The sequence below is a fragment of the Anabaena sp. FACHB-1391 genome (assembly GCF_014696755.1).
GTDB classification, from domain to species: domain Bacteria; phylum Cyanobacteriota; class Cyanobacteriia; order Cyanobacteriales; family Nostocaceae; genus Dolichospermum; species Dolichospermum planctonicum.
On sequence record NZ_JACJQS010000002.1, the window covers coordinates 57,672 to 115,342 of the forward strand.

At 36.1% G+C, this 57,671-nt stretch carries 61 protein-coding genes and 1 pseudogene (1 of these 62 only partly in view); 31 read left to right on the top strand and 31 right to left on the bottom strand.

Annotation, left to right across the window (positions count from 1 at the left end):
- Positions 1–46: 46 nt before the first annotated feature.
- From tmpR to H6F62_RS01325, 3 genes are read right to left on the bottom strand one after another with little or no spacing between them, the layout of a single operon-like run.
- Complete coding sequence (gene tmpR / locus H6F62_RS01315; RefSeq protein WP_137906688.1) at positions 47–766, bottom strand: bifunctional dihydropteridine reductase/dihydrofolate reductase TmpR; 720 nt, start codon at positions 764–766, stop codon at positions 47–49.
- Between the two features lie 11 nt (positions 767–777).
- Positions 778–1,242, bottom strand: a complete 465-nt coding sequence (locus tag H6F62_RS01320; RefSeq protein WP_190371127.1) for an NUDIX domain-containing protein — start codon at positions 1,240–1,242, stop codon at positions 778–780.
- A 57-nt stretch (positions 1,243–1,299) separates the two neighbouring features.
- On the bottom strand, positions 1,300–1,674 hold the full coding sequence (locus H6F62_RS01325) for a VOC family protein (protein WP_190371128.1): 375 nt from the start codon (positions 1,672–1,674) through the stop codon (positions 1,300–1,302).
- Between the two features lie 476 nt (positions 1,675–2,150).
- Between H6F62_RS01325 and H6F62_RS01330 the strand changes: the two genes are divergently transcribed.
- The 8 genes from H6F62_RS01330 to H6F62_RS01365 all read left to right on the top strand — a co-directional run bounded on the left by H6F62_RS01330 (position 2,151) and on the right by H6F62_RS01365 (position 14,605).
- Positions 2,151–5,432, top strand: coding sequence for a DUF499 domain-containing protein (locus H6F62_RS01330; RefSeq protein WP_190371129.1), 3,282 nt, complete (start codon positions 2,151–2,153; stop codon positions 5,430–5,432).
- Positions 5,433–5,688: 256 nt separating this feature from the next.
- Positions 5,689–6,117: a hypothetical protein gene (locus H6F62_RS01335; protein ID WP_168359779.1), complete on the top strand. Its 429-nt coding sequence runs from the start codon at positions 5,689–5,691 to the stop codon at positions 6,115–6,117.
- Positions 6,118–6,122: 5 nt separating this feature from the next.
- Entirely contained in the window at positions 6,123–6,905 is a 783-nt protein-coding gene (locus H6F62_RS01340; protein WP_190371130.1) for an HNH endonuclease domain-containing protein, read from the top strand.
- Positions 6,906–6,961: 56 nt separating this feature from the next.
- Positions 6,962–7,498 (top strand): hypothetical protein, encoded by a 537-nt coding sequence (locus tag H6F62_RS01345; protein WP_168359781.1) that lies wholly within the window; start codon positions 6,962–6,964, stop codon positions 7,496–7,498.
- Between the two features lie 99 nt (positions 7,499–7,597).
- Positions 7,598–8,047, top strand: coding sequence for a transposase (locus H6F62_RS01350; protein ID WP_190371131.1), 450 nt, complete (start codon positions 7,598–7,600; stop codon positions 8,045–8,047).
- A gap of 423 nt (positions 8,048–8,470) precedes the next feature.
- Positions 8,471–8,701 carry a hypothetical protein gene (locus H6F62_RS01355; RefSeq protein WP_190371132.1) on the top strand — a complete coding sequence of 77 codons (231 nt, stop codon included), beginning with the start codon at positions 8,471–8,473 and terminating at the stop codon, positions 8,699–8,701.
- 44 nt (positions 8,702–8,745) lie between these two features.
- Positions 8,746–10,827: a DNA methylase gene (locus H6F62_RS01360; protein ID WP_242025886.1), complete on the top strand. Its 2,082-nt coding sequence runs from the start codon at positions 8,746–8,748 to the stop codon at positions 10,825–10,827.
- Between the two features lie 550 nt (positions 10,828–11,377).
- Positions 11,378–14,605 carry a helicase-related protein gene (locus H6F62_RS01365; RefSeq protein WP_190371133.1) on the top strand — a complete coding sequence of 1,076 codons (3,228 nt, stop codon included), beginning with the start codon at positions 11,378–11,380 and terminating at the stop codon, positions 14,603–14,605.
- A 631-nt stretch (positions 14,606–15,236) separates the two neighbouring features.
- On the opposite strand, the gene H6F62_RS01370 is transcribed toward H6F62_RS01365, so the two are convergent.
- The 7 genes from H6F62_RS01370 to H6F62_RS01400 form a co-directional block, all read right to left on the bottom strand.
- Positions 15,237–16,286 (bottom strand): agmatinase family protein, encoded by a 1,050-nt coding sequence (locus H6F62_RS01370; protein WP_190371134.1) that lies wholly within the window; start codon positions 16,284–16,286, stop codon positions 15,237–15,239.
- Between the two features lie 8 nt (positions 16,287–16,294).
- Positions 16,295–17,740, bottom strand: coding sequence for an NAD(P)/FAD-dependent oxidoreductase (locus H6F62_RS01375; protein WP_242025887.1), 1,446 nt, complete (start codon positions 17,738–17,740; stop codon positions 16,295–16,297).
- A gap of 67 nt (positions 17,741–17,807) precedes the next feature.
- Positions 17,808–18,707 carry a 50S ribosomal protein L11 methyltransferase gene (gene prmA / locus H6F62_RS01380; protein ID WP_137906692.1) on the bottom strand — a complete coding sequence of 300 codons (900 nt, stop codon included), beginning with the start codon at positions 18,705–18,707 and terminating at the stop codon, positions 17,808–17,810.
- Between the two features lie 265 nt (positions 18,708–18,972).
- Positions 18,973–20,553: a phosphoglycerate dehydrogenase gene (gene serA / locus H6F62_RS01385; protein ID WP_190371135.1), complete on the bottom strand. Its 1,581-nt coding sequence runs from the start codon at positions 20,551–20,553 to the stop codon at positions 18,973–18,975.
- A 228-nt stretch (positions 20,554–20,781) separates the two neighbouring features.
- Positions 20,782–22,509 carry a 2-succinyl-5-enolpyruvyl-6-hydroxy-3-cyclohexene-1-carboxylic-acid synthase gene (menD, locus tag H6F62_RS01390; RefSeq protein ID WP_190371136.1) on the bottom strand — a complete coding sequence of 576 codons (1,728 nt, stop codon included), beginning with the start codon at positions 22,507–22,509 and terminating at the stop codon, positions 20,782–20,784.
- A gap of 73 nt (positions 22,510–22,582) precedes the next feature.
- Positions 22,583–23,098, bottom strand: coding sequence for a DUF2085 domain-containing protein (locus H6F62_RS01395; protein ID WP_190371137.1), 516 nt, complete (start codon positions 23,096–23,098; stop codon positions 22,583–22,585).
- Positions 23,099–23,179: 81 nt separating this feature from the next.
- Entirely contained in the window at positions 23,180–23,977 is a 798-nt protein-coding gene (locus H6F62_RS01400) for a Uma2 family endonuclease (RefSeq protein ID WP_190371138.1), read from the bottom strand.
- A 108-nt stretch (positions 23,978–24,085) separates the two neighbouring features.
- On the opposite strand from H6F62_RS01400, the gene H6F62_RS01405 reads away from it, so the two are divergent.
- Together H6F62_RS01405 and dcm are read left to right on the top strand one after the other, a co-directional pair.
- The gene (locus H6F62_RS01405) at positions 24,086–26,008 is read left to right on the top strand and encodes a bifunctional serine/threonine-protein kinase/formylglycine-generating enzyme family protein (RefSeq protein ID WP_190371139.1); all 1,923 of its coding nucleotides are present in this window, start codon (positions 24,086–24,088) and stop codon (positions 26,006–26,008) included.
- A 505-nt stretch (positions 26,009–26,513) separates the two neighbouring features.
- On the top strand, positions 26,514–27,830 hold the full coding sequence (gene dcm / locus H6F62_RS01410) for a DNA (cytosine-5-)-methyltransferase (RefSeq protein ID WP_190371140.1): 1,317 nt from the start codon (positions 26,514–26,516) through the stop codon (positions 27,828–27,830).
- 20 nt (positions 27,831–27,850) lie between these two features.
- Here the strand turns inward: dcm and H6F62_RS01415 are convergent, their stop codons facing one another.
- The 3 genes from H6F62_RS01415 to H6F62_RS01425 form a co-directional block, all read right to left on the bottom strand.
- On the bottom strand, positions 27,851–28,528 hold the full coding sequence (locus H6F62_RS01415; RefSeq protein WP_190371141.1) for an NgoBV family restriction endonuclease: 678 nt from the start codon (positions 28,526–28,528) through the stop codon (positions 27,851–27,853).
- A gap of 228 nt (positions 28,529–28,756) precedes the next feature.
- Positions 28,757–29,242, bottom strand: a complete 486-nt coding sequence (locus H6F62_RS01420; protein ID WP_190371142.1) for a DUF3368 domain-containing protein — start codon at positions 29,240–29,242, stop codon at positions 28,757–28,759.
- A complete protein-coding gene (locus tag H6F62_RS01425) occupies positions 29,239–29,517 on the bottom strand; it encodes a UPF0175 family protein (protein WP_137906698.1) in 279 nt (92 codons plus the stop codon). Before H6F62_RS01425 ends, H6F62_RS01420 begins: the two co-directional genes overlap by 4 nt.
- Before the next feature lie 304 nt (positions 29,518–29,821).
- Between H6F62_RS01425 and H6F62_RS01430 the strand changes: the two are divergent.
- Positions 29,822–30,672, top strand: a pseudogene (locus tag H6F62_RS01430) (DUF4351 domain-containing protein).
- A 100-nt stretch (positions 30,673–30,772) separates the two neighbouring features.
- On the opposite strand, the gene H6F62_RS01435 reads toward H6F62_RS01430, so the two are convergent.
- The 3 genes from H6F62_RS01435 to H6F62_RS01445 all read right to left on the bottom strand — a co-directional run bounded on the left by H6F62_RS01435 (position 30,773) and on the right by H6F62_RS01445 (position 33,520).
- Positions 30,773–30,961 (bottom strand): type II toxin-antitoxin system HicA family toxin, encoded by a 189-nt coding sequence (locus H6F62_RS01435; RefSeq protein WP_347238687.1) that lies wholly within the window; start codon positions 30,959–30,961, stop codon positions 30,773–30,775.
- Positions 30,962–30,993: 32 nt separating this feature from the next.
- A complete protein-coding gene (locus H6F62_RS01440) occupies positions 30,994–31,233 on the bottom strand; it encodes a DUF1902 domain-containing protein (protein ID WP_190371144.1) in 240 nt (79 codons plus the stop codon).
- Between the two features lie 175 nt (positions 31,234–31,408).
- A complete protein-coding gene (locus tag H6F62_RS01445) occupies positions 31,409–33,520 on the bottom strand; it encodes a TIGR00300 family protein (RefSeq protein ID WP_190371145.1) in 2,112 nt (703 codons plus the stop codon).
- Positions 33,521–33,844: 324 nt separating this feature from the next.
- Between H6F62_RS01445 and H6F62_RS01450 the strand changes: the two genes are divergently transcribed.
- Both H6F62_RS01450 and H6F62_RS01455 read left to right on the top strand, forming a co-directional pair.
- On the top strand, positions 33,845–35,299 hold the full coding sequence (locus H6F62_RS01450; protein ID WP_190371146.1) for an AAA family ATPase: 1,455 nt from the start codon (positions 33,845–33,847) through the stop codon (positions 35,297–35,299).
- Positions 35,283–36,167, top strand: coding sequence for a hypothetical protein (locus tag H6F62_RS01455; protein WP_190371147.1), 885 nt, complete (start codon positions 35,283–35,285; stop codon positions 36,165–36,167). Before H6F62_RS01450 ends, H6F62_RS01455 begins: the two co-directional genes overlap by 17 nt.
- A gap of 90 nt (positions 36,168–36,257) precedes the next feature.
- On the opposite strand, the gene H6F62_RS01460 is transcribed toward H6F62_RS01455, so the two are convergent.
- Both H6F62_RS01460 and glmM read right to left on the bottom strand, forming a co-directional pair.
- Positions 36,258–36,896 (bottom strand): peroxiredoxin, encoded by a 639-nt coding sequence (locus H6F62_RS01460; protein WP_028084927.1) that lies wholly within the window; start codon positions 36,894–36,896, stop codon positions 36,258–36,260.
- 125 nt (positions 36,897–37,021) lie between these two features.
- A complete protein-coding gene (glmM, locus tag H6F62_RS01465; RefSeq protein WP_190371148.1) occupies positions 37,022–38,470 on the bottom strand; it encodes a phosphoglucosamine mutase in 1,449 nt (482 codons plus the stop codon).
- A 210-nt stretch (positions 38,471–38,680) separates the two neighbouring features.
- Here glmM and H6F62_RS01470 point away from each other — a divergent pair, with 210 nt between their 5' ends.
- Positions 38,681–39,397 (top strand): heme oxygenase (biliverdin-producing), encoded by a 717-nt coding sequence (locus H6F62_RS01470; protein WP_137906707.1) that lies wholly within the window; start codon positions 38,681–38,683, stop codon positions 39,395–39,397.
- A gap of 152 nt (positions 39,398–39,549) precedes the next feature.
- The gene (locus H6F62_RS01475) at positions 39,550–39,729 is read left to right on the top strand and encodes a hypothetical protein (RefSeq protein WP_190371149.1); all 180 of its coding nucleotides are present in this window, start codon (positions 39,550–39,552) and stop codon (positions 39,727–39,729) included.
- 4 nt (positions 39,730–39,733) lie between these two features.
- Here the strand turns inward: H6F62_RS01475 and H6F62_RS01480 are convergent, their stop codons facing one another.
- Entirely contained in the window at positions 39,734–40,072 is a 339-nt protein-coding gene (locus tag H6F62_RS01480) for a XisI protein (protein ID WP_190371150.1), read from the bottom strand.
- A 248-nt stretch (positions 40,073–40,320) separates the two neighbouring features.
- Here H6F62_RS01480 and H6F62_RS01485 point away from each other — a divergent pair, with 248 nt between their 5' ends.
- The 5 genes from H6F62_RS01485 to H6F62_RS01510 all read left to right on the top strand — a co-directional run bounded on the left by H6F62_RS01485 (position 40,321) and on the right by H6F62_RS01510 (position 44,119).
- Entirely contained in the window at positions 40,321–40,557 is a 237-nt protein-coding gene (locus H6F62_RS01485; RefSeq protein WP_190371151.1) for a type II toxin-antitoxin system HicA family toxin, read from the top strand.
- Position 40,558: 1 nt separating this feature from the next.
- Entirely contained in the window at positions 40,559–40,960 is a 402-nt protein-coding gene (locus H6F62_RS01490; RefSeq protein ID WP_190371152.1) for a type II toxin-antitoxin system HicB family antitoxin, read from the top strand.
- 171 nt (positions 40,961–41,131) lie between these two features.
- Positions 41,132–42,232 (top strand): pentapeptide repeat-containing protein, encoded by a 1,101-nt coding sequence (locus H6F62_RS20795; protein WP_242025888.1) that lies wholly within the window; start codon positions 41,132–41,134, stop codon positions 42,230–42,232.
- 327 nt (positions 42,233–42,559) lie between these two features.
- Positions 42,560–43,612 (top strand): cobalamin biosynthesis protein CobW, encoded by a 1,053-nt coding sequence (gene cobW / locus H6F62_RS01505; protein WP_190371153.1) that lies wholly within the window; start codon positions 42,560–42,562, stop codon positions 43,610–43,612.
- Positions 43,613–43,657: 45 nt separating this feature from the next.
- Positions 43,658–44,119, top strand: coding sequence for an ABA4-like family protein (locus H6F62_RS01510; protein ID WP_137906713.1), 462 nt, complete (start codon positions 43,658–43,660; stop codon positions 44,117–44,119).
- 84 nt (positions 44,120–44,203) lie between these two features.
- Here the strand turns inward: H6F62_RS01510 and H6F62_RS01515 are convergent, their stop codons facing one another.
- The 6 genes from H6F62_RS01515 to H6F62_RS01540 form a co-directional block, all read right to left on the bottom strand.
- Complete coding sequence (locus H6F62_RS01515) at positions 44,204–44,539, bottom strand: XisI protein (RefSeq protein ID WP_028083321.1); 336 nt, start codon at positions 44,537–44,539, stop codon at positions 44,204–44,206.
- A complete protein-coding gene (locus H6F62_RS01520; RefSeq protein WP_137906714.1) occupies positions 44,527–44,943 on the bottom strand; it encodes an element excision factor XisH family protein in 417 nt (138 codons plus the stop codon). The genes H6F62_RS01515 and H6F62_RS01520 overlap by 13 nt, the downstream gene beginning before the upstream one ends.
- 102 nt (positions 44,944–45,045) lie before the next feature.
- Positions 45,046–45,264 (bottom strand): acetyltransferase, encoded by a 219-nt coding sequence (locus H6F62_RS01525; protein ID WP_137906715.1) that lies wholly within the window; start codon positions 45,262–45,264, stop codon positions 45,046–45,048.
- 63 nt (positions 45,265–45,327) lie between these two features.
- Complete coding sequence (locus H6F62_RS01530; protein WP_137906716.1) at positions 45,328–45,636, bottom strand: DUF3181 family protein; 309 nt, start codon at positions 45,634–45,636, stop codon at positions 45,328–45,330.
- A 118-nt stretch (positions 45,637–45,754) separates the two neighbouring features.
- Positions 45,755–46,012 carry a hypothetical protein gene (locus H6F62_RS01535; RefSeq protein ID WP_137906717.1) on the bottom strand — a complete coding sequence of 86 codons (258 nt, stop codon included), beginning with the start codon at positions 46,010–46,012 and terminating at the stop codon, positions 45,755–45,757.
- Between the two features lie 136 nt (positions 46,013–46,148).
- Positions 46,149–46,412, bottom strand: a complete 264-nt coding sequence (locus H6F62_RS01540) for a hypothetical protein (protein ID WP_137906718.1) — start codon at positions 46,410–46,412, stop codon at positions 46,149–46,151.
- A 537-nt stretch (positions 46,413–46,949) separates the two neighbouring features.
- Here H6F62_RS01540 and H6F62_RS01545 point away from each other — a divergent pair.
- Positions 46,950–47,366, top strand: coding sequence for a deoxyribodipyrimidine photo-lyase (locus H6F62_RS01545; protein WP_137906779.1), 417 nt, complete (start codon positions 46,950–46,952; stop codon positions 47,364–47,366).
- 157 nt (positions 47,367–47,523) lie between these two features.
- A complete protein-coding gene (locus H6F62_RS01550) occupies positions 47,524–48,918 on the top strand; it encodes a TldD/PmbA family protein (protein ID WP_190371154.1) in 1,395 nt (464 codons plus the stop codon).
- An 82-nt stretch (positions 48,919–49,000) separates the two neighbouring features.
- Here H6F62_RS01550 and coaE read toward each other — a convergent pair whose 3' ends face one another.
- The 3 genes from coaE to cobA form a co-directional block, all read right to left on the bottom strand.
- On the bottom strand, positions 49,001–49,591 hold the full coding sequence (gene coaE, locus H6F62_RS01555) for a dephospho-CoA kinase (RefSeq protein WP_137906720.1): 591 nt from the start codon (positions 49,589–49,591) through the stop codon (positions 49,001–49,003).
- Positions 49,591–50,436: a uroporphyrinogen-III synthase gene (locus H6F62_RS21285; RefSeq protein ID WP_347238688.1), complete on the bottom strand. Its 846-nt coding sequence runs from the start codon at positions 50,434–50,436 to the stop codon at positions 49,591–49,593. Before H6F62_RS21285 ends, coaE begins: the two co-directional genes overlap by 1 nt.
- Before the next feature lie 87 nt (positions 50,437–50,523).
- A complete protein-coding gene (cobA, locus tag H6F62_RS21290) occupies positions 50,524–51,243 on the bottom strand; it encodes a uroporphyrinogen-III C-methyltransferase (RefSeq protein WP_190396089.1) in 720 nt (239 codons plus the stop codon).
- A 183-nt stretch (positions 51,244–51,426) separates the two neighbouring features.
- Here cobA and H6F62_RS01565 point away from each other — a divergent pair, with 183 nt between their 5' ends.
- The 9 genes from H6F62_RS01565 (at position 51,427) to H6F62_RS21150 (ending at position 56,257) form a co-directional block, all read left to right on the top strand.
- Positions 51,427–51,843, top strand: a complete 417-nt coding sequence (locus tag H6F62_RS01565) for an element excision factor XisH family protein (RefSeq protein WP_137906721.1) — start codon at positions 51,427–51,429, stop codon at positions 51,841–51,843.
- Complete coding sequence (locus H6F62_RS01570; protein ID WP_137906722.1) at positions 51,831–52,166, top strand: XisI protein; 336 nt, start codon at positions 51,831–51,833, stop codon at positions 52,164–52,166. Before H6F62_RS01565 ends, H6F62_RS01570 begins: the two co-directional genes overlap by 13 nt.
- A 68-nt stretch (positions 52,167–52,234) precedes the next feature.
- Positions 52,235–53,950, top strand: a complete 1,716-nt coding sequence (locus H6F62_RS01575) for an SUMF1/EgtB/PvdO family nonheme iron enzyme (RefSeq protein ID WP_190371155.1) — start codon at positions 52,235–52,237, stop codon at positions 53,948–53,950.
- A 254-nt stretch (positions 53,951–54,204) separates the two neighbouring features.
- The gene (tumA, locus tag H6F62_RS01580; protein WP_137906724.1) at positions 54,205–54,435 is read left to right on the top strand and encodes an antitoxin TumA; all 231 of its coding nucleotides are present in this window, start codon (positions 54,205–54,207) and stop codon (positions 54,433–54,435) included.
- Positions 54,425–54,811: a toxin TumE gene (gene tumE / locus H6F62_RS01585; RefSeq protein ID WP_190371156.1), complete on the top strand. Its 387-nt coding sequence runs from the start codon at positions 54,425–54,427 to the stop codon at positions 54,809–54,811. The genes tumA and tumE overlap by 11 nt, the downstream gene beginning before the upstream one ends.
- A 134-nt stretch (positions 54,812–54,945) precedes the next feature.
- Positions 54,946–55,080, top strand: coding sequence for a hypothetical protein (locus H6F62_RS21145; RefSeq protein WP_265584178.1), 135 nt, complete (start codon positions 54,946–54,948; stop codon positions 55,078–55,080).
- A 255-nt stretch (positions 55,081–55,335) separates the two neighbouring features.
- Positions 55,336–55,818 carry a PIN domain-containing protein gene (locus H6F62_RS01590; protein WP_190371157.1) on the top strand — a complete coding sequence of 161 codons (483 nt, stop codon included), beginning with the start codon at positions 55,336–55,338 and terminating at the stop codon, positions 55,816–55,818.
- On the top strand, positions 55,799–55,996 hold the full coding sequence (locus H6F62_RS01595) for a hypothetical protein (RefSeq protein ID WP_137906725.1): 198 nt from the start codon (positions 55,799–55,801) through the stop codon (positions 55,994–55,996). The genes H6F62_RS01590 and H6F62_RS01595 overlap by 20 nt, the downstream gene beginning before the upstream one ends.
- 126 nt (positions 55,997–56,122) lie before the next feature.
- Positions 56,123–56,257: a hypothetical protein gene (locus H6F62_RS21150; protein WP_255501492.1), complete on the top strand. Its 135-nt coding sequence runs from the start codon at positions 56,123–56,125 to the stop codon at positions 56,255–56,257.
- Positions 56,258–56,298: 41 nt separating this feature from the next.
- On the opposite strand, the gene H6F62_RS01600 is transcribed toward H6F62_RS21150, so the two are convergent.
- The 3 genes from H6F62_RS01600 to H6F62_RS01610 all read right to left on the bottom strand — a co-directional run.
- Positions 56,299–56,931 (bottom strand): type I restriction enzyme HsdR N-terminal domain-containing protein, encoded by a 633-nt coding sequence (locus H6F62_RS01600; protein ID WP_190371158.1) that lies wholly within the window; start codon positions 56,929–56,931, stop codon positions 56,299–56,301.
- A gap of 201 nt (positions 56,932–57,132) precedes the next feature.
- The gene (locus tag H6F62_RS01605) at positions 57,133–57,612 is read right to left on the bottom strand and encodes a tetratricopeptide repeat protein (RefSeq protein ID WP_190371159.1); all 480 of its coding nucleotides are present in this window, start codon (positions 57,610–57,612) and stop codon (positions 57,133–57,135) included.
- 16 nt (positions 57,613–57,628) lie between these two features.
- Positions 57,629–57,671: the 3' portion of a homogentisate phytyltransferase gene (locus H6F62_RS01610; RefSeq protein WP_137906728.1), read on the bottom strand. 899 nt of this gene lie beyond the right edge of the window; only the last 43 of its 942 coding nucleotides appear in the window; the start codon falls outside the window, past its right edge — the gene reads right to left on this strand; it ends in the stop codon at positions 57,629–57,631.

A 57,671-nucleotide genomic window follows, 5' to 3' on the forward strand; every position in this document is an offset into this window, starting at 1 on the left:
GTTCACAAGCATTGAGCAAAAATAACCAAATCATCACCACACTTGATTACAACCTCCATCCCCCCGAAACTTCTAATACCTGCCCTGTGATATAATCAGATTCTGGGCTAATAAAAAACCAGGCTGCATGAGCCAGTTCTTGTAAAGTTGCAGGTCGCTTAGTAGGTAGTTCAGGTAGAGATTCCTGCAAATCAAAGGAATTTTCTGCTATTCCTGGGGAGACAACATTAACAGTAATTTTATCTGTAATTAGTTCCTTTGCTAAAGATTTTGAGTAGATGATAATGCCAGTTTTAGCAATTAAGTAAGGTGTATTAGTACAACGCGCGAGGAGATTTTGCGCACTAGCACAACCAAAATTGACGATACGTCCCCCATTAGCAGCTTTCAGGTAAGGTAGTGCAGCTTTAGTGACATAAAATGTAGCATGAAGATTAGAGTTAATAATTTCATGCCATTCTGCTACTGATAATTGGCTCGTTGGTCTGTCTAAGTAGTTACCCACATTATTGACAACAACAGATAGACCTCCCAATTCCTCAGCAGCACTTTTGACCAAAAACTCCGCTTGTTCAGGATTTCTTAAATCCGCTTGTAAAGTAACAGTTTTAACGCCGTACTTAGCAGCCTCCTGACGGGCTTGATTACAGGCTTCCACACTCTTATGATAATGAAATGCTACATCAAATCCTTTAGCAGCTAAATCGAGAGCGATAGCCTTACCAATTCCCGATGATGATCCAGTCACCAGTGCTTTTTTCAGCATTATTGTTAAACCTAATTCCTATATAAATTACCAATGTTATTTTCTACAAAATCCTCAATCAATACTTGAGTATAACTATTGAGAGGATATTCCTTTGCTTGTGCGGGAGTCACCCAAGCCCATTCCTCAATTTCTTGATTAGGTGTAATCGTATTTCTCAGTGAAAATGCGTAATAGTTGATCATAATAAAATGGGCAGGTCGCACAAATTGTGAGTCCAGCACTGCTTCTTGTAGCAACGCAAAACGCACATTAGTTAAGTCTAACCCGACTTCTTCCTGAAACTCCCTCAGAAGTGCAGATTCTAGAGTTTCACCCCAATCTACTTTTCCCCCTGGTACACCCCAAGCACCTCTCCACTTCGTAGATTTAACAATTAACACCAGTCCGAGAGAATTGACAACCAGCGCTCCTACAGTAGTCAGAGGGAACTGCTTTTGTACAGATGTTGGTTCAATAGTGGTCTGATACTGCATATTTACTTCCGCACCCCACGACGACTGACTTTTGGCGATACTTAATCTTAGTACCGTTCAAATTTTATCAGCAAATGCCTGACTAAGTTCAATTATATTTTGATCTGGATCTTGAATAAAAATCGCTGGTCGGCCAGAAGCACTAGCTTGAAACGGATAATTTTTAGCTGTTAATTCGCTTTTAATTATTTCTAAATCCATGACAGCAAAAGCGATATGAGGATTTTGTCCCCATTTTTCTTGTTGCTTATCGGTGGGTACAGTAGGCGCAACAATCAGATGCAGTTGATAGTTACCAATTTGATACCAGATACCCGGATATTTTAAAGGACGTTCTACTTTTTTAAGTCCTAATATATGAGTATAAAAATACTCAGAACGGTCTAAATCAGTTATGAGAATAGCAGTATGAAGACTTTGGATAATTTGCATAATTGTAAAATTCAATTAAATCTGATAATCTATCATCATTTAAAACACGCTGATCATGACCTTGGTAACTTACGTACTAACCCCTGATAAATTTTATCTAACCAAGAATTAGAGCTTTACCTTCATCTAGCGTTAGAGAAGCACTCCGTAGGAATAGCCATTTTCCGATCAAATTTTACCCAAAAAAGTGAATCATCCTTTAATCACCGAAAATAATGGGATACAAGCCCCGTCCACTTCGGCAAGCTCAGTGCATCGCTTCTAAGACGGCTTTTTATTAATTCTTAATTTTCTCATCAATTCTCTAAGCACATCAGATATTGATATGATATCTAATCATAGTAAGTAGGTGAACGGAAAAAGACCGACATAAGTAACGAAAAGTAAAGTTGCCCAAAACCTCTTCCCAGTTAAGAGTTAAGAGTTCCCCTGTCATAACGACAATTTTTAACGCCAACCTACTTATATTTATTTATATGCTGCCCTCCATCTTCAAAACCTGTATTCCCAGAGACGAAATTTTAGCAGGGGAACTCTCCCCCGAATTATTTGCAGCCAAATTACGCTTAGTAGTGGAAGGCACAGCCCCCTACCTCTACCAAGATCCGAAAACCTTTTTCGCTAACACCTTTCCTACCGATGGGTTAAAAACCCTGATTTCCGAAGTATTTGGACGATTAGGAGGTGCTGCTATTGGTTCTCCTATTATTCGCTTAGAAACCAGCTTCGGGGGTGGGAAAACTCATGATGAAATTGCCCTGTGGCATATCGCCAAAAATGGGCGAGAAATTCCTGGATTAGAGCGTTTTGTTGATAATATTAATTTAATTCCAGAGCGTCCAATTCAAGCATCAGCGATCGCTTGCCAAGATTTAGATCCAGTTAATGGTGTTTACCATTCAGACACAGGCATCACTACCCATACCCTCTGGGGAGAAATAGCTTATCAAATCGGTGGTGTAGCAGGTTACAGCTTACTCAAAGGTTCTGATGAACAACGAGTTAGCCCCGGCACAGTAGTTTTAGAACGCATTACCCAAGGACAACCCACAGTAATTATTCTCGATGAAATAGCCCGTTATCTCAGGGCAGCTAAAGCCACAGTAGTTAATAATAGCGACTTAGCAGAACAAGTTGTCGCCTTTTTATTCTCCCTCATGGACTTGGCAGCAGCTTCTAATAACTTAGTCTTTGTTTACACCCTCGCCTCCTCCACCGACAGTTTTGGAGCAGAAACCACAGAAATTCGGGAAACCATCTCGGCCACAGCCAGACAAGAACGGATTCTCAAACCCAGTACCGATGTAGAAATTTACAATATCGTTAAACAACGGATGTTTAACAGCATTGAAGCTAATGCAGCCAGTAATGCCGCTAAAGAATATCTACAAACTTATAAAGCCAGTCGCATTGACTTACCAGATGGTTGTAAAGATGCCCGTTATGCCGAAGGTATTGAACAGAGTTATCCCTTCCATCCTGAACTATTTAGCCTACTAACAAAGAAAATTGCCTCCATTCCCAACTTCCAACGCACCAGGGGCGCATTACGCTTATTTGCTGGAGTTATACGTTATCTCTGGCAAAACATTCACAGTCAACAGCCAACAGTCAACAGCCAACAATCACCAAATTGGATACCCCTAATTCACACCCATCATATCCCTGTCGGCATTGAAGAAGAAATTACCAGTGATTTAACTTCTCGACTGGGTAGAGAATTAATGCGAATCCCCATCCAAGCAGACATTTATAACCCAGATGGTAGAGAAGCATATAGTCAATTACAAGACGCAGAATGGCAAGCAGCCGGTAAACCTCCCTTTTCTACCTGGGTAACTAGAACCATCTTCTTGCATTCCATTAACCAAGGAATTGCCGCAGGTATTCGTCGTCCTGAATTAAACCTATCCCTACTGACACCGGGATTAGAAATTGGCTTTGTACAAACTGTTTTAGACAGACTCACAGCAGTAGCGTGGTATTTAGAAGATGATCCAATTACCTCTATTGCCAGATTTAAAGAAGAACCATCACTCAATAAAATCATTTCCGAAGAAAAAGCACAAATTGGCATTACTGAAGTCAAAGAGGAATTAAGAAAACGCCGGGATACCATTTTTGCCCATAAATTCTTTAAATTAGTTTCAGCACCAATAAGTCCCGCAGATGTAGATGATGTTGCTGATAGTGTAGCTTTATGCGTGATTGATTTTGATGAAGAGACAATTTCTAATACTACAGAAGGGCCACCAATTTTAGTAGATAGGATTTTTAATAACACCGGAGAAACAGGAAAATTCCGCACTTATAAAAATCGCCTGTTATTTCTGATTGCTAACAAACAAGAATTAGAACGCGCCATTGAGAATATACGAGAATATAAGGCTATGCAAAATATTCTCAATTCTCCTAATCGTTTACAAGACCTATCCGAAAATCAACAGAAACAACTGAAAGAACGTAAAGATAAATTTGAATTAACTGTGAGGGTATCTATTACTAATACCTATCGGCATTTATTTTATCCTGCCAATGATCCGGTGAAAGCCCCCAAGGGTTTAATGCACTATCCCTTACCTGCCCAAGAATCTGGTGAAGTCAAAGGTAATAACCAACAGGATATTATTTTAAAATCACTCAAAGATTGTCAAAAAATCCGTCCAGATGAAGCTCCAGAATTTGCACCAGCCTATATTTTACAGAAAGTATGGCCAAAAGGGATAGATCATTGGACAACTAAAGCACTCAAAGAGAATTTTTCTAAAGATTTGAGTTTAAATATTTTCCTAGATGGAGAAATTTCCAAATTACGCTCAACCATTCGTAAGGGTGTTTTAGAGGGTGTTTGGGATATGAAATTAGGGGAAAAGGTATTTATCAAAACTGATAATGTAAAAATAGTTTTACCTGAATCCCTAGAATTTTCTGACAAAATAGAATTGTATCGTCGCGGTATTCTCCAACCTCCCAAACCCAGAGAAATTGAAATCTCTGCTCAAGTCATGTCCAGTACAGACAAATTAAAACCTGTGCGGGTAAGATGGAAAGCATCTGGAGCATTAACAATTAAATTGTATCAAGAAAACACAGAAATTAATGATAGAGTGTTTCGTCCTAGTGATGAATATGCCACTAATATTAGTCAAACTACAACTTTTAAAATAGTTGTTGACTACGGTAATGAAGAAATAGTTGAAAAAGAAACTAAAGCTTTAATAGTTAGTTATGGTAGTAACTATGGTAGTGGTACAAATTCAACTCTTGGTGTTGCAGAACCAAGAAGTTTATTTGTAGTTCAACCAGAAGTATTTAATAAACCAGAAACATTTAATGCTGAAGGTTCATTGAATAGCACTTTTACCCAATTAGCTGATTTTATCAAAGATTATCAAGCACAGGGAATTGAATCAATGGAAGTTTCTGTAACAGAATTGATGGACTATCGGAGGTTATCAACTGCGTTAAATTTTTTTACAAAATTACCTCCTCATATTGAACAAACAGCAAGAATTAGTTTTGGAGAACAATTTGTTAATTTAGAGTACCAAGGACAATATAAAAGTTTGAGTGGTGTACAGCATACTTTGAATACTTTACTTAACAGTCCAGATGTCAAAGCAGATGTATATTTAAAGTTAGAGTTCAAATTTTCCTCACCAGTTTTACCAGAAGGGACAGAAATAAGTCATATTAGAAATATTTTAAACCGAAATCCGGTAGACAGGTTGAATTTAATGGCAAAGTTAACGTATTAGTTGACTTTAAACTGATGTGCCGCTAAATTGTACACAGCTTTTTCAGTGTTATGAGGTACACATCTAGCGGGCAAGATGCCCGCACTACAAGGGTTTTATGATTTCAATTTGTACCTGATTGTAACGAAATATGCTGTAATTGAGAAATCCTGAAATTAAAGTAGTGCAAGCATCTTGCTTGCATTCCTTATCCGAATTAAACACACAACAGCTTAACAGTCAACGGTTAACAGTCAACGGTTAACAGTCAACAAATATGCAAGAATTTCAATTGCGTGTAGTTTCCACAGATAACAATAACTTTGTGGTAGAATTATATCAGTGTGCTTATAAAAAAGCAGGAGAGAAAAAACGTCCTGCTGCAAAACGAATTGGTAGGTTAAAAGGTAATGCTTTGATTCAGGTAAAACAGGCAATTTATGATTGTTTAAAAGCCAATAATTATGATCCAAAAACATTAAGCCATAATCGTCAAAGTCCTTATGTTTTAACTGAGGAAACAGGGATAAATTTAGCTTTGTTATTTCAGACAGTACAACCCCTTTCTAAACCTGAAAGAATTGCTAATATTACCCAAGGAATAAAAGCCATGAGTTATGAGGAATCCCATTACTGGTTTGCTAAGATTAGTAATGGGAAGCGTAGTCAAGCGTTAAAAGCAATTAGAGTTTTATTAGGAGATTAATAAAAATGACACCACCTAAATATATTGGGCAAAAGAATGAGAGATATGCTATTTGGTTTGCTCATAATGGATTTTGCTGTTATTGTGGAAAGCACTGTGAATTTCGAGATTGCGAAATAGACCATATAATACCTCAAAGATTAAGTCGGTATGAATGTAGGGCTGAACTATTGGATATTCTCAATCGGATAAGTACGAAGTTCCAATTGCCAAAAGATTTTGCTATTGATACATTTTATAATGTACTATTAAGTTGCAGATCTTGTAATAATCAAAAAGGAAGTAAAGTATTAGATGACACAGAGTCAATTTGTCACTTTAAACAAGCTAGAGATGTATATGATAAAGTTGTAAAAAAATACGATTACATAAATCGTGAGAGAACTAAAAACGAAATTGCAGCTATCGTATCTTCTTCATTAAAACGAGGAACTATCACTGGAGATGACATAGATGATATAAAATTAATTGCCTGTGATAAATTTAATCATCATGTTCTTGTTGAAATGGATGCTTGGGAAGAAACATCTTTAATAACTTTAGGAATTTCTGGTGATGTGGATGATATAGATGGATTTGAAAAAACTTTTGATTGGTATAAAGATAATAAAATAAAAGCTCCTAATAAAGATAAAAATGCAACCTTATATCTAATGTCAACTATGAAGCAACAAATGTATAATCAGCAATATTTATATACAGGAATTATAGATAGAAGTAATGGTAATTTACTTATGCTTCCTGGTAAACCTCCTGAAATACAATTGCTTTTACCACCAGCCATTTAACTTATTCAATATGCACTGCAAACCATCATTCAACGGATTAGTTTTGGAGATTTGCCATGAAAGTTACCATCAAAGATAGTCAAACACTGAAAACAGTTCAACCTAATGTTATCAAAACACACCTCCAAGCTACAGGATGGCAGGAAACAGGAAGAATTTATAATGATACTGGGGCAATTTGGCGTTTGAAAAAAGACAGTACAGAGGAATATGAAATTTTGTTACCTCTTCAACATAATTTAGGAGATTATGCTGAAAGAATTAGCGATATTTTAAAAATATTAAAGATAGTAGAAAATAGAGATCAATTTGATATTTTAAGCGAATTTATTACCAATTATCCTAACTTCACTGTTCAAGGTGTTGTCATGCAAATCGCTACTCCAGAAAATGATAAGCTGAGAGGAGAAATTACATTATTATGGGCAGTGTTTGAGAAATTACAACAAATTAAAACAGTTCTAGCGAATCAGGATTATATCTTAGCTATTAAAGCTTATCAAGAGCGGTTACAAATTCACTGTATAGGGGATTTAGTGAAACAAGATAATCATTTTATTCTCAACAATCCGAAAAATTTACAAATTGATTAATGAATGAAAAATGTTGACTTTTGAGCTATGGTTGATAACTGTTTATGGATAAAATTAAGGTTTTTTAATCATCATTTTTAATGTTGAGATTTTGTCAATATGAAGTTTCAAAAACAACTACCCCGATTAGAAAAACCTCATGCTAAATATTTTATCACTTTTGTTACTTGGGAAAGATTAGAACTAACTCCAGCAGCGCGACAAGTTGTATTGGAATGTTGTAAATATTTTGATAATCAAAAATATAAATTATATGCTGTAGTAATTATGCCAGATCATGTACATTTATTAATTGAACCTTTGTTAAAAGATGAAACGGAATTTTGGTCAATTGGTAGTATTTTACATAGCATTAAAAGTTATAGTGCTAAACAAATACCCAATGTTATGCTGCATATTGGCAAGGTTTGGCAGGATGGTAGGTATGATGAAATGATAAAAAATGAACAGGAATTTATAAATAAATGGGAATATATTTTGCAAAATCCCGTAAAAGCTGGGTTATCAAATACTCCTGATGAATACCCTTTTTTATGGGATAGATTTTAATTTTTAAATGACAATAATTTTGTAGTGGGAGCATCTTGCTCCCTGGCGTATCTAAATTAAATTTACAGATATTAATGATAAAACCCTTGTAGTGCGGGCATCTTGCCCGCTAATGGTGTACATTATGCAGATGGAATGTGATTTAATTGATGTTATGTAATTGATGTTATGTAATTGATGTGATTTAATTGATGTGATTTAATTGATGTGATTTAATTGATGTGATTTAATTGATGTTATGTAATTGATGTTATGTAATTGATGTGATTTAATTGATGTGATTTAATTGATGTGATTTAATTGATGTGATTTAATTGATGTGATTTAATTGATGTGATTTAATTGATGTGATTTAATTGATGTGATTTACAGCAGTTTCCGAAGTTATGAGGTACAGTTAGTAATAATAAAGATAATACTGTCATGAAAGCATATTCAGTGGATCTCCGAGAAAAAATAGTTGCAGCCCATATTGAGGAAAAAATATCAATTCGTCAAGTGGCAATCAGATTTGCAGTTAGTAAAAGTCTAGTACAAAAGCTGGTAAAGCAACAACAAAGCGATGGCAATCTACAACCATTAAAACCGGGTAAGCCAAGATTTAGTCATCTAGCAAATGCGGAATTAGAGTTAAGGAAAATAGCGAGCCGTTAAATAATAGCGAGCAAGATGCTCGCACTACAAATAATAATATTGAATTGGAATATGATCCTGATACGACAACTACCATTAGTCGAGGTGTTGGTAAATGTCCTAATTGTGGAAATGTAATTGATGATAATATTATTAAATCACAAGCTCAAACAGGAATTTTAGATCATCAATTATATGCAGTTGCTTATAAAAAAGGTAAGGGAAGTTTAGAATTTAGAACTCCTGAAGATGTAGATTTTGAAGGTATAATAAATTCTCAGAAACAATTACAAAAAATAACTGATTTATATAATTTATATAACTTCCCTGATGAAGAAGTTGTATTTGGTGACAAAACAAACGAATTATTAAGATATGGAATGGATAAATGGTCAAAATTATTTAACCCCCGTCAGCTTTTAACGCTTGTTACTTATGTAGAAATTATCAATGAAGCTAAAACTTTAATTCAATCTGAATATGAATGGAAAAAATCACAAGCAATATCAACTTATTTAGCTTTGGTATTAGATAGATGTGCAGATGCAAATTGTAGAATGGTTATTTATAATGCATCCAGAGCTTGTATTCAAAAAAGTTCTACACAACACGCATTAAATTTAATGTGGAATTATCCTGAAGTAAATGGTGCTATTGAACTTTGGAGAGCTTGTCAAGAAGAATCTGCGGATGATTATACTAAACTTTGTACTTTATTTGGAACTAAACTAGGCTCAATAGGAAATTATGGAATAGAAATACATGATTCAAAATCAATTCAAATAAGCTCATCATCAGCAGATAACTTAACACATATTCCTGATAATTCTGTAGATGCAATTATCACAGATCCACCATATTACTCTACAATTCAATACGCTGAATTATCCGACTTTTTCTACGTCTGGCTAAAACGCACCCTTGGCGATATCTTCCCCGAATTATTCTACTTAGAACTCACCGACAAAGAACGAGAAGCAGTAGCCAACCCTTCCCGCTTCCGTAACATGGGAATATCCCCAGAAGAACTAGCCAACCAAGACTACGAAGCCAAAATGTCCATGGCCTTCACCGAATACCACCGCGTATTACGGGACGACGGCGTAATGACAGTCCAATTCAACCATAAAGACTCCGGCGCTTGGGATGTCCTAGCCAAGTCCCTCATAGACGCTGGCTTTGAAATCACCGCTTCCTGGGCTGTCAGCACCGAAAACCCCCAAAACCTCCACCAAGCACAGAAAAACGCCGTATCCAGCACCGTGCTTTTAGTCTGTCGCAAACGTCAACCCCACGCCGAACAAGCATGGTGGGATGATGTCCGCATAGAAGTACGTAATATCGTGTTTGAGAAAGCCCCAGAAATCGAGAAATCTTTAACAGCAGATAGCCGTCCCGCCGCAGACAGAGTAGCAGACCCCCGCCGTCGCGTCAAACCCCCAGGTATTGACCTCTGCTTAACAGCCTTTGGTAGTGCATTAAGCGTATTTACACGCTACAGTTCCATTCTCGACAGTGCCGGCAACCCAGTAGAACCCAAAGCCGCCTTTGAAGAAGTGCGTCAAACCATCGTCGCATACAGGCTAGAAAAGCTATTAGCAGGTAAAGACTTTAACGGCATAGACCCCCTCACCCAATGGTATATTCTCGCTTGGGATACCTTTGAAGCGCGGGAATTTCCCTTTGATGAAGCCCGACAATTAGCTTTAGCAGTGGGAGGTTTTGATGTTTCCGATTTAGTTAAAACCCATAAATTACTAGATTCTGGTAGTGGTTTTTGTAAATTACTCACCCCAGAACAACGGTTAAAAAAACGCGCCTTTTCTACCATTGAAACAGAATTTTCGGGCAGATATTTAGTAGATGGAATTCACGCCATTATTGCCATTTACCAAGCAGAAGAAAACACAGAACCAGTGCGGAGATTTCTCAAAAATACAGGCTTAGTTAGCAATGATGCCTTTATGCGGGCATTTGAAGTAGCATTAAAAGTAATTCCGCGAATTAAAGATGAAAAGAAACGCATTTTGGAAGAGAAAGTATTATTAGACTTGTGGTTAGCAATGGATGAGATAAAAGCCAAAGTTTCCTATCAACAAACTGAGATACCATTAGATAATCAGGGGGGACAAATGAATTTATTTTGATAAATTTTTTAATTGTAATTGTAGTGCGGGCATCTTGCCCGCGTTCGTATTATTTTATGATTTAGTTTGTATTATTTTATGATTTAGCCTGGTTAGGGTTGTTCATCATCTGGGGTTGTTGTTCATCATCTGGGGTTGTTGTTCATCATCTGGGGTTGTTGTTCATCATCTGGGGTTGTTGTTCATCATCTGGGGTTGTTGTTCATCATCTGGTGTTAAATGTTAAAGAGTAGGCTAACTATATGATTATTGAAAGTAGTGGGAGCATCTTGCTCCCTGGTGTTAAATGTTAAAGAGTAGGCTAACTATATGATTATTGAAAGTAGTGGGAGCATCTTGCTCCCTGGTGTTAAATGTTAAAGAGTAGGCTAACTATATGATTATTGCAAAAGCGGGCAAGATGCCCGCACTACCTGGAAAAATAAAAACATATAAAATCAATAAAGATAAAAATTATCATGATAATATGTAGTGGGAGCATCTTGCTCGCTAACATATCATTAAAATCAGTCTAAACTAACCGAAATATTTGCAGAAATTAGTTAAAAAATTGAAACACCTACGCGATACCTCTTGGAAAATAAGCTACTCCAGCAACACCCACAATACCATTGCTGACTTCTATATTCCTGCCTTAGAATCTGCCATCCAATATGACAGAAAATCAGGCTTTTTTAGCAGCGCCATATTGAGTAAAGTAGCGCGGGGTTTAGGAGCAATGCTACATAATCAAGGCAAAATCCGGTTAATCATGGGATGCCAATTTAGTCCCCAAGACTTGCAAGCAATAGAACAAGGATACGCATTACGGGATGCTTTACTAACTCGTTTAGATGCCGACTTAACTCCTCCTGAAAACTTTACCCAACTCAAACATTTAGAAATACTCAGTTGGTTAATTCAAAATCAATATCTCGACATCAAAATAGCCATTCCTCTTCAAGAAAATGGACTTCCAGAAAATAGCATCCAACAACTAGATCCCCAACATATATTTCATGAAAAAGTCGGCATCTTTACAGATAGCAATGGTGATAAATTAGCATTTAATGGTTCTAATAACGAATCTATTGCCGGTTGGGAGAAAAACGTCGAATCATTTCACGTTTATTGTTCCTGGGAGGGAGGAAGAGAATTAGATAGAGTAGAAGAAGAAGTGTCCAGATTTGCACAACTGTGGTGTGACCTATCCCCCAATGTCCGTGTATTTGAAATACCCGAAGCAGTACAACAAAAACTGTTAAATTATGCCCCAACCTCTAAACCTACCTGGAATCCTGAAATTGAATTTGATGACAGTTCACAGTTCACAGAGAACCGAAAAAATACAGTTAACAACCAACAGTCAACAACCAACAGTCAACAGTTAACACTCATCAATGAACAAGAAAAACAAGCATTTACCCAACTAGCGAATATTCATCAACATCCTGGATGTTTAGACTTTTGTTTAAAATCAATTCCCATAAAACCCTGGCCACACCAAATTAAAATATTGCGTCGGGTAGCAGAAACCTTTCCCCAAAGTTTTCTTATTGCTGACGAAGTTGGTTTAGGTAAAACCATTGAAACAGGACTAATTTTACGTTATCTCCTCCTAGCTAAAAAAGTCAACCGGGTACTCATCCTTTCCCCTGCTAGTGTTCAACCACAATGGCAAGAAGAATTAAGAGAAAAATTCAATCTACATTTTTGGAGTTACAATCAAAATTTATTCACTGTTTACAGTTCACTATTAACTGAACAATACCGTCAACAATCAACAGTCAACAATCAACAGTTAATAAATCCTTGGAATAGCCAAGATTTAATTCTCGCTTCTTCCCATTTAGTACGGAGAAAAGAAAGAATGCAGGAATTATTAGCAGCAGAACCTTGGGATTTAGTCATATTAGATGAAGCACACCACGCAAGAAGAAAAAGCCCTCAAAATCGCAAAGAAACACCCAATCGGTTATTAGAACTAATGCAGCAATTGCAGGATAAAACTCAAGCTTTAATTCTACTTTCTGCTACTCCCATGCAAATTGATGCTATAGAAGTTTTTGATTTATTAAATTTACTAGGAATGCAAGGACATTGGAGTTATGGAGATAATTTTTGTAATTATTTTGAATCATTACCAAGTAGTGTCAAACCAGAAATACTAAATTTTTGGCAAGTCATGTCTAATGACTATTTTCAACAAGGGGGGAAACCTTGTTCTCGGTTACAGCAATTGTTAAACCAACAAGATAAGATTCTGGCTTATAAAATGCAAGATTTATGGCAACGGGGTAAGAAAATTTCTCGTCATAAACAATTATTAGCAGATGAAGATTTTATCAATACTTCCCGACAATATTTAACAGTTAATACTCCTTTAAAAGATTTGATGTTTCGTCATACCCGCGATACCTTGAGACAATATTATCAACGCGGATTATTAGCTCAAGATATTCCTAGTAGAATTGTGCAAGATAATGCCATTATTTTAGAAATTAACCGTGAAGTTCCGCTTTACCAAGCTGTTAGTAATTATGTCCGTCATTTTTACAGACTAGCACAAAAAGATCAGCGTACCTGTCGCGGTTTTTTGATGACTTTGTACAGGAAACGTTTAACCAGTTCATTCTACGCTATTAAAGCATCTTTACAACGGGGTTTAGATTGTTTATTAACTAAACAAGGCAGTTTTATTACAGAAGATGATTATGCCGATATTGATGAAGCTAATGATGTCGTAATTTCTGGAATGGAATCGTTTTTTGAAGAAGTAGACCCCCAGGAAATTCAATACTTAAAAGATTTATTACAGCAATTTGAAAATACAGGAGAAGATAGCAAACTTTCCCATTTTATTCAGATTTTACGTCAAGAATTAAGCCAAAGAGAAAGTGCTATTGTCTTTACCCAATACACAGATACAATGGACTATTTACGAGATGCTTTAAAAGAATTATATGGTAGTCAAGTGGCTTGTTATTCTGGACGTGGTGGGGAATTATTAAAAGTTGACAGTTCACGGTACACAGCCAACAGTCAACAGCCAACAGTCAACAGTGAACCCACTTGGTGTGTAGTTCCCAAAGAAGAAATTAAACGCAAATTTCGCCAGGATGAAATTAAAATTCTTTTGTGTACGGAATCAGCCTCAGAAGGGTTAAACTTGCAAAATTGTGGGGTATTAATTAATTATGATATGCCTTGGAATCCCATGCGTGTGGAACAAAGAATTGGCAGAATTGATAGAATTGGACAAAGGTATGAAACCGTCCGCATTCACAATTTTTATTATGATGGCACTGTAGAAGCAAAAGTTTATAGAAAATTGCGCGATCGCATTAATGCCTTTGCTACAGTTGTGGGTAATCTCCAACCCATTTTAGCTAAAGTTCCCACATTCATTGAACAAGCTGCAATGAGCGCAGATCCAGAAGAAGAGGATGTGTTGATGTCTGAGTTTGACTCGGTATTAGATGCACCTCTACGTCCAGGAATTGAAGCAATGGTAACAATGGATTTAGACGCTGATTTAGGGGAAATTCAAAAGCCTATTCCACCCACTCCTTTTACACCAGAAACCATTGAACATTTATTTACCACATCAACAATTTTAAAATCTGCTGGAGTGATTTTTCAGCCAGACGGGGAAAAAACTTGGTTACTTATCTACAAAAGCCGCGAATATCAGATCACTTTTTACCCAGATATGTTTGATGAAATGCCTTCCCTGAGATTAATGAATTTTGGAGAACCTTTGTTTGCGGAGTTTTTGCAGATAACACAAAACTTATAGATTTATCTGAAGAATAAACCGTTTCAAACCCATCTATTTCTAGCCGTTACGTCCTATTCAAGTGAGATAGAAAAATTCAGAGTGAGACGCAGATAACCCCACATACAGCGAATTTCATCCGGGTGGAGTACACTTTTAGCGGGCAAGATGCCCGCACCACAAGATTTTTACAAGATTTTTATTATTAATAAAGCAAGTTCGGCTTGAGTGAGGTACACCTTGTGCGGGCAAGATGCCCGCACCACAAGAGTTTTATTATTAATATCTGTACCGGACTTGGATTAGGAAACGCTATAATCAATAGACATCTGAGCAAAAAAATTAAACATAATCAGGATTGTCGGGAATCAGTAATACATAAATTACCACAAATTGTCAAATAGTTTTCTCTGAAATCACCAACCCAAGAGAAAATGAACAATAAAAAAGGTCTGGTTGAGAACCAAACCTTGACTTAAATCCAGTGCATAACAACATCCCGAATTAATTTAACCCGTTTAATCCATTTTTAGCATCTTCCTATGGTATGTGTACAAATATCCTAAAATCTGATAATCAACCATTTCCATAGCCAAAAATAAAGGACGGAATTAGTCCCGTCCGTAAATGCCAAAATGCCAAATGATGATTGTTAATTTTTAACTTTTATCTGTGACAAATCTAAAAAATTCGCTAATTTATAGACTATTCGCGCACCAACATTACCATCCCATTCCGCATTACCAACTTCGCAAACATCAAAACCAATAATTTCCCTACCAGTATTCACTACCTCTCGGAATAAACAATAAACTTGTTCTAATTCCAGTCCTCCGGGAACGGGAGTACCCGTATGGGGGCAAAGTTTGGGATCTAAACCATCAACATCAAAACTAATATAAACTTTTTCTGGTAAATGACTGATAATTTCTCGACATAAATCTAGCCAATTTTTACCAGAGTATAATTGTTGTTTAATTACTGGATCATAGTAGGCAATAATGCGCTGATTTGATTGATTAATCATCTCTATTTCATCATCACAAATATCCCGTAAACCCACTTGGACTAACTTGGAAATTTGCGGTATTTTCATGGCATTAAACATAATGGAAGCATGGGAAAATTCAAAACCTTCATAGGCATTTCTTAAATCCGCATGAGCATCAATATGTAAAATTCCCCAGTCATCATATTGAGTAGCTAAGGCTTGAAAATACCCTAAAGGAACGCTATGATCACCACCAATAACAGCGACTTTTTTACCTAAATTTAAAGCTTTTTGACATTCTTTAAATAACCATTCATTAATTTGTTGACAACTATGATTAACAGTAACAAGAGTATCTTTTAAATTTTGAGAATCGGATATTTTTAGACCTTGTGCTAGACTTTTGATAATTGTTGCTGCTTGGCTACGATAGTATTCATTTTTTTCTAACATTTCTGCGGTATGTCTTTCCAGAAAGATACCTTGTTGCCAACCTTGGGGATGATCAAAATCAAATAAGTCTATTTGCAAAGAAGCGTCGGCAATTCTTTGTGGTCCTTGTGCTGTACCTTGATGATAGGAAACAGTGACTTCCCAGGGAACAGAAAAAATGATTAATTTAGCTGATTCATAGTTAAATGGTAAACCGAGAAAGTTACCATTTTCTTCAGCGATATCATTGGGATTATATGTTTGTAGTGAGTTATTCATTGATTAAATTACAAATTTGCAAAATTACGACTATAGACCTTTTGGTTATGATCTTGCCATGCTTGAAGTGATGAATGAGGTAATTCGGTTAATGTTGCCGATTGGATATATTCCATAAATGGACGACGTAAATGTTCATAATTTGCGAAGGCTTCAGCTATAATTGACAAATTATCCCAATCATTATTTTGACCAATTTTAGCGATCAGCCTGGTAATTGTTAATGCGTCTTCTAAGCCTTGATTTGCCCCTTGAGCCATGAAAGGAGGCATTCCATGGGCAGCATCACCAATTAAGACAATTCGCTGTTGATTCCAGGTTGGTTCTATGGTAGTATCATTAAACTTATTAATAACAGGATGAATGTAGTAAGCACGCTGACTCATATTGGCAGAAGGAGAGAGATTTACTAATTGTTGGAGAGAATCAGGAAAGCCAGCTTTTTCTATTTCTTGTCGAGCTAAATTTATTAAATCAGTTTCCACTTTTCCTGCTAAGGATTCTAGAGGTATAGGTAAATGGATAATATATCTAAATTGACCATTTCTAAAGAATAAAATCATCCTGAGATGATTATGACAATTAGAATTTATAGATGTTTTATCATTTTTAATGGTCACAAGTGCTGAATTTTCTAAAAATCTGGATTCTATTTCTGTTTGTATTGCTTCTGGGATGTCAGTTATGCCAGAACAATATATACCTGCAAATCCAGAATATTCAGGTTTAGCAAAAGGTGTATTAGGAGTATTTTGGTAAATTATTTGCCGAACAGTAGAGTTAATTCCATCTGCACCAATAATTAATTTAGCGCGGAAAGATGTTGTTGCTAATGTGGGAGAAATGGTATCTAGATTTTGTTGTGAATTTTCATCAGGGTTTTGATTTTCTGCCCAATGAGCATAGGGATTGGCTGCACTACTGATATCAGAAACACAATCTATCCGTACACAGTTGAGTTCTGGCTCATCTATGACATTAATACAACGGTGATTAGCTTTTACCCGTTCTGGGGGTAAAAGGTTTCTGAGGATGGTTTGTAATTCATACCAAGCTATTGATACTCGTCCTTCACCATATTCTTGAAACCAGTTATCAAAACCGAGAGGAATTGACAAAATTAATTGTCCTTGAAGATTTTTGATAGACCATACAGAAGGATTTACAGAGGAATTTTGCTGATTAGATAACGTGGTTTGTGTTACGGACGTATAAGCATTAACACTTAAACATTTGAGGGCTTTTAATCCATTAGGAAGAAGGTCTATTATTTGCCCAACTTGACGAAAGCTACGAGTTTGATCAATGACTAATATATTTTCGATACCGCGCTGGTATAGACCAATGGCAGTTGCTAAACCAATGGGTCCAGCGCCAACTATGACTACATCATAGATTTCTTCAGGTTTCAATTTATCTTGATAGTTTAATACCATAACATGAGGAATTGTCAAAAACTTCTGGGGTTATTTGTGGTAATTATTGTCAAACTAATTATATCTAACTTGTACCTGCAAAAAATTAAGAACGACGGGCATTTAAACAACACCATTCTTTTTTCTCCCGGATATTAGTCACAGTCCAACCATTTTGTTCTAAGGCATTAGCAACAGCCTTTGATTGTCCTATTAAAATACCACTAAATATACCCCAAGTGCTAGATTTAGTAATTGCGGTCATTTCTGGGAGTAATTGAATAATGACATCGGCTAAAATGTTACAAACAATACCATCTACTGGTTGATCAATTGTTTTCCTGACCGTGTCTACACTACCTTCTAGGGGAATTAAACAATCTGGAGGGATATGATTCAGAGTGCAATTACTAAAAGTAGATTTTACTGCTAAGGGATCATTATCAACGGCATAGACCTTAGTAGCACCTAATAATATTGCCCCAACACCTAAAATACCTGAACCACAACCAATATCGGCAATAGTCGAGGGTTTTTGGTTCTCTGCTATGTCAGAAAAGTGCATTTCTAGGGATTCTAAACATAATTGAGTGGTAGCGTGATTACCTGTACCAAAGGCTACACCCGGATCAAGGAGTATGATTAAGCGTTCTGTAGTAGTGGGTAAAGGTAGCCAAGCGGGATTAATCAAGAAGCGATCGCCTATTTCCTCGGGTTGCCAATGTTGTTTCCAACTACTGGACCAGTCTTCTTCATCAATTAAGTGCCAATTTAGCACAGGAGGGGGGAATCCTAGAGATATAGCATCTTCACCCAAGGATGATGATAATTCTTGCAAATCTGGTAATTCTGCTTGAAAACTGGGCAAATAAGCCTTAACCAATAAGTTATGGTCTTTAATTTCCACTGCTGTACCACGAGTGCCAAACTTTTCTAATCGCCAATATATAGTATCTTCTAAATCTGGGTTAGATATAATATTGATTTCCCACCAAGTATTTGCCATAGAATTTGAGATTAGTAATAGGTAATGGTGCAAAAACAAACCAAACCATCAGAATATAGCATTTTCTAGTCCACTGAAGTAGATTCATAGCTGCGTTTATCTGCGGTTAAATTGCTCATTTTATTTTTGAACATGAAAAGTTTTAAATTCCCGACTTCTGGAAAGAAGTCGGGATCTTATTGTTCGATAATTAAAATGATATTTCTAATTATCAAATTACTTAATCATCCTCATCTCATAAATCAAAAAAAATCACAGTCTAGAATTAAAGTGTCACTGTATAAGCGTCCCTAATGCCCGATACTTTCTTAATTTCTTCTAAAATGCCTTCAGGTAGAGGATCATCAATGCTCAAAGCCATCACAGCATCACCACGAACGATTTTTCTACCGACTTGCATACTAGCAATATTGACATTAAAACTGCCCAGGAGAGAACCGAGTTTACCAATGATACCTGGTACATCACGGTGGAGAGTAAACAACATATATTTACTGGGGGGGACATTAATAGGAAATCCGTCAATGTCAGTTAAGTGAATTTCCTTATCACCCAATAAAGCACCAGTTACAGAATGTGTACCTAAAGTACCTGTAGTTTGTAAGTGCAATGAACCTGCATAGTCACGGGCTGAAGCATCTCTAGTTTCAATTACGCGAATACCTCTTTCTTTTGCTTCTATGTTAGCGTTAACATAATTTACCCGTTCGCGGAGGGCTTGGTAAAGTAGTCCTTTGAGGGCGGCTATAATCAGGGGCTGACTTTTATTAGTTGCCAAGTCTCCTTGTAGGGTAACATTAAGTGTCTCTACTCTGCCACCTGTGAGTTGACCAACTAAATTTCCCAAAGTTTCCGCTAATTCCATATAGGGTTTAAACTCTTCGAGGACATCAGGACCGAGTCCGGGAATATTCACAGCGGAACGGGCTGGTAGTCCTAATAACACATCCCGAATTTGTTCAGCCACGTCTATAGCCACGTTTACCTGGGCTTCAGCCGTAGAAGCACCGAGGTGAGGAGTAAGAATGACATTTTTACCCAAACCTAGCAAATCAGATTCACCCAAGGGTTCAGAATCAAACACATCTAAAGCAGCCCCAGCAATTGTACCCTCTTTAATAGCCACAGCTAAAGCTGCTTCGTCTATAATACCACCACGGGCGCAATTAATAATTCTGGTGGTGGGTTTCATTAAAGCCAAAGTTTTGGCGTTGATTAAATTAGCGGTTTCTGAGGTTTTAGGAATGTGCAAGGTGATATAATCAGCTTGCTGGAAGAGCAAATTTAACTCCACCAGTTGACAACCAAGTTGTTCGGCTCTTTCTGTAGAGATAAATGGATCATAGGCTAAAAGTTTCATTCCCATGGCTTTAGCTACGGAAGCAACATGAGAACCTATTTTACCTAAGCCGACAACACCGAGAGTTTTTTTGTATACTTCTGAACCAACATAACTTTTGCGGTCCCATTCACCACGTTTCACTGAAGCATTAGCATCGGGAATATGACGAGATAGGGATAACATCATAGCTAGAGCGTGTTCTGCGGCCGCAATGGTATTACCCTCTGGAGAATTGACAACGACAATACCTTTGCGAGTAGCTGCGGGGACATCAACATTATCCACTCCCACGCCAGCGCGGCCAATAATTTTTAATTTGACTCCAGCCTCTATAATATCTTGAGTGACGCGAGTTCCAGAACGAATCATCAGCGCATCATACTCACCAATGATAGCTTTCAGTTCATCGGGTTTCAACGTAGTTTTGATATCAACTGTAGCCACTTGAGAAAGAATATCAATCCCAACTTGATCAATTGGATCAGAGACAAGAACCTTAGACATAATAACTCGATTTTAGTTAACAGATTGTGCTGTACAAGACTTTTTAGTTTATACCAATTTCATGTAAAGCTGCACAGAATCATCAAATCCATTCCATTATCCCTCCTTATCTGCGTTTATCTGCGGTTAATTATTTTCAAAATCTCATTTATTTAAATACTAGTATATATAAATACAAATAAAGTGCGTTATATCTAATATTGTATGTAGCTTGGATACTCGGATTTTCTAAGAAGTTGGGTATCCGATTTTAGCAAACATTTGTAAATTTTCCTTTCTCCAGATCACATCTATTTTTCTATTTGTTTTGACTTCTAAAACCCTAATTCCTGTTTTTGGTAATTGCTTTAAATGATCTGCTAATTCTTCCCAAGCAGTAATTAACTGATATTGTACATTATAGGTAGCGCATAATTGGCAAAAATCAATATTTTGGGGAGTAGCAAAAAACTCTTCAAAGGGTGGATTAAATTTAGCAATGGGTAGCATTTCAAAAATTCCCCCACCATTATTATTAATTAAGATAATCGTCAAATGTCCGATAAATTTATCGCTAATTAAAAACCCATTTGTATCATGCAATAAAGATAAATCTCCGGTTAATAAAACACTACTTTGTTGTTGATGTGCGATTCCTAAAGCCGTGGAAAGTGTACCATCAATACCATTTGCACCGCGATTAAAATAAGGTTTAATTCTTAAATTATTCGGTTTCCAGAAAAATTCTACATCTCGCACTGGCATACTATTAGCAATAAATAAAGGTGTTTCTGGTGGCAGAATTTGGGAAATTAACCACGCTACTTTACTTTCGATTAATTCGTCTAGATTTTGCAAATAATCATCAATATTTTTTCTAACTTGTTTCTCTATCTTACACCATTTTTGTAAATATTCATTTTCTGCTAATTTCTCAATTTCTAATTCGCTGCTAATTTCTGTGACGGATATTCTTAAATGTCTGGTTTTTCCATGTAAAGAATCTAGATTTTGATCACAATTATCAATGATCAAACGTTCAGATTTAGTATTAATTAACCAATTTCTTAATTCTTTACTTGTAGGCATTTCTCCAATTTGAATTACCATTTCTGGTGTTAATTCTTTGGCAAGTTTTTCATTTCTGAGGATGATATCATAGGTAGAAATTAAATAGGGATTTAAGTCTGCATAATTTCTCACTGGAGAAAGTCCTTCAGCTAAAACAGGCCATTGGAGAGATTGACTTAATCGCGCGATCGCTCTACAATATTCTTCAGATAGCTGTGTTTGAGCTACACCAGCGATAATAATTCCTTTTTGACACTTGATTACTGGTAATTGATAATTAGTAATTGCTACTGGGCTGGAAGCCACTGCTGAAAAGAAATCTGACACATCTAAAGTAACGTTAGTACCATCAGAAATGGGAGCGAGCGGGTCACGGAAAGGTATATTTAGATGTACCGGACCAAAATTAGGAAATTGACAACGTTCCCAAGCGTAAATAACCGTTTGTCTGAGATAAGCTAACATTTCTAAATTTGGGGAGGGTGTAGCTAATTCCCCTTGCCAATTGGGATAATTACCGTATAATTTTACTTGGTCAATAGTTTGTCCAGAATGACAATTTCTTAATTCTGCCGGTCTATCAGTGGTTAATATCAATAAAGGAACACGACTTTCTTTAGCTTCAATTACCGCTGGATAAAAATTTGCCCCCGCAGTTCCCGAAGTACAAACTAATACTACAGGTTTTCCTGTCGCTTTTGCTCGTCCCAACGCAAAAAAAGCCGCCGAACGTTCATCTAAAATCGGCATAGCTTGAATATGCGGTATTTGTTGAGCAAAAGCCACTGTTAAAGCTGTAGAACGAGAGCCAGGACAGATTACAGCGCATTCCAAACCCAAACGTTTAAGTGTTTCCGTTAATACATAAGACCAAATTTGATTAAGATTGTTAAAATTAAGCTGCATTTTATTGGTGTCCAGACTAGCCGGGACTGTAATTAACCGGAGATAAACATAGATGATTTTGTACCTTATTAAACTAAGAAACCCTAGATAATAGCTGACGGAAATGCAGTATTGGCATAGTAAATAAACCCCAAGCCAAACCAGTAATCAAACCGAAAGGAGTAACAATATAATTATTAAAATCCCATAAACCGAAAATCTGGGCTGCTAATTCCAAAGGATAGGCCATCATAAACACCGTAGCACAAGCAGCGCCATTTCTACCATACTGACTTAACCAAAAAACACCTTTGCCATGAGTTAAACTATACAAAATCCGAGTTATTAATAAACCTGTCACTGTGCCATAACAGCGCATACAAACCGCCATAATAAAAGGTGGCGCTAACTCCAAACCCATAGTAGGCTGGGGACAGACATGATCACCCATAAAGTAAATAATATCCGCAATACCCGGAAGCAAAAACACACCAGACCCAGCGAGAAAGGGAGCAAGAGCAGGACCAAAAACCATACCAGCTAACAGGAAATCAGCAAAAAAACTCACCCAATTAACTTGTAACCCTCTTAATAAAACTACCCTTTCCATATTCTCTCCGTGTCCTGTGCGCCTCTGTGGTTCGTTTTCTGCAATTAGTTAGTATTCTAGAGTAGAAAATACCCAAAATCATTATAAATCATCATTTGGATCTATCCCCATTGCCCGTAAACGTTCGGCTAATTGTGCAGCTTTTCGTTCTGCTTGTTCAGCCCTTTGTTGTTGCTGTTCAGCCCTGAATTTTTGTAATTGGGCTTCTTCTTGACCTACCAATAACAAATTACCATCTAAATCCCACCAGCGCAGCCAAAGTTGTTCAGGATTATTTAAGTAACTTCCTTGCCATAGTCCCAATTCTACAGCTAATGGCGCAATAGGATAATGTCCACGTTCGTTAGGCTGGATTTTTTGGTAAGCAAAATCCACCAAATGATAAACCTCTAATTTGCCATGATTAACTTCATAGATGGCATAATAGGGAACACGGATAATACGTTCATATACCCACAATTTACCAGGTTTTTCACCTTCCTGTAAACCCGCTAGAGGGGTTGAATCTCTTTCCTCGTCACCATTACCACTGGCTAATTCTATAACAATTAATGGAGGAATATATTCCCGCCATAATACATAGGAACGACGAATTTTACCATCTAATCTTGGTGCTACATCAGGGACATAAAACCAATCTGGTGCTATGCTACCTTTTTCTGGTGGTTCAGTTTCGCGCCAGTAAATACCACAATCTTGACCTATACAAAATTGTCCATCAGGATGTAATTTTTGTAAACTTTGAATTATGGAATCTGTGATGATAATACTTTGGGGATGTTCTTGAAAATTCTTCACGAATGTACCATCAGACTCTGGGAGTTGAGTATGATCAGGAAACTGCGGTGGTATAGCAATATCAGCCAGGGTTTCACTCATCCTATTTAAAAGATTGCAGTTGTTAATTTAGTATTATATCAGAGAATAGGGAGCGCGTAATTACTGGATATTGTATTATAAAGTTTATACGGTCATCTGCCACAGATTATGATTTGCTGCTTAAACCCGGATTGTTCCCAGCCTATCAACCCTGATCATCACAAGTTCTGTCAATCTTGCAGAACCCCATTAATACCATTATTAATCAATCGCTTTCAAGTATTGCGGGTGCTTTCTAATGAAGGTGGTTTTGGGAGAACCTATTTAGCGGAAGATAGCCAAAAGTTAAATGAACCCTGTGTAATCAAGCAACTTGCACCTAAACAGTCAGGAACTTACGCTTTAAAAAAAGCCACAGAGTTATTTATTGAAGAAGCTAAACGCTTACAAGATTTAGGAGAACACCCGCAAATACCAACACTGTTTGCTTATTTTGAAGATAATGGTTTTCTCTATTTGGTACAGCAGTTTATTAAAGGGGATAATTTATTAGATGAATTAGAACAAAAGGGGAAATATCACGAAATTCAAATTAGAGAATTATTACTAGATTTATTACCATCTTTAAAGTTTATTCATGAACGCCAGGTTATTCATCGAGATATTAAACCACAGAATATCATGCGCCGAGCCAGTGATGGTAAATTGGTATTAATTGATTTTGGGGCATCAAAACAATTAACTATCACAGTTCACACCCAAATAGGAACACAAATTGGTTCTTATGGATATAGTCCACTGGAACAAATACAAGGTGGTGAAGCTTATCCAGCCAGTGATTTATTCGCTTTAGGTGCAACTTGTTTTCATTTATTAACAGGGGTTAATCCTTTTAATTTATGGACAATCAATGGTTTTAGTTGGGTGAATAATTGGCGAGAAAATTCACCTGTTTCTGTTAGTCAGGATTTGGGGAAAGTTTTAGATAAGTTGTTGAAAATTGAGATTCAAGAACGGTATCAATCTGCGGATCAAGTCATCAAAGATATACAAATTTCTCAAAATCAAATTTCGGGAAATTCTCCAACTACAATCAATCGTCGCGGTTTTATCTATGGAGGATTATTTTTAGGTGGTGTAACTGTTGCATTTATAGGACAAAGTTTATTTTCTGGGAAGCAAAATCAAACTTTAATTCCCGAAAATACAATCACTCCTGAAAATACAACAACTCCTGAAAATACAACAACTCCTGAAAATACACCAACACCTGAAAATAACCTGAAAACCTTTAGTTTTGAAGTGGTCAGCACTAACGCAACCGGAAACATCATTAACCGACGGAATGAAAGTGCAAAATATTTCACAGAAGATTTGGGAAATGGTGTGACATTGGAAATGGTGGAAATCCCAGGGGGAACATTTATCATGGGTTCACCGGAAAACGAAGCGGGAAGGTTTTCAAACGAAGGTCCCCATCAAGTTACTGTTCCTGCTTTCTTCATGGCAAAATATGAATTGACACAGGCACAATATCAAGCTATCATGGGTAGTAACCCTTCTCTATTCCAAGGCAATAATCGCCCAGTGGAAAGAGTCAGTTGGAATGATGCAGTTACTTTTTGTCAAAGGTTAAGCCAGAAGACACAGAAATACTACAGATTACCCAGTGAAGCTGAATGGGAGTATGCTTGTAGAGCCGGAACTACCACACCGTTTTATTTTGGTGAAAGTATTACCCCAGAATTGGTAAACTATGATGGTAATTCCACCTATGCTTCTGCACCAAAAGGACAGAATCGTCAACAAACTACAGATGTAGGTTCTTTTCCCCCTAATGGTTTTGGTTTGTATGATATGCACGGTAATGTGTGGGAATGGTGTTTGGATGACTATATAAATAATTATAATACCGCGCCTAAAGGTGGTAGTGCTTTGACAGGGACAAGTAGTGAAAAGCTACTGCGTGGCGGTTCTTGGTACAGCTATCCCTCTAATTGTCGTTCGGCTAATCGTGGCTATAATGGTCCGGGCTTCGTCAGCATATACGACAACGGTTTTCGTGTTGTGTATGGTGATGCGTTGACTTAGTAGCCGTTTACACTCTTGCTCTTTTCCCTTTTTCGATCGCATCACAGCGATCAATTTTTTTTTAAAGTTAGAGTAGGGTATATTGTACGATAATAACAGAGTTTTTCGGTCATGTCAAGTTTTATTTTGTCAGAATCAGGTGGTTATCGAGCGAAGTCGAGATAATATCCAGGATTTGAGGATTTTCAGGATATTGTTGACAAATTTCTGGTTTTCCTTTTTTAAAAAATTGCAGTTGTTAATTTAGTATAACTTAAGTAGTTTAGACTGTTGCAAAGCGATCGCTCAATTTTGTCATTATTGCGTGGTTAATATTCATATATACCATTTTTACCCCTGCTGATATATTTATACAATAATGTATTCATGTATATATAAATAATTCAAAAAACATTTAATTTAAGTTATTGATGTTTTGTAAAACTCATGAGTAATTACTAATAATGACCATTCAAACAATAGATTTTATGGTAAAATGTGAATTGTTGATTGCAATAAAATTTTTATGTCACTTATTAAATTTGTTGATTTATTTGCAGGAATTGGGGCAATAAGATTAGGTTTAGAACAAGCTTGTCAATCTTTAGGATTTAAAAGTGAATGTGTTTTAACATCCGAAATAAAAACTTCAGCAATTCAAGTTTATCAAGAGAATTTTCAACAAGATAAAATATGGGGTGATATTACTACAATTTCAACTCAACAAATACCTGATTTTGATATTTTATTAGCTGGGTTTCCCTGTCAACCTTTTAGTAGTGCAGGAACAAGACAAGGATTTTTAGATACTAGAGGAACGCTGTTTTTTGAAATCGAACGAATTTTAAAAGATAAATCACCGTTTGGTTTTTTATTGGAAAATGTGGAGGGTTTAGTACAACATGATGATGGGAGAACATTAACAACTATTGTTAATAAATTAGAACAATTAGGTTATCAGGTAAAATATGATGTTTTAAATGCTAAAGATTTTGGTGTTCCTCAAGATAGAAAAAGAGTTTATATAGCAGGAACTAAAACAAATGCTATTTCTCTAAATTTCTCTAAAAATGCTAAACCCAGATTATTAGATATTTTAGAAACAGGTTGTCCGACTTTACAAACTAATTTTGCCAAAAAATTATTACAACAATATTCTATTGAAGAACTTTATGGAAAATCAATTAAAGATAAAAGAGGAGGAGAAGATAATATTCATAGCTGGGATTTAGAATTAAAAGGAAATGTGAGTTTAGTACAAAGGGAATTATTGAATTTATTGCTAAAACAAAGAAGAAGAAAAATATGGTCTGCAAAAAAAGGTATTCACTGGATGGATGGAATACCATTAACGGTAGATGAAATTGCTACTTTTTATCCCCATCCTAAATTAGCAGAAATGTTAGATGATTTAGCAAATAAAGGTTACTTAAAATATGAACATCCTAAAGATATTCAGGAAGTAATAAATAAAGATGGTAACAAAGTGAAAAAAAGAGAATATAGATTTGATTTACCCAAAGGATATAATATTGTAGTTGGTAAACTTAGTTTTCCGATCAATAAAGTTCTCGCTCCTGATGACATTGCACCCACTTTAGTAGCTACGGATATGCAGAAATTAGCAGTAGTTGATGGGGATGGTTTAAGATGTTTAACAATTAGAGAAGGATTAAGATTGTTTGGTTTTCCTGAAAATTATCACATTAATTTACCTATTAATAAAGCATTTGATTTATTGGGAAATACCGTAGTAGTTCCTATTGTGAGAGAAATTACAGAAAGAATAGTTATACAAAAAATGTTATCAGTTCCTAATCAAGTTTATGTATTAAGTAAATAATACTAATAAGACTTAAAAAATCATAATTCTCCTTGAGTATGATCCCAATAATTAGTTTTCACTCTTTCTAACCAGTTATCGCTATCTTTGCTTGTTATATAATACTGCATAAGAGTATCATATAAAGCTGTAACAAAATTATATCTTGAGGGAAATGGTTTATATTTAGTTTTTTCAGAGTACCACGAAATAGGTCTAATATTATATATGACATTTCTTTTCGCTTGACATCTAACAGGATATCTGTCAGATTTCCCTGTAATTTCCCAAATCTTTTTCAACCACACTTTTTTAACTTTAAATTTGTAATCTTGTATATCATAAGAAAATATTAAATAGTCAGCATCTAATCTATATGCTTGCTTGGTTAGTGAATCACAGTATGCTTCAAAATTTGCTACATCAAAATTAGCTGAAGAATAAAAAGACTTAATTTCTAATAAACCAGTAATATTTGAATTTTCATCAACCAAAAAATCAGGGAACTCTTGAGTATTTTGTTTCGTCCTGAAATTAATATTTTTTTGTCTCATCCATTCAGTAAACCATTCTTGAAATAAATCTCCAACAGCACTTTTTTCATTGATTTTCACAGATATGTTCAGAAAGTCAAACAGAATTTCTCCTTCTTGTTTTGTAATTTCATCCTGAATTAATAAATTGTAAATTTGAGTAGCAATAGGATGATATTGAATCATAAGTTTTTTTTTGATCCTGTTTATGGATATTTAGTTTAATGATATCAGACTTTTTAGGGTGATGTAAAGGTTTATTTTGTCAGAATCAGGATTTACAGGATTTGAGGATTTTCAGGATATTGTTGACAAATTTCTGGTTTTCCTTTGCGTCTTTGCGTCTACCCTGCGGGATCTCTAAGAGAGATTGAGCGAAACTGAATATTAAATGTTCTCAGAATCTGACAATTTTTAAACTTCTCCTGCTGTAATTAGAGCATAATTATATATTTTAGGACTGATCCTTGTACCTTTTATTATTAAATCATCCAAAATATTTTTGACACTATCAATTAATCCTTGTTCTTTGGCTAAAATAATTACTCCAACTAAACCAACAATTGGTAAACCTCTACCAATAGCAACTTTTCTACCAGCTTTTTCATCAATTAAAAGTTGATCAGCTTTTAATTCTTCTGCCAAAATAATCGCAGCACATTCTCCTAAATCTAAATCTGTTTCTAATTGCAAATTTTTAATCAGTTCGTGATTATTTATAGAACGAACTTCCAGCCATGATACTAATTTTACAGCTAAAACAGCAGGATGATTTCCTGTGGTTAATTCTTCATAGACTTGTTGAGGAATTATCACTCTGCCAAAAACAGCCTGAAGTAAATCTAATTTACCAATTTTAGCAAGTTCACTTAATGGGGTTGTATCAGAAACAATAATCATAAATTATTTGCTTTTAACCCCATTCTCGCTTGATTGATTTCTGACTGAAATTCCTCTAAACTCATACTATCGTCAAAAAGAGATATATCATATTTAGACATTAACTCAATCATATCTAATCGAGAAATTCCTAATAATTGACTAGCTTTACCACTACTAATTTCTCCGTGTTTTAGTAGTGTCATTACATAAGCTTCTTTAGCTTTATTTTCTGCTTCTTTTCTGATAGTGTCTGTGACGCTATGGATGGGAATGGTAAACTCTACTTTAGTCATACAATCACATTTGTTTATTTTGATGATGCTTATATTATAAACCCACAGAGGTAGTTAAGTAGGTGGACGTGAAATAACCAAAATGTGTAACGATATGTAAATTTACCTCAATGCGTTATTGTAGTTGAGTTTTAGCCATTTCACAAAACGAAATATATTTTGATTTTCCTCCGCCCACCTACTTATATCTTCCAAATATTGGATTTTACCACGGAGGGAACTAAATAATTCTGCTGTTGAACTTTTTACAACAATATTTTCTGGTGAAAAAAAAGTGATTCTGACAATTTAATTTTATAATCTCATGAGTTTTGACAACGTTTGTAAACTACTAGCAGAAAAATATCCCTTTGATTTTGCTAAATGGTTACTTCCCCAAGCACCAAAAACCATCAAAGTCTTAAAAACCGAATTGAGTATAGAACCAATTCGCGCTGATTTTGTCACCTTCTTACAAACAGAAAATCGGATTTTACTGAATTTCAAACCAACCCACAATCTAAACCTCCAATTCCTTTTAGAGAGTTAGATTATTCAGTGAGATTAATCCGTACATATCAAGTTCCTGTTACTCAAGTCGTGATTTTCTTACAAGAAACAACAGACGAAATCGCTTTTACCGAAGCATACATCAATGAAACCACACATCACCGTTATCGTGTCATCAGAATGTGGGAACAAGATTCAGCTTTATTTCTCGATAATCTGGCATTATTACCATTAGCACCATTAACCCGGACAAATTCACCTCAAGGCTTATTATCCCAGATTGCCAATAATGTTGCTAAAATTGCAGATAGGGAGACTAAACAGGATATTGCAGCTTACACAGAGATTTTAGCAGGTTTGCGATTTGAGAAAGACTTTATTCGTCAATTGTTAAGTGAGGATATTATGCAAGAGTCAGTCATTTATCAGGATATTTTGCAGAAAGGAGAACAGAAAGGAGAACAGAAAGGAGAACAAAAAGAAGCAGTTAAATTTTGTCTACGTTTACTTAATCAAAGATTTGGGGAAATTGATTCTTTAATAGTTGAAAGAGTCAAAGGTTTACCTGTAGAACAGTTAGAAAATTTAGGTGCTGCATTGTTTAATATTTCTGAAGTTGCTGATTTGGTAACTTGGTTAAATCAACAAGATCATCAGAACGAATAGTGGTGTTGGGTTTTGCAACCCAACCTACTTGATAATTATAGATTTTCGGTTTGCACTGCGTGAATAAAACTTCCTCCACAATATTTTGAGTAAATGATCACTAAACATCAAGAAAAATATCAACATCAATCTGAGCCTGTTTTAAAATACTCCTTAGTGTTCCTTCCTTAATTTCTCCATGATGCGGAATGGTTGTTTTTTGATTTGTTGCTGCATTAAACCAAATTTCATGATCTCCTTTAGCTGCAAGGTAAAACTCAAATCCTAGCTTTCCTAACTTTCTAGTCACTTCTCGATAGGAAAAACCCCCTAATCTCCCCATTACACTTCCATAATTAACGGATATTCAAATTGAGAAGGTAAATCTTGTAAATGAAAATTATGATTTCTTTCTTTCTCCAATTCCAATAATACCTTAGCTACATCTTCAGCAATTTCTATGGCTTCTTGTACTGTTTTACCTTCTGCCAATAAACCTTGTAAATCATCACTTGTAGCTACAAAATATTCTTGTTCATCTTCAATAAATTTTTCAATTTTGAGTCGAATTAGCATTTGCATTTAGTTAACCTTGATAGTGAGTACAGGAATAAATGGTACTGCTTATATTATATTATATTATATTTCTCTGTGTTCTCTGTGCCTGGAGTGGTTTATTTAATTATATTTTATACAAAACACAAAGGCGGGCAAGATGCCCGCACCACAAGATTGAGAATGTTAAAAGCGGTATTTCTTAACCTACATTAGCAACATAAGGACTTGTTAATTTATCCAATTGCTGAAGTAACAGACTGAGGAATAAACCCACATCTGTTACTACCCCTACAGATTCTATTGAACCACGATCGCTCAATTTCGTCACTACGGCCGGGTTAATATCCACACAAACCATCTTCACACCTGCGGGTGTCATATTTCCTACCCCGATGGAATGTAACATGGAAGATAGCATCAAAATCATATCTGCACCTTGGATAATTTGCGAATATTCCTGTTGTGCTAATATCAAGTTCATTTGGGTATCGGGTAAAGGTCCATCATCACGAATTGAACCAGCGAGGGAGAAGGGAATATTATTTTTCACACATTCATACATCACCCCACTGCTAATTGCTCCTGCTTCTACAGCTTTAGAAATACTACCAAACCTGCGGACGGTATTAATTACCTTGAGATGATGTCTATGTCCACCGCGTACCGCTACACCGCGCTTCATATCCACACCCAGGGAAGTACCCAAGATATTTTGTTCCATATCATGAACAGCGATCGCATTTCCGCCCAAAAGACCTTGAACGTAACCTTCTCTAATTAGTCGTGACAGATGTTCACCACCACCAGTGTGAATGACCACAGGACCAGTAGTGACAACTACTTTACCACCACTATCCTTAATTTTACGTAATTCCCAAGCCACTTGTTCCACAACTAATTCTACTCGTCTTTCGCTGGAAACACCGGAGGACATGAAGCTAAATTCTTGGGCGTTGCGTTGTTCTCGTGATTCGGCTTTGCGGATAGTGCGGATACCCAAGACATCAACTACTACCTGTTCACCAATTTCTAAATCCCGCAATAGTTTACATTTTGCTACTATACCATTACTAGTTTGAGAAATAGCGATCGCTCCATCCATGCGTTGATTTTCCACTTTCAGCCATTGTCCATTTACCCGAACTTCAGTAGGATAAATCGTGCTGACATAGAAATCATCAGGGGCTACACCCGCTTGTAAAACTGGTTCTAATTTAGAATCTCGTTCATCTTGGGGTAAATCAACTGCGCCCAAATCAATCAACTGAGATATAATCTCTTCCATGACATCATGGGATGGTGCAGATACCCGAACCTCAGCAGCGGAAGTGCTTTGACGTTGTTCTCCCAAGTTGAATTTCAGAACTTGGAAACTTCCCCCCATTTCCACGATTAAATCTAAAGCGCGGTTAATTAACCCTGCATCTAGTAAATGCCCTTCCATGCGAACCACACGACTTTCTACAGATACATTAGCGTGTAGTTCTTCTCTCACAGGTTCTGTAACCCGCAAGGTCAAGCATTTAGCAGCACCACCAGCCTTGAGAAATTCCGTCAAAGGAGTTTCAATGACTTGAAAACCAACCTCTGCTAACCGTGATTTTAAACCATCACTGGCTTTGTTCATAATCACGATACTATCAACATTCACCGCATTACAAGCAAAGTTAACAGCATCAGCTTCCATAATAGCGATGCGCTTTTCTGGTGCGACGCGCATTTCAATAACGCGGTTAGAATAGGAATCAAAAGCACCGGGATAATACAGCAAATAACCATTTGCTAAAGGACAAAAACAGGTATCAAGGTGGTAAAAACGCTCATCCATTAAGCGCAGAGAAATCACCTCAATATCCAACCATTTAGCCAGGAAGGGGTGAGAATCCAATTCTGACCGAAAACCATATCCAGCCCATAACCAACGCCCTTCCCGGTCTAAAAGCGCGTCTCCAGCGCCTTCAAAGGGGAGGTCTTTGGGTAGAGTGTAAACATTAAAACCATTTTCTGCAAACCACTGTTGAAAATACGGTTCTTCTCCCTGACGTTCCTTATGTAAAAAGCGGCTGAGAACAACATTTTCACCCAGAACCAAACCCGCATTGGCACTGAATACCATATCAGGCCAGCCTTTTTCGGGAGCGACCAAATCAACAATGGCATGATCTTTAATGACATTGTATAATTTATTCCATTGTTCTACAGCGCGATCGCGTGAAGACTTATGAATATTACCTTCCATCCAAGGATTAATCACATAATCCACATCATAATGGTCGGGAGCGCACATCAAAAAACGAATTTGGGAAACCATAAAAATTTTACGAACTTCTAAAATGCTACTAATGTCTTCTGGATACAGAGTTTTGGTGTTACAAGTCTGTCAAATCTGCTACTTAATCGCTACCTTGTGTTCTTGGTAGGCTTTACAAGGATATCGTTATTATTCTATAACTGCTAGGGACAATATGAGAAAATAAAGTAAAAATGTCTTATTGGGGATGTTATAGTGTGGCTAATAACCCTTTAGGGAAAAGCATATTGAAGTTAGAGATAAAATGAAATAGCATATTCTTATATACTTTACTAGTAAACAGCATCCTTAATAGGATTTTCTATATTGGAATATAGGCGAAAAATGAAAATCAAATTCTCAAATTTAGGTTCTATTGAAGAAACAGAGTTAGACTTGCGTCCTCTGACAGTAATTATTGGACCAAATAACTCAGGTAAAACTTATATTGCTTATTCTACCTATGGTTTGTGGCAACGTACTGGTAGAACCGTATATCCCCAATATGTATTTAATAATTTAAAACTTAATCAGCAAGGAGAAGGTATTTGGTCATTGACAATAGATAATGATCTACTTGATTTATTTATAAAAGATGCGGAAGAAACAGCAAAAAATTTTCAAGGAAGTGCTTTAGAATCATTTTTTCAAGATTCAAGTCGTAAACTTTTTGCAAGAACATCATTTGCAATGATGATTGAAAGACAAGAAGTAGAAACTGCGATCAATCAATTAATTCAGCGAGGTGCTATCCCTTTGACAGATGAAACTTCCTTGAGAATTACAAGAGAAGATAATGTTTTGTTTTTTAAAATGGAAATAGAAAATGAGGAAATAAATAAAAGTATAACGTTAAAATTTAGAGAGATGCTAAACCACTTTAGCGATCATCCTGATTTAGTATTTATATTGAGTGTTAAGCAAGTGCTTTTTTCTAATGTTTTTCCTTTTCCTGCTGAAAGAAATGCGTTTATAAATATATATAAAATACTTGAGACGAAAAGATATCGAATACTGAAACAAAAAGAAAGAGAGTTATGGCTTGCAACTAATCAAGAAGGTTTTGACTTAATTAAACAGTCAAAAGATATTCGTTATCCACAACCTGTAGAAGATTTTTTAGATTTTTTATCTGATATAAACCTTGAAGATGAAGAAGAAATAGATAAAATATATTCAACAAGTAGTAAAAATGAATTTCAGAAGTTAGCAGATGTAATTGAAAACCAACTACAAAATAAAAACCAAACCATCTTAAAGTCTACTCCAATAGGTGGAAAAGAAATAAAAGTTTTAGTTAAGACGGACTTAGAAATTGATCTATATAATGCTTCTTCTTCCATTAAACAACTTGCACCATTGCTTTTATATTTAAGATTTCGTGCAAGTAAAGGTGATTTTCTGGTAATAGATGAACCAGAGATGAACTTACACCCAGAATCACAAGCCAAGCTGCTGGAATCATTATCTATCCTTGTTAATCTTGGTGTGAGAATTTTACTCACAACCCATAGTCCTTATGTTATGGCACATTTGAATAATTTAGTTAATGGTAATCATGAAAATCCTGAAATATTAAAACGTCAATCTTCATCTTTATATCTTCAAGATGAAAGAGCATTTTTACCTATAGATAAAGTTAGCGCGTATGAAATGAAAGATAATAAATTAGTTTCATTAAATGATCCAGATTATGGCATTAGATGGGATACTTTAAGTGATGTTGCTGTAGATATTCAACAAAAGTTTTTTGAAATTTATCAAGCAGGACAAGAAAAAGCAGATGAAACAGAAGAATAATTCTAATCTTCAGGATAAAAAAGATAAACTTGACTGGCAAAATTTTAACTTTTTAGAAAATCTGCTAGTGTTCTGTACAGTACCAGGAAGAATTGTTCCTAAAGAAAGTGGAGTACATTTTAGAATAACGTTAGATTCTCAAAATAAATCTCTATGTATTTTATTTGAAATAGATAGAAAAAATGATCCTCTGATCAAGAATCAAGCATTAAAGCGTCCAGATTATATGTCTCTTTATATTGATTCTAATTCTTGTATTTGTACTATTATTGAAATGAAAGGAAAGAATCACAACTCCTTAGAAAATGGAATTGAACAAATTTTACAATTGAAAGAAATTTTACAAAATGAAATATCTGATCATTTACCAACTAAATTCAAAATTAAATGTCAAGGAATTTTATTAACTCCCTACAATTCACAAATTCCATTTAAAAAAATAGCGGAGTTAGCTGCAAATGGTTTTATTATTTTACCTATTCAATATGATCATAAAGCTGAATTATATCCTTATGTTTCCAAGCTAAATAAGATAACAGATAAATATAATCATCAAGAAATTACTGAATCAATGGCTTTATTGATTGAAGAGATTTTAACAAAAAAAGCATTACCAAAACGTATAGAAGATGACTATTATTCCAGAAATTTTGTAATTAAGAGGGATAGAAAAGGGATTTATATTAATTATTTATTACCAGATGAAACAGATTATATAACTTTATTATCGAATACGAAATTTACCGAAGTTAATATAGAAGAAAATGAATATCAGCAAAAGATCAAAGATGAATTAGAATTACTTAATCTGATAAATAGATTAGCAATAAAGTTTTCAAATAGTCAAATATTAGAGTCTAATAACTAACTTATCTATTAGACAATCAAATAAGTAACGGTGGGTTACGCAGTGGCTAACCCACCCTACAATAGAAAGAATATTTGCTGTTATGAAAACTTACTTGTTAGGTTGAGGAGTCATCCGCAAATAAGGTTTAATTTCTTGATAGCCTTTGGGAAACTTTTCCTTGAGGACTTCAGGATCTTTCAAAGATGGTACAATCACTACATCTTCACCATCTTTCCAGTCTGCGGGGGTAGCAACACTGTAATTATCAGTTAATTGCAAAGAATCAATGACGCGCAAAATTTCATCAAAATTGCGTCCCGTGCTGGGAGGATAGGTAAAAGAAAGACGGAGTTTTTTATTGTTATCAATCACAAACACAGAACGGACTGTAACAGTAGCCGCTGCGTTAGGGTGAATCATATCATAAAGTTCGGAAACTTTACGATCTGGGTCTGCCAAAATTGGGTAATTCAGGGTAGTGCTTTGGGTTTCTTCAATATCTCCCACCCAACCCTTGTGAGATTCTACATCATCAACGCTCAACGCGATCGCTTTCACGTTGCGTTTGTCAAATTCTGGTTTGAGTTTCGCAACAGTTCCTAGTTCGGTGGTGCAAACTGGTGTAAAATCAGCAGGATGAGAAAATAGCACTACCCAACTATCACCAGCCCACGCGTAAAAGTCAATTTCCCCATGGGTAGAGGCTTGAGTAAAGTTAGGTACTGTATCACCAAGACGAAGAGTCATAGAAGATTCCCTGTGTTCTCAAAAGATATCTAAATTATACCGTGACAGTATAACACAAAAGACCGATTATCCTATCGGTATGTCGTGGTTTGTAACAAAATTTTAAGTTTGTTGTTTCTGAACTTTTAAGCCAGGTGTTGTTGGACTTGGGAAACTAATTCATTTGTCCAATGGTTAACAAGTTCAGCATTAGCGGCTTCTACCATGACTCTAATTACCGGTTCGGTCCCAGAGGCACGGACGAGGACTCTACCATTATCACCCATGGCGGCTTCGGCTTTTGCGATCGCTTGTTGTACGGGTTGACAATTTTCCCATCCTAGTCGCCGTTCACGATCTAATACTCGCACATTTCGTAATATTTGGGGATAGGTTTGGAAACTTTGATCTACCATTTCTGCTAAGGACTTATTCGCTTCTTTCACCACCGCTGCAATATGTAGCGCTGTTAATAAGCCATCTCCAGTCATAGCATAATGACTACAAACAATGTGACCTGATTGTTCTCCTCCTAACATTCCTCCAGTTTTCCGCATTTCCGCTTGAACGTATTGATCACCTACTGCGGTACGAATTAATTTACCCCCTATCTGTTGCCAAGCTCTTTCAAAGCCCAAATTGGCCATGACCGTGGAAATTATCAGGTTATCTGGTAGTTGTTGCTTTTGTTGTAAATGACGACCCCAAAGGTAAAGAATATAATCACCATTCACTGATCTGCCCGTATTATCCACAGCGAGAACCCGATCTGCATCGCCGTCAAAAGCAAAGCCTAAATCCGCTTGATGGGCTTTAACAGCGGCTTGGAGAATATCTAGGTGAGTAGAACCACAATTAACATTAATGCGATCGCCATTTGCTTCATTATGTAAACAAATTACCTCCGCACCCATTTCCGTAAATACCGCTGGTGCTAAACCTACCGCCGCCCCCCAAGCTAAATCTAAAACAATCTTCATCCCTTGCAGATTCGGTCCCGACTGTAAAGGTGCTTGTATAGCTTGACTATAATCCTTGATTAACTCCGCACGGTAATAATGTCTACCGCAATTATTTATACTAAAATCCAGGGATAATTTACCACGTAATCCCGCCTCAATTTCCATTTGTACGGCTTGGGGTAACTTACCACCATCTGCATTAAATATTTTAATTCCATTGTCTTCTGGTGGATTGTGGCTGGCGGAAATCATGATTCCACCAATGGCGTTAGTGGTGCTGGCCAGATAGGCTACACAAGGGGTAGGACATAATCCCAAATACCACACTTCTAACCCTGCTGCGGTTAAGCCAGCACTCAAGGCCATGGCTAACATATCACTAGAGTTACGGGAATCTTGTCCCAGAATAATCGGTCCTGGATAGGTAGCATGACTACTTAAAACCATACCCGCCCAAAAACCCACTTGTAAGGCTAAGGGCGCGTTTAGCAGTTCTCCCACCTGACCACGAATACCGTCTGTACCGAATAAAGCATTAGCTGGTAACGGTATGGAATTTAACATCCAACTATTTTCTACCTTTGTCACCAATTCGGAAATACAGCCTTGAGTCTGAACCATTGATGAAACCATAAGTTTAAGAACCCCAGATAATTACACAGGAGAATAGCATTTTTTTTGATCATTCTCGACCCTGGTGAAACAAGATGTTGTTTCCTTGCTTAATGATTTTTAATATAAATTCTCATCAAATAGTTCTAATCTAACCTTTTAATGGGATTTTTTGACCCTTATGTTCAGAAAACTCCAGAAGTTAATTTTTTTACAGTTGAGAATTTTAATATGAGCAGCAATTTAGCAAGCAAATTACGTGTAGGGACAAAGAAAGCACATACAATGGCAGAAAATGTGGGTTTTGTCAAGTGTTTTTTGAAAGGAGTTGTGGAAAAAAACTCCTACCGCAAGTTGGTTGCTAACTTTTACTTTATTTACTCAGCCATGGAAGAGGAGATGGAAAAACACAAACATCACCCGGTGTTGAGTAAAATTTACTTTCCCCAACTTAACCGCAAGCAGACCCTAGAACAGGATTTAACCTACTACTATGGCAAACTTTGGCGGGAACAAATTAAATTGTCCCCTGCGGGTGCGGCCTATGTCAACCGTATTCGGGAAATTTCTGCTACCGAACCAGAATTATTAATTGCTCATTCCTATACCCGTTATCTAGGTGATTTATCGGGGGGACAAATTCTCAAAGGTATTGCTCAAACTGCGATGAAATTGGGTGAAGGGGAAGGGACAGCCTTTTATGAATTTGCAGATATTAGCGACGAGAAAGCATTTAAAGCGGAATATCGGCAAAATTTGGATGCTATGCCCATTGATGATACCACAGGCGATCGCATTGTAGAAGAAGCAAATGCCGCCTTTGGTGTGAACATGAAGATGTTCCAAGAATTGGAAGGTAATTTAATTAAAGCCATTGGGATCATGGTTTACAACACCTTAACCCGAAAACGGACAAAAGGTAGCACTGAATTGGTAACTGCTGAGTAATGAGTTAAGAAATATTAACTTTTCTCAACTCATCTCAACTCATCTCAACTTAAAATAACTGGGGGTAATTTCCCTGTGATTGTTTTTATGTGCATGAAAGCAACCAGAGGGAGATTACCCCAATTTAGAATCATCAAATTCGAGAACAATTTGTGAATGGTGAAAAATATTCAGTTACCATCACCGAAGATGGTATTTTTTTAAAAAAAGCTGCTAAATTTGATTGGAATGAATTAAGGAAAAGAAGAGAAGCAGTAAATGATCCTCATCCTTTGACAACAGAAGAGATTTGTGAAATTGTGCGAGAAGTTCGCAGGGAAAATAACCAATAATGTATTAACTAACAGCAAAGTTTGTATATGGTCTGATTTTAGGATGATGAAAACCAAGTACAATATCCTGTGCAGGAACACCTGCTGCTATAAAATCATTAGCAATACCTTCCTCTGTATCATCATATTGAATCCAAATTTTATGATCAATCAAATCTACATGAATTGGTGTGGTATGTAGATATTGATCATCGTTCCAACCAATATCTAAAACTAGATAACGTTCATGTTCATCATCAAATAAAACTTGGGAGTTATAACCATCAGGTATAGAAGCGCGATATTCGGCGGTTTCTGTTAATATGCTTTTGATGATTTCTTGATATTTTAATTTGGTATCCATTGTACTATCTCCTCATTTTTATCATCAAATACAATATAATAGTGGGGATTTTTAGTAAAAAACAATACGTTAATTATATACCGTAATTATTTGTAGTCAATTCAAAGCTATTAATGTTCTAATAGTTACATTTATAGAGACTAGTAGAAATATTCTATATTGACATTGATACTATATATGATATCATATTTATAAGCAAAATAAACGGAGAGGTAAACAAAATATGAAAATAAAAAGGAAATTAATTTATGAGTCAGCTAGAAAAACTAATTCAGTTATTTCTCTCTCAACCTGTTGAAGTAAGATTTGAAGACGTAAGACGTATATTAACAGCATTTGGTTTTGAAGAAGTTCGATCTAAAGGAAGTCATCACACTTTCCGTCATGAGGATGGACGGATACAAATTGTACCCAAAAAAGAGGGGCAAAAAGTAAAAGGAATTTATATTAAGCAGATTGTAAAACTGCTCAGATTAGAGGAGTAGTATGTCTAAGAAAAATAAATCTGAACGTGAGTCACTGGAATTTTACTTGAATTTGAAATATCCAGTTACACTTTACCCTGATCCTGATGGGGGATATGTAGCAGAAATTAAAGACCTTCCTGGATGTATGACTCAGGGAGAAACAACAGATGAAACGTTATTTAATATTGAAGAAGCACGTAGTTTATGGATAGAAACAGCCTATGAATATGGGGATGAAATTCCCTTACCCTCAACTCAAGTTCAATACAGTGGTAAGGTTTTATTACGTATACCTCGATCATTGCATGAGAGATTAACAGAAAATGCAGAGAAAGAAGGAGTTAGTCTTAATCAATATCTTGTGTTTTTGTTAAGTGAAAGAAATGCTATTAAGTCTTTAAGCATGGTAAATGCTAAGTAGAAATGTTTTGATCTAAGTTAAAATTTTGGTTAAACTTTCACTTTCAAAAACTTGATGAATACTCATAGCGATCGCATTTTTGTGAAAACAAAGCGATCGCTATTTTGATTAAACTTAATGAAATTAGGTTAAAATCCGAATATTGGCTATTTTAGGTATAAAAACTAGATTATGGCAAATAATGAGCATTTAGCAATACTGAAGCAAGGAGTAGAGGTTTGGAATAAGTGGAGAGATGAAAATCCAGATGTAAGACCTAACCTGAGTGGGACTGACCTGAGTGGGGCTAACCTGTTTAGGGCTGACCTGTTTATGGCTAACCTGAGTGGGGCTGACCTGTTTATGGCTAACCTGAGTGGGGCTGACCTGTTTATGGCTGACCTGAGTGGGGCTGACCTGAGAGGGGCTGACCTGTTTATGCCTGAACTAGAGACTTACCTGAGAGCGGCTGACCTGTATGGGGCTAACCTGAGTGGGGCTAACCTGAGTGGGGCTAACCTGAGTGAGGCTAACCTAAGTGAGGCTAACCTGAGTGAGGCTAACCTGAGTGAGGCTGATTTAGAAAGATCCCAAGTAATTGGTACAAATTTTTACAATGCAACTTTAACAGGTGCTTGTATAAAAGATTGGCAAATTAACAGTAAAACAAACCTAGAGGAAGTAATTTGTGAATATGTATATCTTGATTCGGAATATTTAGATTTTGGTAATGTGGATAAAACAGAACGGCGACCTATCAACGGTAATTTTGCACCTGGAGAATTTGCCAGTTTATATAAAAAGATTATAGAAACTACAGATTTAATTATCAGCAAAACTCTTGAAAATGATAATACTGTTAATAAGCCAGAAAAAAATATTGATGTAGATAATACTTCTAATAACCAAGGAGTTCAATTTTATGCAAACTCAACAATTCACACTTGGGAAAACCTACGTTTCCGATCAAAAACAGAAATCAAAATTGCTGAAGCATTAGACCGAACTGGAGTTTTATTTGTCCCCAACTCCTTAGCACGACTTACCACACCCAAAGGTAGAGAAAACAAAGAAGCTGATTTTCTCATTTGTTATAACGGTAAATGGGGAGTTTTAGAAGTTGATGGACCATATCACACCGCAGAACGCAGAGTAGAAGAACAAGAAAGAGAACGGATTTTCAAGAAAAACGGTATCAAAGTTGTAGAAAGATTTGATGCCCAAAGATGTTATAACCATCCTGATGAAGTAGTGCAGGAATTTTTCAACATGATAGAAATTGGATATTATTAAAATAATCTGACCTCACCCCAACCCCTCTCCGTGTCGGAGAGGGGCTTTTAAACTAATAATTAGTAATATTAAATTAAGTATTTCAGCCAATACTTTTCAGTTTAAATAAAATTCTTTTTTAAAACAAACCACAGAGGCACAGAGAACACAGAGAAAAGGGCTTAATAAACTCTTTACAAAACTCTATTGGGATTTAAGCCTCTCCAATCATAAAAACTGCTCCTTTTCCCTCCCCTGTAGGGGAGGGTCAGGGAGGGGTGCGGGGAGAGGTTTGGAGAGGGGTTAGACAATATATGGTAAAATTGATTTCAAAACTACACACAAAACATGGCTACAAAGATCCCCGTTACCGTCATCACTGGCTTCTTAGGAAGCGGTAAAACCAGCATTATCCGTCACCTCCTCCAAAACAACCAAGGACGACGCATAGCAGTATTAGTCAACGAATTTGGTGAACTGGGAATAGATGGAGAATTATTAAAATCCTGTCAAATTTGCCCGGAAGATGAAGTACAAGAAACTCCAGAAAATACTAACATATTTGAACTGACAAACGGCTGTTTATGCTGCACCGTGCAAGAGGAATTTTACCCGACCATGCGGGAATTAATTAAACGCCGCGATAGTATTGATTATATTATCATTGAAACCTCTGGGTTGGCTTTACCGAAACCTTTAATTAAAGCCTTTCGTTGGCAAGAAATTCGCAATGCTGCTACGGTAGATGCAGTAATTACAGTAGTAGATTGTGCTGCGGTTGCTGCGGGAACTTTTGCTAGTGATTTAGATGCTATAGCCGCCCAAAGACAAGAAGATGATAGTCTAGAACATGAAACACCATTACAAGAATTGTTTGAAGATCAACTGGCTTGTGCTGATTTAGTGATTTTGAATAAAACTGATTTAGTTGATAGTGAAACTCAAGGACAAGTTTTAGAATTAGTCAAGAAAGAATTACCGAGAGTTGTGAAAATTGTCGCTAGTGATTATGGTAAATTAGACCCATCTATCTTATTAGGATTTGCAGCCGCAGTTGAAGATAATTTAGATAATCGTCCTAGTCACCACGACACAGAAGAAGACCATGATCATGATGATGAAATTAACTCAACTCACGTGATTTTAAACCGGACTTTTGACCCGGAAAAGCTACAAGCAAGATTAGAAAAACTGGCACAGGAACAAGAAATTTACCGTATTAAAGGATTTGTAGCTGTTGCTAATAAACCCATGCGGTTAGTTATGCAAGGTGTAGGGAATAGATTTGATAAATTTTATGATCGTCCTTGGAAACTAGAAGAAGCAAAACAAACCAGTTTAGTTTTTATCGGTCGTAATTTACAATCTTCAGCAATAGAATCTCAATTAGTAACTTTGTAAGTCTCATTACTGTCACCTGTCAACTGTCAACTGTCACCTAATCTTATGAATACCACAGATTTGTTTAATGTTGCGAATGTTTTTGTTTTGCCTTTTTGGGCTTTGATGATTCTTTTACCTAATTGGAATGTCACCCGCAAGGTCATGGAATCTTATCTACCTTTTGTGGTTTTAGCTGCTGGGTATTTGTATTTATTTGTCACTAGCATTACCCCAGAAAATGCTGCTGCTTTATCAAATCCTCAATTAGCAGATATAGCCAAGTTTTTTAGTAATGAAACTGCTGCTGCTACAGGTTGGATTCATTTTTTAGTCATGGATTTATTTGTGGGAAGATGGATTTATTGGCAAGGACAAAAAACCGGCATTTGGACAATTCACTCGATAGCTTTGTGTTTATTTGCAGGTCCTTTAGGTGTACTTTCTCATATTTTCACCTATTGGATTTCTAAAGCTTTTTCTCAAGGTGCTGAGGGTGTAACAGAAGAAGAAAAAGTAGGGGTTTAGTTAAGTTCACTACTTGACAATCAATTTAAATCAATTTATTTAGATCCGAGACTTCTGAGAGAAGTCGGGGATCTATTTTTGTTTTTAACTCACAGCATATTCTGTATAAGGACGAATTTCCAAGGGATGAAAACCTAAAACAATTTGATCTTTAGGAATACCAGCATTAACTAAATCGTTAGCAATTCCATCTTCTGTTCCATCCCTTTGAATCCAAATTTTACTATTAATAATTTGTATATGGACAATACAAGCATGAACTCTCACACTTTTTTCCCAACCAGAAGTTATTAATAAATAATCTTTATCGTTTTTACCAATAATTAATTCTGTTTGCAATTCTCTGTGGTAATAAGGAATTGCTGCATATTCAGTTAATACTTCCTGGATAATTTGTTGATATTCATTTAGTCTATCCATTGTGTAATCTCCTGTTGGGTGGGATCAAAAATAAGTAGGTGGATTTTATGTTTTTTCAAAACTAGTGTACCAATAGGTTCAGAAAAAATTTCTTTATATGTTGATTCACGAATAGCTAAATATAATAAATATTCATTTGCACTTTCTTCTAATATGTCTGTATATAAAAGATATTGTCCTAGTGCATTTTGCAAATCAGCGATCGCCGATGGATTAATAAAACTTTTAATTTCTACAATAATTCTCCGTTCTGCTTTTTCAGCAATTAGTAATTTTTTTGCCCCTAAATCAACAAATAATTCTCTTAAACCCCACTTTAGTTTAAAGGGATCATCAGTAATTTTCCATCCATCTTTTTCTAAGGCGGTTTTAACTGTATTGTGATAAATATCTTTGGCTGGCATTTATAGTTAATCTCAAATCCAATTTATAGGGTTAAGACCCATGATATTATAATCATAATATTATAATCATAGGGTGAACCAAATCACCCTACATCATTAAAATCAAGTTAAGCAAGTCTCTCTATAATGGGCATCTAACCAACAACGCGGTAATTTTTCCCCAGAGGGAAATATTAATTCTTCCTTTTTATAAGTGTCCGTTTCCTGTTCTTCTTGTCCTTCTTGATCTTGGGCATGGACGATTTTAATAGTGGGGTCAAATAGTTCTTGAACATCAACTATTTTCACCAAATCGCGGCTATCTTTGATTTGTAAAAACATTTTGATCAACCTCCATTATTCAAATGTGTAAATCTGCCAATGGGAATGGTAAGAAAGTAAAGATTATATTTCCCGTTGATATTTTTCTAAGATATCCACTAAGGCTACTTGACATTGTAATGGTAATAAATCAATTAAAGATAGTTCCTTTCTCCCACCACCGACTTTGACGGTAATAGATTCTAAAACTGCAATTACTTGATCTTCATTGACAGCACAAGAAGTAATTAAAGGATACAACTTTTCAGCCACAATCTTATGCAATCTGGCATCGGATAAATAAAGATGCCATTTAGCAATATCTATATAAACACTTTCACCAATTTCTGCGGCTAGGGTTTCTAGTAATTCTGTGGTATTGATTTGAGCCATAAATACAATCTCATTGTTAGTAACATTGGTATATCTTAGCTTATTTCACATTATTACTCAAGTAGCTAGACTTGAGCTACTACCACAGGTGAGAATACCCTAGCTTAATTTTCATTCTTTAGGTAGATTTTGGTGGAGTTTGATCGTAATTAGCGATCGCACCAATGTAAATTAGATGCAGTATTAATACTCCTATCCAACCAATTGTTAACCCTGGTAGCCATTCCCAGGGAGTATTTTTCAAAATGTGGAAAAACCACAATCCCGAAGTCACAGTTGCACAAATACCGACATGAACAGCAAAATTCATGCGATCATCTAGTTTACGAAACTCTGGATCTTTGCGGTCTGGTTTGCGAGGCCAACGAGGGGGCATAAATATAAATGTTCTCTAAATGTTCTTGACAACAGTTAACACACCCTATCTATTGTAAGGTCTTGCGGGTGTAACTGATGAATTTATTTCGCACCAAGACGCAAAGGCGCAAAGAATCCAGAGATGGTAGTATGGGTTATGAAATCTGCACTGTTGACTCTGTATAACAACTTTCGCCAAATTCGCTGCCTCTAGCACTAGGTACTAAAGTCCAACCTGCTTTTAAGAGTTTTTGATAAGTAGCCCAACCCTTGGAACCGCGAGGAACGCGATGATCTGGAACTGAAATTTGAGGAAAAGCTGTATAAGGCCGCCAAGGTTGTCCAGATGCAGTTTGCAAGTACAAAATCTTTTCATCATCACCGTTAGACTTAGATAACCAGCACATTTGTCGAACCATGGTTAACTCCTTGATTGTTTAGCTGAAATATCACCAGGAGGTTAACTGCGGATATTCAGTAGTTTGGGAAATTACCACAAAGGTGTTTTTGATTCCCCATCTAAGTCCTCAGTTATACCAAATTGTGATTAAGTGTTATTGAGCCTGATGTTTAAGGCAGTAAAGATTATTTTGTCAAGTAAATTATTTAAGAAGGTAAACTCCTGTCAGCTGGTTTTATTAAAAGGGAAAGATGAACAAGAACAATGGTTTTTTTGATTATTGATGTTTCCTGTTAATCAAATATTTTCAGCAAATATTTTTATCATGTTAGCCACGGTTGTTATAATTGTATGTATCTATAGTTACGATTTGCTAAAAATGAGCAAAAATTTATTGATAATGTTGACAACGCAATTCACGTGAGAGGCCAGAATGCCTATTTTACAGGAATGTAAAGGATTTAAGCCCTTTGCACATGATCCAACTTCACCGTTATGATTTAAGATGGGTATTGGATTTTATATATTCTTCTATTGACATAGATCAGCACAGATGATGAATCAACCAGTTGTTTGGGTAAATGGAGACTGTCTAAGTCCCTACAACCCCGCACTTCAAGAATATCCCCAAGCTCCAGCCCTTTGGGTTTGGGATGATGCTTTAATTACCAAGTGGCATATTGGATTAAAACGCCTCACGTTTATTTACGAATGTTTGCTAGAATTACCCGTAGAAATTCGCCGGGGGAATGTAGCAGCAGAAGTTTTAGCGTTTGCTCAAGAACATAATACTAATCATGTGGTGACTACAGATAGCCCCAGTCCCCTCTTTAGTGATATTTGTGATCAAATTGAAAAGTCTGCAAAATTGGAAGTTTTTGCTGTAGAACCGTTTTTTGAATATGATGGATATATTGATTTAAAGCGGTTTTCCCGGTATTGGAAAGTAGCAGAAAAATATGTTTTTGAGTAAAAATAAATGTAGTTTAAGTAGGTGAACGGAAAAAAACGACATAAGTAACGAAAAGTAAAGTTGCCCAAAACCTGTTCCCTGTTCCCTGTTCCCTGTTCCCTGTTCCCTTGTCATAACGACAATTTTTAACGCCAACCTACTGATAGTGAATTTTGCAATGACAACCAAACTTACTGATGTTCAAAATCTCCTCTCAGATTTAATTTCCCGTTACTCTTCCCGTGTGGACTATTTGATGATTCGCTTAGAAGAATCCCAAGGAACAGATATTGTCTTACGTGGTGAGCAAGTGGAAACTCTCAGTGAGGGTATTTCTATTGGTGGCCAGATTCGTACTTGTTATAAAGGTGGCTGGGGATTAAGTAGTTTTAATAAATTAGCAACCATTGAAGACCGCATAGAAGAAGCCATCGTCGCAGCCCGGATAATTGGTGATGAAGAAACTATACTCGCACCTATTGATCCTGTCCAAGCAATATGTCAATTACCGATCTTGGGTACTGATCCCCGTCAAGTTTCGCTGAAGCAGAAAAAACAATTATGCGATCGCTATACGGAATTAATGAAAACATTAGATAGCCGTATTACTACTACTTCCGTCCGTTATAGTGACAGCAGCCAAAGAGTAATTATTATCACATCTGAAGGTACTTTCATTGACCAATCTTGGGTAGATATGGAAATGCGCTTTGCAGCCACAGCCAGGAATGGAGACACAGTACAAACCGGCAGAGAAACTACTGGTTCTCGCAAAGCCTACGAAGACCTAACTAATTTAGACAAACAAGTTAAAGCAGCAGCAGCAAGAGCAGTTACGTCTTTATCATTACCTTCAGTCAAAGGCAACACTTACACCGTAGTGATTGATCCCATTCTCACTGGTTTATTTGTTCATGAAGCCTTCGGACATCTTTCCGAAGCGGACATGGCCTATGAAAACCCGGATATTCTCGAAGTTATGACTTTAGGAAGACGTTTTGGACCCGAAGAACTGCAAATATTTGATGGTGCTGTACCCGAAGGACATCGCGGTAGTTATTTTTACGACGATGAAGGTACACCCGCAACGACTACCCAGTTAATTCAGGATGGTATATTAGTTGGTAGACTGCATTCCCGTGAAACTGCTGGTAAATTAGAGGAGCAACCCACGGGTAATGCTCGTTGTCTCAATTATCACTTTTCCCCCATTGTCAGAATGACAAATACCTGGATTGAACGCGGGAAAACCCCAGTCCCCGACTTATTTACTGATATCAAAGAAGGAGTTTATGCCCAAAATTGGTTAGGTGGAATGACGAATGGGGAAATGTTCACTTTCACTGCTGGGGAAGCTTGGATGATTAGAAACGGGAAAATTGCTGAACCCGTAAAAGATGTTACCCTTTCCGGTAACGTCTTCCAAACCCTCGCAGATATAGAAGCCATTGGTGATGATTTTTACTGGGATGAATCCGGGGGTTGTGGTAAAGGTGGACAAAATGGTTTACCGGTGGGTTGCGGTGGTCCGAGTTTGCGAATTAAGGATGTTGTAGTGGGGGGAGAAAGTTAAATTTTGTTTCGCGCAATCTCTTTTAGATATCCCGCAGGGGTAGTCGCTAAGGAGAAAAGACGCAAAGGAAAATAAGGGGTTTTTAAATACCCTTTTTTATCACCATATCTATTTGTTGTAAAAGGGATTCTAAATTAGAGGAATTATCTAAATTTACGTCAGCACGGGCGATTTTTTCAGCAATGGGTAATTGACTATTAATTCTTGCTGCTGCTTGTTCTGCTGTTAAATTATTTCTTGCCATTAATCTTTCTAGTTGTTGTTGTTCCGAACAAGATACAACCCAAATTTGATTAACTAAGCTCTCTAAATTGGCTTCAAATAAGAGAGGAATGACTAAAATTAAAGTATTTGCAGATGATTCCTTAATAGCTTGATCAAAGCAATTTCTAACATAAGGATGAATTAAACTTTCTACCCAATGACGTTCTTGGGGAAGATTAAAAATAATTTCTCCTAATTTTCCTCGATTTAAATTACCATCATTTAATATAATATCTTTACCATATTTTCCTACAATTTTTGATAGAAGAGGAGAACCAAGAGACACAGCATCTCTCGCATAAATATCTGCATCTAAAATCGGTAAATTGTAAACCGTAGCCAAATAATGAGCAACTGTACTTTTACCCGTCGCAATACCACCAGTTAAACCAATTAAATTTTTATTCATTAGTGATTAAATACATCTCTCTGTGATCTCTGTGCCTCTGTGGTTCGTGATTCTTTGATTACATACTTAATAATAGCATTTGTTAAACCTTCTAAAGTATATTCTTCCGCTTCAATATCCACTCTGCCCAAGATAGAATGACAAGTTTTTGAAGTTTGAGGACCAATGGAAGCTATAGAAACCCTGGCTAAAATTTCCGGGTTGTAGGTAAAAATAGGTGCTGTTAATTGGGAGAAAAATAGCACAGTTTTAGAACTCGCAAAAGTAATGATATCTATGGTATTATTAACTAAAGCATATTCAGCCGCAGTTGGCATATTTTGAGGACAGCAAGATTCATAAGCGGGAACTTCAATTACTTCCGCACCTTTGGCCGTTAATTCTTTAACCAACACCTCTCTGCCACCACTTTCAACCCTAGGAAATAATATCTTTTTACCTGTTAGCAATTCAGGAAAATTTTCCACTAAAGAATCAGCAACAAAGTCAGGAGGAATAAAATCCGCTTGTATATTTTGTTTTTGCAAACTTTGGGCTGTTTTTTCACCAACAACAGCAATTTTTACCCCAGATAAAGCATCTTGATTTTGACCAGATTTTGCTAATCTTTGAAAAAAGTATTCTACCCCATTACTAGAGGTGAGAATTAGCCAATTGAAAGTTGATAAATGTAAAATTGCCTGATCTAAAGCTTCCCAACTACTAGGAGGTCCAATTTCCAAAGTTGGCATTTCTATTACTTTAGCACCTGCGGAGGTTAAGCGATCGCTAAATTGATTTGATTGACCGACGGAACGGGTAACTAAGATGGTTTTACCAGCGAGGGGGGAAAGATTGTAATTCACGGTTGTTGCATTAATAATTTTTGGTTTCGCGCAAAGACGCAAAGGAGCAAAGACGCAAAGAGGAGATTTTTTTAGATTATAGTTAGATTACAAGTAATCGCGTAATCTCACAACTTCACCAATAACTATAACTGCGGGAGAGAGAGATAAACCAGCGGTTTGCTGGAGAATATTTTCCAGTTCTCCTGTCCAGATTTGTTGGTTTGGTGTCCCAGCCCAACGGATAATAGCAATGGGTGTAGAATAGGATTTTCCATATTTTATCATTTGATGGATTATTTCTGGTAAATTTTTTCCTCCCATCAAAATTACTAAGGTTTCCAAGCTTGCTAATGCTTCCCAGTTTAAAGTATCTGGTTCATGGGCTGTACAGACTGCAAAACAACGACTAAGAACGTTATCTGTGAGGGGAATTCCCGCTAATAATGGTGCTGCTAATGCCGAAGAGATTCCGGGAATGAGTTCAAAATCACAACCGGCTGTTTTTAAAGCTGCAATTTCTAAAAGACAGCGACCAAATATAAAAGGATCTCCTGATTTTAGTCTAATAACTTGTTTACCTTCTAAACAATATTTTACCAGTAAATCGTTAATTTCAGTTTGGGAAGTGCTAGGTTGACCACCGCGTTTACCAACATCTATTTTTAGACAATTACCAGGGACACAATCTAATAATTGACTATCAACTAAAGCATCATAGACTAATACTTGAGCAGTTTGTAAAAGACGATAGGCTTTAACTGTTAAATAGGCCACATCTCCAGGTCCAGCACCAACAAGATAGACTTTACCCATTTTTATAATCATGTTTAGTAATTACTCCTAAATAAAGGTTGTTTTATTATAATAAAGTAACTCAAACATGATATAATCCTTATCAGGTCTTTACAAGACTACACCACAGTTATTCGTCCTGATCACAATGGTACTTGTGTTGCTTATATCCCATCCCCACTAAGTATCATAGATTACTTAATAGTAAAAATATAAATAATGGCTAAAGACAAATTTCACGATGTTGTCAAAAATGCTTTAATTAAAGAAGGATGGACAATTACAAATGATCCATTATTTATTCAATTTGGAGGAGTAGATTTATATGTTGATTTGGGTGCAGAAAAAATGCTTGCAGCCCAAAAAGACAATGAAAAAATAGCTGTTGAGATCAAAAGTTTTCTTGGTGATTCCACAATTTCTGACTTTCATCAAGCTCTTGGACAACTGCTGAATTATCGCTTAATTTTACGACGGCAAGAACCAGAAAGAATTTTATATTTAGCTGTCCCATTTGATATTTATGAAAGTTTTTTCAAGCTAGAATTTACTCAGATAGCTATTATTGATTATCAGTTAAAAATTATTGTTTATAATATTGACGAGGAGGTAATATCTCAATGGATAAATTAGAAAAGTATCGGCATTATATTGAAAGTATTCTCAAAGAATATAGTCAATATAAACCATCCTATGGAGATGTAGAATTACAGGTAATTATTGATAAAGAACATAATCATTATCAATTAATGACTGTGGGATGGAATGGAGAAAAACGCATTCATGGAATCATGCTACATATTGATATTAAAGATGGTAAAATTTGGATACAACACAATGGAACTGAAAGAAGAATTGCTCAAGATTTATTAGAATTAGGAGTACCAAAACAAGATATTGTTTTAGCATTTCATTCACCAACCAGAAGAAAATATAGTGATTTTGCGGTGAATTAATTAGGTTTGGGGTAAAAATGGAAAATATTGTATAATTATACTCAAACGATTAGCCCCAACGAGTATCTATGAGTCAATGTCTTAACCCCGACTGTCTACAGCGAAATCCACCGGACACGATATTTTGTCAACGTTGTGGAAGTAAACTAATATTGCAAGAACGATATCGTAGTGTGCGGGTAATTGGTGAAGGTGGCTTTGGGAGAACCTTTTTAGCAGTAGACAAACAAAGATTAGATACTCCCTGTGTAATTAAGCAATTTTTACCCCAACAGTCGGGAAGTGCGGCTTTAGAAAAAGCGACAGAGTTATTTAAACAAGAAGCTTTTCGACTGCGAGATTTAGGAAAACATTCACATATTCCTGATTTACTCGCATTCTTTCCCCAAGAAGGAAGACTATATTTAATTCAGGAATTTATCGAAGGTAAAAATCTCTTAGATGAATTACAACAAAAAGGAAAATTCAGCGAGTCAGAAGTTAAACAGATATTAGTTGAATTATTACCTATTTTACAATTTGTCCATGATAATAAAGTCATTCACCGAGATATTAAACCAGAAAATATTATTAAAAGTTCCCAAACTGATGCTTTATTCCTAATTGATTTTGGAGTTTCTAAAGAAGTTGGGGGAACTGTTCTGACTAGAGTGGGAACGATTACGGGAACGCCGGGATATGCACCACCAGAACAATTTCGCGGGATGGTTTTTCCCAATAGTGATCTTTATAGTTTGGCTGTAACTTGTATTCGTTTATTAACAGGATATTTTCCCAAAGCTGACGGTGATGATTTACTATTTGATTCCATGAGAATGCAGTGGATATGGAAACAATATGTTTCTGTGAGTCAGGAGTTGGAAATAGTTTTAGATAAAATGTTGCAGGATTTACCGATTAATCGGTTTCAATCAGCATACGAGGTTTTATCAGCATTGCAAATACAACAAATTCCACCGACAATTATCGCCCCACAACTACCAGTTTCTCCTAATTCCTACCAGCAATTTTTACAATTTATTTCTCCACCAGTAAAACCACCAGTTTATCCTCACCAAAATGAAAATCTAGGAAATGGTGTAGTTTTAGAAATGGTGGCAATACCTGGAGGAAAATTCCTCATGGGTTCACCGGAAGGACAAGGATATGATAGAGAAAGACCCCAACATCAAGTTACCATTCAACCCTTTTACATGGGAAAATACCCTGTTACTCAAGCCCAATGGGAAAGGGTAGCATATTTACCCAAGGTGAAAATTGATTTAAGGTCTAAACCCTCACACTTCCAAGGTGCAAATCTTCCAGTTGAAAATGTATCATGGCATGACGCACAGGAATTTTGTGTTAGACTAAGTAAAGCTACAGGTAAATTATATCGCTTACCCAGTGAAGCAGAATGGGAATATGCTTGTAGAGCTAATACCACAACTCCCTACTACTTCGGTGATACCATTACCACCGATTTAGTCAATCATCGTAATAAGTATGGACAAACCACAGAAGTAGGAAAATTTCCCCCTAATGCTTTTGGTTTGTATGATATGCACGGAAATGTCTGGGAGTGGTGTGAAGACGGTTGGCATGAAAACTATATAAACGCGCCTATTTGGCCTAATAGTAGTATTGCTTGGATGAGTAACAATAACAACCGTGTGCTGCGTGGTGGTCAGTGGTATCTTAATCCTTCTTATTGCCGTTCGGCCAGTCGCAGCTACAATAGTGGAGACCGCAGGAACAAAGACAACGGTTTTCGGTTGGTAGTTTCTGGTGCAGGGATTCTTTAATTTTTTACACTTTCAAATATTTTTAATAAGTAGGTTGGGTTGACACCAGGAAACCCAACATTTCCTATAATTACAGCAGTTCCCGGTATTATGAAGTACAGATATTAATGATAAAACTCTTGTGGTGCGGGCATACTTCGACCAATCTCAGTACAAGTCTTGCCCGCACAAAGTGTACTTCACTCAAAGCTACTTGCTGTATTATATTTTGAGGTTATGTTATTTTAAATTTATATCCATAATTGAAAAAGACAATGCGTAAACAAACTATTCAATACACATCACCATTAGATGCTTTAGTTGCGGTTGCAAAACGATTAAGTATCTGTGAAAACCAACAAAAAATGGATTCTGAAGAATTTTTTTACCAATATAATCAAGGTATATTATCAGATGATGCCCTATTTATAGAATGGGCAAATGATTACCGTCATTACCTTGCTTTACGTCAGGAACTAGATCAAAGATTTAACTATGCTGCCTAATATTCTATCTGATGACTTCAATCAAGTTGAGCAGGTAGTTCTTATGTACAGTAATGTTTATGTCGAACGTTACGAAGAGGAAATTTTAACTCCCAACCGAGCTAATATCAAAATTCGATTGCGTTTCCATCAAACACATTTGCTAGAAATAAACGAAGCTATCGTAGTCGCAAACAATCAATTACAATTTCTCGATTACCGTTACCATTTTCAAAACGAACATAATTACCTAATTTTTCGTTATGATAGCACCCCTCACTTTCCTAATCTACCAAACTTTCCCTATCATAAACATTTACCAGATGATGTGATTGCTGCGGATAAACCTGAAATCTCTCAAGTTCTAAAAGAAGCAAATGGACTATTAAGTAGGTAGGCGGGAAAATTTATAACTACGTAACAAAACCTTAATCATAGGATCTGCGGAAGATAGGTTAAAAAGGAGATTATTTATAGAAAATTAGTTTTATAGAAAATTAGTTATTTATAGTGAATTTAGGAGGGTGAAAAATGCCCTTATCTCAGTTGAAACAATGGTCTGGATATGCTTTGGGTGTTTGCATTGCATTCAACGTCCTTGTCCAACAAAATGTTGAGGCAACTCAACTAATTCCGTTAGTTCAAAAGTATTCAAAAATCCGATAGCGGAGCGTGGCGTTAGCCATAATTACCGATTGTGACACCTGGGGTGCGGAATGTGGGTTATACTGTTCATAGGGTCTAGCCGGGATACGCGCAAAATGGGACACGATGCAAAGATTTGTAAAGATACTTGCTTTATAGTTGGACTTAAGATACAATTGGAAAATTTTATCGTTGAAGCTAGATAGATGAGATAGTGTATAAATTGTATGGATTAATAGAAGAAGAGATTCAGATAATTGAAGAAAGTGGAAAACGATGAGTAAAAACTACTTAATTTATGCTGATATTTGTTGTTTATGTCGTTCCTTAGATGACTTACAACAGTCTAGGATTAAATTAGAAGCAGAAGCTATGCTCTCCATTTTAGAACAATGCGAGCAAAAAAAATGGACATTAGTAAACAGCGATGCACTGCAATTTGAACTAGCGAAAAATTCAGACCTCTTCAAAAAAGAACAACTAGAAGCTATCCTATCCATTGCTACTAATTATCTGCAAACAAATGACATAATAGAATCATTAGCCTCAGACTTAGTTAAACTGGGATTTAAACTTTATGATGCTTTACACTTAGCTTTTAGTCAAACCTATAATCTGGATATATTTTTAACCACTGATGACAGATTATTAAGAAAAGCTAAAAAGTATCCAGATTTGATTACCATTAAAGTAGAAAACCCCGTTGTTTGGTTAATGAACATTTTACAGGAGGAAGCAGATGAAACTAACAGAAATTAGACAACAAGGATATCAAGCATTAATTGAATCCTTGGGAGTTGTAGGAATGTTACGCTTTATTCAACAATTTGAAGTAGGTTATGGAGATTACACTACTGAAAAATATCAATTAGAAGAACCAACCATAGAAGATTTTCAACAATTTGTGAGAGGGGATAATAAGGAAGTAAATAAATAAAGGGAAAGGGATGGTTTAATTTTTAATGTTTTTGATAGCTTTTTTGATTTTATCTGAGAGGATGTTTTAAAAGTGGGAGGCTGAGGTTATGTTATTTTAAATTTATATCCATAATTGAAAAAGACAATGCGTAAACAAACTATTCAATACACATCACCATTAGATGCTTTAGTTGCGGTTGCAAAACGGTTGAGTATCTATGAAAACCAACAAAAAATGGATTCTGAAGAATTTTTTTACCAATATAATCCCGGAAGATAGGATATAAAGATGCAATAAATATTCTTAACCATTAGCGATTCCTATGTCTCACTGAAGGCGATCGCCTCCGTTCCCAAACGTTTTAATACCTGTAACACACTATAAAGCTCATTATCAGGATTTACCAAAGAAAACAGCCGTGAATTAGCATATTTATGTTCCAATACCTTTAAAAATAAAAACTCATTACCATTGGTAATCATGCCAAAGGTTGGTAGCACAGTTTCCTGATTACCCAACATATAAGCCAAAGCTTGAGGAATTTCGCGTGTCACCGCAAAATCACTCCGTTTTGATTCAATTACCAACAACCAAAGCCGATTTTTTAACACCAAAACATCAATCCGCCCCCGAATAATCGTTCCTTCATCCTCCATTTCTAAAGCCACACCCGTTTCTGTTTCAATCCTAAACGGTTTATGATAAAAACCAGCTAAATCTAACAAGGGCGCAAGTACCACCATCTTCACTGTATTTTCTAGCATTGGGGGATCATCCATCAATTCTAAAAAATTAGCCTTCACCCGATCTAATAAATGTTGCTCTTCTTTGTTCAAAGCCTCAAGCCCATCCAACCACTCAGGAAAAAAAGTAGCATCTTGAACGATTTGAATGCCAAAATTTTGCTTTAATTCCCGTAGCGTCACATCCTTGGCTGCAATAGACTGAACCATTTTGATATTTCTCCCGACGAAATTTCAAGCTCAAATCATAGTATAATAGGACTTACGCAAGATTCATGGAATAACGAACCACAGAGGCACAGAGGTCACGGAGAAATGAGGATTTGAGAGATATTTTGCGTAAGTCCTGTATAAATCAAATCAACTGTAATAATCCTAAAAATCATAATATGGCTACGCCACGCTTTGCTATCAGATATTTTTAGCCATCATTTTATCTAACAAAACACTAACCTTTTTCGCTCTTTCTGGTTGACGCTGTTTTTGCAATAACTCTTTTGCTGTGACTAAATTAGCTTTTGCTGCTGCTTCCTGTTGTTCCTGCATGAGAATATTTGCTAAACGTAAATAAGCATCAGGATTTTTAGGACTGCTATCAATTACTTCACAAAATAACGCTTTGGCTGCGGTAATTTGCCCCTTTTGATTTAAAATATCTCCTAACAACAAACGTACCATGTCATTGGTAGAATTGATAGCAATAACTTTTCTCAAAGCTATTTCGGCATTTTCAAAATCTTTGGCTTGATAAAAATTGATACCTTGCTGAAATAAATTAGAAGTAATCAATGTTTTGATACTCAAATAACCAAGAATAGCCAGACCAACAATGACTACAAAAATTGCGAAAATATTAGATGAATTAGATGAAATAGAAAATGTTTCTAACATGATTTTAAGCCAAATTTTAAGCTAATAAACAAGAGACGGGAAAAAGTAGATATTCAATG

Bases quoted from the DNA above. Each gene is read 5' to 3' on its own strand.
- tmpR (WP_137906688.1), bottom strand. From the start codon at position 766: ATGCTGAAAAAAGCACTGGTGACTGGATCATCATCGGGAATTGGTAAG.
- H6F62_RS01320 (WP_190371127.1), bottom strand. From the start codon at position 1,242: ATGCAGTATCAGACCACTATTGAACCAACATCTGTACAAAAGCAGTTC.
- H6F62_RS01325 (WP_190371128.1), bottom strand. From the start codon at position 1,674: ATGCAAATTATCCAAAGTCTTCATACTGCTATTCTCATAACTGATTTA.
- H6F62_RS01330 (WP_190371129.1), top strand. From the start codon at position 2,151: ATGCTGCCCTCCATCTTCAAAACCTGTATTCCCAGAGACGAAATTTTA.
- H6F62_RS01335 (WP_168359779.1), top strand. From the start codon at position 5,689: ATGCAAGAATTTCAATTGCGTGTAGTTTCCACAGATAACAATAACTTT.
- H6F62_RS01340 (WP_190371130.1), top strand. From the start codon at position 6,123: ATGACACCACCTAAATATATTGGGCAAAAGAATGAGAGATATGCTATT.
- H6F62_RS01345 (WP_168359781.1), top strand. From the start codon at position 6,962: ATGAAAGTTACCATCAAAGATAGTCAAACACTGAAAACAGTTCAACCT.
- H6F62_RS01350 (WP_190371131.1), top strand. From the start codon at position 7,598: ATGAAGTTTCAAAAACAACTACCCCGATTAGAAAAACCTCATGCTAAA.
- H6F62_RS01355 (WP_190371132.1), top strand. From the start codon at position 8,471: ATGAAAGCATATTCAGTGGATCTCCGAGAAAAAATAGTTGCAGCCCAT.
- H6F62_RS01370 (WP_190371134.1), bottom strand. From the start codon at position 16,286: ATGAATAACTCACTACAAACATATAATCCCAATGATATCGCTGAAGAA.
- prmA (WP_137906692.1), bottom strand. From the start codon at position 18,707: ATGGCAAATACTTGGTGGGAAATCAATATTATATCTAACCCAGATTTA.
- serA (WP_190371135.1), bottom strand. From the start codon at position 20,553: ATGTCTAAGGTTCTTGTCTCTGATCCAATTGATCAAGTTGGGATTGAT.
- menD (WP_190371136.1), bottom strand. From the start codon at position 22,509: ATGCAGCTTAATTTTAACAATCTTAATCAAATTTGGTCTTATGTATTA.
- H6F62_RS01395 (WP_190371137.1), bottom strand. From the start codon at position 23,098: ATGGAAAGGGTAGTTTTATTAAGAGGGTTACAAGTTAATTGGGTGAGT.
- H6F62_RS01400 (WP_190371138.1), bottom strand. From the start codon at position 23,977: ATGAGTGAAACCCTGGCTGATATTGCTATACCACCGCAGTTTCCTGAT.
- H6F62_RS01405 (WP_190371139.1), top strand. From the start codon at position 24,086: ATGATTTGCTGCTTAAACCCGGATTGTTCCCAGCCTATCAACCCTGAT.
- dcm (WP_190371140.1), top strand. From the start codon at position 26,514: ATGTCACTTATTAAATTTGTTGATTTATTTGCAGGAATTGGGGCAATA.
- H6F62_RS01415 (WP_190371141.1), bottom strand. From the start codon at position 28,528: ATGATTCAATATCATCCTATTGCTACTCAAATTTACAATTTATTAATT.
- H6F62_RS01420 (WP_190371142.1), bottom strand. From the start codon at position 29,242: ATGATTATTGTTTCTGATACAACCCCATTAAGTGAACTTGCTAAAATT.
- H6F62_RS01425 (WP_137906698.1), bottom strand. From the start codon at position 29,517: ATGACTAAAGTAGAGTTTACCATTCCCATCCATAGCGTCACAGACACT.
- H6F62_RS01440 (WP_190371144.1), bottom strand. From the start codon at position 31,233: ATGCAAATGCTAATTCGACTCAAAATTGAAAAATTTATTGAAGATGAA.
- H6F62_RS01445 (WP_190371145.1), bottom strand. From the start codon at position 33,520: ATGGTTTCCCAAATTCGTTTTTTGATGTGCGCTCCCGACCATTATGAT.
- H6F62_RS01450 (WP_190371146.1), top strand. From the start codon at position 33,845: ATGAAAATCAAATTCTCAAATTTAGGTTCTATTGAAGAAACAGAGTTA.
- H6F62_RS01455 (WP_190371147.1), top strand. From the start codon at position 35,283: ATGAAACAGAAGAATAATTCTAATCTTCAGGATAAAAAAGATAAACTT.
- H6F62_RS01460 (WP_028084927.1), bottom strand. From the start codon at position 36,896: ATGACTCTTCGTCTTGGTGATACAGTACCTAACTTTACTCAAGCCTCT.
- glmM (WP_190371148.1), bottom strand. From the start codon at position 38,470: ATGGTTTCATCAATGGTTCAGACTCAAGGCTGTATTTCCGAATTGGTG.
- H6F62_RS01470 (WP_137906707.1), top strand. From the start codon at position 38,681: ATGAGCAGCAATTTAGCAAGCAAATTACGTGTAGGGACAAAGAAAGCA.
- H6F62_RS01480 (WP_190371150.1), bottom strand. From the start codon at position 40,072: ATGGATACCAAATTAAAATATCAAGAAATCATCAAAAGCATATTAACA.
- H6F62_RS01485 (WP_190371151.1), top strand. From the start codon at position 40,321: ATGAGTCAGCTAGAAAAACTAATTCAGTTATTTCTCTCTCAACCTGTT.
- H6F62_RS01490 (WP_190371152.1), top strand. From the start codon at position 40,559: ATGTCTAAGAAAAATAAATCTGAACGTGAGTCACTGGAATTTTACTTG.
- H6F62_RS20795 (WP_242025888.1), top strand. From the start codon at position 41,132: ATGGCAAATAATGAGCATTTAGCAATACTGAAGCAAGGAGTAGAGGTT.
- cobW (WP_190371153.1), top strand. From the start codon at position 42,560: ATGGCTACAAAGATCCCCGTTACCGTCATCACTGGCTTCTTAGGAAGC.
- H6F62_RS01510 (WP_137906713.1), top strand. From the start codon at position 43,658: ATGAATACCACAGATTTGTTTAATGTTGCGAATGTTTTTGTTTTGCCT.
- H6F62_RS01515 (WP_028083321.1), bottom strand. From the start codon at position 44,539: ATGGATAGACTAAATGAATATCAACAAATTATCCAGGAAGTATTAACT.
- H6F62_RS01520 (WP_137906714.1), bottom strand. From the start codon at position 44,943: ATGCCAGCCAAAGATATTTATCACAATACAGTTAAAACCGCCTTAGAA.
- H6F62_RS01525 (WP_137906715.1), bottom strand. From the start codon at position 45,264: ATGTTTTTACAAATCAAAGATAGCCGCGATTTGGTGAAAATAGTTGAT.
- H6F62_RS01530 (WP_137906716.1), bottom strand. From the start codon at position 45,636: ATGGCTCAAATCAATACCACAGAATTACTAGAAACCCTAGCCGCAGAA.
- H6F62_RS01535 (WP_137906717.1), bottom strand. From the start codon at position 46,012: ATGCCCCCTCGTTGGCCTCGCAAACCAGACCGCAAAGATCCAGAGTTT.
- H6F62_RS01540 (WP_137906718.1), bottom strand. From the start codon at position 46,412: ATGGTTCGACAAATGTGCTGGTTATCTAAGTCTAACGGTGATGATGAA.
- H6F62_RS01545 (WP_137906779.1), top strand. From the start codon at position 46,950: ATGAATCAACCAGTTGTTTGGGTAAATGGAGACTGTCTAAGTCCCTAC.
- H6F62_RS01550 (WP_190371154.1), top strand. From the start codon at position 47,524: ATGACAACCAAACTTACTGATGTTCAAAATCTCCTCTCAGATTTAATT.
- coaE (WP_137906720.1), bottom strand. From the start codon at position 49,591: ATGAATAAAAATTTAATTGGTTTAACTGGTGGTATTGCGACGGGTAAA.
- cobA (WP_190396089.1), bottom strand. From the start codon at position 51,243: ATGATTATAAAAATGGGTAAAGTCTATCTTGTTGGTGCTGGACCTGGA.
- H6F62_RS01570 (WP_137906722.1), top strand. From the start codon at position 51,831: ATGGATAAATTAGAAAAGTATCGGCATTATATTGAAAGTATTCTCAAA.
- H6F62_RS01575 (WP_190371155.1), top strand. From the start codon at position 52,235: ATGAGTCAATGTCTTAACCCCGACTGTCTACAGCGAAATCCACCGGAC.
- tumA (WP_137906724.1), top strand. From the start codon at position 54,205: ATGCGTAAACAAACTATTCAATACACATCACCATTAGATGCTTTAGTT.
- tumE (WP_190371156.1), top strand. From the start codon at position 54,425: ATGCTGCCTAATATTCTATCTGATGACTTCAATCAAGTTGAGCAGGTA.
- H6F62_RS21145 (WP_265584178.1), top strand. From the start codon at position 54,946: ATGCCCTTATCTCAGTTGAAACAATGGTCTGGATATGCTTTGGGTGTT.
- H6F62_RS01590 (WP_190371157.1), top strand. From the start codon at position 55,336: ATGAGTAAAAACTACTTAATTTATGCTGATATTTGTTGTTTATGTCGT.
- H6F62_RS01595 (WP_137906725.1), top strand. From the start codon at position 55,799: ATGAAACTAACAGAAATTAGACAACAAGGATATCAAGCATTAATTGAA.
- H6F62_RS21150 (WP_255501492.1), top strand. From the start codon at position 56,123: ATGCGTAAACAAACTATTCAATACACATCACCATTAGATGCTTTAGTT.
- H6F62_RS01600 (WP_190371158.1), bottom strand. From the start codon at position 56,931: ATGGTTCAGTCTATTGCAGCCAAGGATGTGACGCTACGGGAATTAAAG.
- H6F62_RS01605 (WP_190371159.1), bottom strand. From the start codon at position 57,612: ATGTTAGAAACATTTTCTATTTCATCTAATTCATCTAATATTTTCGCA.